The sequence below is a fragment of the Ravibacter arvi genome, assembly GCF_039540405.1.
GTDB lineage: Bacteria > Bacteroidota > Bacteroidia > Cytophagales > Spirosomataceae > Ravibacter > Ravibacter arvi.
Genome location: NZ_BAABEY010000026.1, coordinates 230,687 through 275,609, shown reverse-complemented (window position 1 = coordinate 275,609; position 44,923 = coordinate 230,687). Strand labels below are relative to the sequence as shown.

Sequence of the window (44,923 nt, the reverse complement as noted above, 5' to 3'; positions counted from 1 at the left end):
CTGCAAAAGTTGGCCGGTAAACACAATATGTATTTACTTGAAACACAATAAGTTAAAAAAGATGTCATTAGCACCGCAGCGGAGGGATCTCCCTCTCCCTGCACCCAATCCCTTTCAGAGGGCTTTTTTATAGCAACAGGAGATCCTTCGACTCCGCTGCGCTCCGCTCAGGATGACCATCCGGCAGATGCGCTACCATTGACAACAACAGGTTTGAAGCCACTCCAACCGGAGGGTCATCCCGACCGCAGCGGAGGGATCTCCCTCTCCCTGCACCCAAATCCATTTCAGAGGACTTTTTTATAGCAACAGGAGATCCTTCGACTCCGCTGCGCTCCGCTCAGGATGACCGTCCGGGTGGTAGCCTCCGGCTACCATTGACTTCCATTGACAACACCTATTTGTCATCTCCGCTACAAGGTGTTTTCGCAAAAAACTTCTTTCTCAGGATGACCATCCGGTTGCGTTCCGTTCACGATGACCGTCCGGTTGCGTTTCCTCACGATGATACTTTCGACTGCGCCGTCATTCCGCGCGAAGCCAAGGAATCTCCCTGTCGCTGCACCATCCTAGCTCGTTTTCCGGTAATTAAAAATAGCCAGACCATTTAAAGCAACTGCGAAAAGCCCCAGGTAGAGCAGCTCATGTTTCAGCGACGCCAGACCGCTTCCCTTCAGCACAATCTGGCGCACGACCCTGATAAAATGGGTAACCGGCGTAAGATTGGACAATACCTGCGCCCAACGCGGCATACTGTCGGTACTGGTGAAAAAACCGCTCATCAGCATAAAAACCATCATAAAGAAAAAGGCAATGAACATGGCCTGCAGCTGCGTATCGGCAAAAGTGGAAATCAACAGCCCCATACCCAGCAAGGCGACGAGGTAGATTCCCGCAAACAGGTACAGGACCGGCAGGCTTCCCTCCGGAAAAATCCGGTAGACCAGGTACATCACCGTCAGCCCGATGGTGAAGACAATCATTCCTACCACCCAGAACGGAATCAGCTTCCCGAGAATAAACTGCCATTTCTGAATGGGTGTAACATTGATCTGCTCGATGGTGCCGATTTCTTTTTCCTTTACAATGTTCAATGCGGTAATAAACCCGCCGATCATCGTAAGCAACAACACCAGGATGCCCGGTACCATATAATACTTGTATTCCGCCCGGACATTGTACCAATTTGAGCCGGTAACCCCGATAGCGGGCGCCGCCGGCCCGTCGCCGCCCGACAGCTTCACGTTTACATCCAGGTCCCGGTTGAAATCGTTCAGGACCGAAAGCAGGTAGGTTCCCCCGATCATGGCTTTGGTGCCGTTGATTGCGTCCACCGCCAGGCTTACCTTCTGAGTTCCTTCCCGTACCAGGTTGCGCTCGAAACCGTGCGGTACCTCCAGCAACAAATCCGCCTCGCCATACTCGATCAGCCTGAGCCCTTCGCGGTAAGAATGTGAGGTACCAGCCACCTGAAAATACCCCGAGGATGCAATCCGGTTCAGGAGTTTCCCCGTGTAGGTGCTGTGATCGTTATCGACATATACAATTTTAACCTCCTTCACATCAAAGTCTGCTGCGAGGGGCAAAATGATCAGCTGCATGGTAGGTACTATAAACATCATGGCCAGGATGGTCTTATCACGGAATATCTGTCGAAATTCCTTTTCCAGAATAAAGCGAAGCACCTTCATGACAGCCTGGTTTTAAAGTTTAACAAAGCGAGCGACAGCAACCCGGTGGCCATGCCGGCCAGAATCAGCGTCTCTTTCCATACATAGCTGAATCCCAACCCCTTCAGCATAACTGCCTTCATGATCCTGTAATAATACCTGGAAGGAAGCAGGTGAGAAATAACCTGGAATACCTTCGGCATATTTTCCAGGGGAAACATAAAACCGGTCAGCAGCAGCGTGGGCAGCATCATCCCCATCATCGAAATAAGCATGGCGGTCTGCTGTGAATCGGTCACGTTTGAAATCAGGAGTCCCAGCGAAAGACAGGTAACGATAAAAAGTATACTCTCCGCGAAAATAAGGACCAGGCTGCCCTTCACGGCTACATCGAGCAAGAAGACAGCAAGCAGCAGAATAACGGTAAAATTGATCAGGGAAAGTACCAGGTATGGCACCGCTTTGGCGATCAGCACCCAAACAGGTTTAAACGGTGAGACCAGGAGGATTTCCATTGTACCCAGTTCTTTTTCGCGGACCACCGCAACGGAGGTTAGCGCCGTACTTACCATCATGAAGATCAGCGCGATTACGCCGGGAATAAAATTGAGAGAGCCGTTTTGCTCCTCGTTGTACAGCATCCTGATTTCAGGAATGATTTTATAAGCGGGCCCGGCGCCGGGCTGCAGCTCCTGCTGGTACTGCGCCAGGATCGAAGTGAGATAATTGGTCACCGTTTTGGCGGTATTGGGGTCTGAACCATCGGCAATAATCTGTACCTGCGCACCGCCCGGCCGGTAAAGATCACCACCGAAACCGGATGGAATGACCAGGGCGCAACTGATTTCTCCGTCCCTGAATCGCTGTTCGATTTCATGGTATCCCGTAACCGGCGGTTTTACTTTGAAATAGGTATTCAAACCAAGTCGCCCTTTGACTGCTTCCGAATGAACATCCTGCGCGTTGTCCCACACCGTTATGCCTATGTTTTTCACCTCGCTGCTCAGGGCAAACCCGAAGAGCACGATTTGAACGACCGGCAGCCCGAACAGGATCAAAAGGGTCCGTTTGTCCCTGAAGACGTGGAAGAATTCCTTACGGACAAATGCCAAAAGCTGTTTCATCTTTAATCTGCAGTTCGTTTTGCTCCCCTGGCCATGGCGTAAAACACTTCGTCCATCGAATCGGTGCCGAACTGTTTTTTCAAATTGGCGGGTGTATCCATTGCTTCCATGCGCCCGTCCACCATCACACTCACCCGGTTGCAATATTCAGCTTCGTCCATATAGTGGGTGGTAACGAAAACCGTAATGCCGGCCTGAGCCGCCTCGTAGATCATGTCCCAAAACTGGCGCCTTGTCACCGGGTCGACACCACCGGTAGGCTCGTCCAGAAATACTATTTTCGGGCTGTGGAATATGGCAACCGAGAAAGCCAGCTTTTGCTTCCATCCCAGCGGCAGTTCGCCGACCAGTTTTTTGGCTTCACTTTCCAGTCCCAGTTTCCGGACGAGCTCTCCGCTCCGCGCTTTTATTTCACGCCGCGGAACGCCGTAAACCCCGCCGTAAAACGTTATGTTCTCCACGACCGTCAGGTTATCGTACAGCGAAAATTTCTGGCTCATATAGCCGATATTTTTCTTGATCTGCTCCTGCTGCCGGTAAACATCGAACCCCGCCACCCAGGCCTTTCCCGACGTGGGGTACGACAGCCCGCAAAGTATCCGCATGGCAGTGGTTTTGCCCGCGCCATTCGCCCCCAGGAAACCAAAAATCTCACCCTGGCTTACTTCAAAGGAAACCTTGTCGACCGCCTTGAAATCGCCGAATTGCTTGGTAAGGTCTTCACAGATGATTGCTTTGTTGTTCATAGGTTTGGGGTGTTGGGTGTGAGCTGTGAGGTTTGAGGGGTGAGGTATGAGGGGCTTTGTGTTGCTATTTTGGCTGTTCGTTTACGGGGTGGGTTCGTTCATTAACCGTATAAAACTGTCCTCAATGGTGGGCACAATTACCTTTACTTCCAGCCCGGTTGATTGATAAGGCGCCGCTATTTCACGCAGGAAACCCGGATCGGAGCTACCGGATTTCAATGTGAGGTGCAGGTACTCGCCAAATGCATAGCAGCTTTCAACCCCGGCATCGGCACGCAGGTCCTGCAGCAATTGGTAGATGTTGTCGGCCCGGGCTGCAAACAATGTTTTCGGATAGCTTTTTAGCAGGTTTTCCGGGGTATCAATAGACATAATGACGCCTTTTTGCAGCAGCGCGATACGGTCGCAAAGGTGGGCTTCATCCATGTAGGGGGTCGAAACCACTATGGTAATTCCCTGTTTTTTCAGCTTGCCCAGCATCTCCCAGAACTCTTTCCGGGAGACAACATCCACGCCGGTCGTCGGCTCGTCCAGAAACAACACTTCCGGTTTGTGGATCAGTGCACAGCATAACGCCAGCTTTTGCTTCATACCGCCCGAGAGCTTGCCCGCCCGCCGGTTACTGAAGGGTTTTATCTGCTCATAAATGTCTTTGATCAGGTCATAATTTTCACGGATAGTGGTACCGAACACCGTGGCAAAAAAGGAAAGATTTTCTTCCACGGTCAGGTCCTGGTAGAGCGAAAACCGGCCCGGCATGTACCCGATACAGTCGCGGATCTGCCGGTATTGGTTGACCACGTCAAAACCGGCTACGGTCGCCGTTCCGCCATCCGGCAGCAACAGTGTAGTCAGCATCCTGAAAATGGAAGTCTTACCGGCGCCGTCCGGCCCTATCAATCCGAATATCTCGCCCTTTCTGACTTCGAAAGAAACATTGCGGACCGCCGCCAGGCTCCCATATTTTTTTTCAATATTCTTTACTACTACGGCGTTCATTGGCGTAACAGCCTAGGTAAAAAAATGACTTCCCCGTACATCCCTATCTTTAGGTAACCGTCATTTTTGACCCGCACTTTGAGCGCATAAACGAGGTTGGCCCGTTCATCTTTCGTCTGTATATTTTTGGGTGAGAATTCGGACTTACCGGAGATCCAGACAATAGTTCCCGGATAGGACCTGTAGCCGTTTTTACCACTGTCGACCCTCACCGTAACCTGCTGTCTTAACTGTACATCCGACAACTGTGTGCCGGTAACGTAAGCCCGGAGGTCAAGCGTATCCAGCCCGGCAATTTTGTACAAAGGCCGGCCGATGATCTGCATCTCACCCCGCATGGCATAGTTGACCAGGACGGTCCCCGCAACCGGATTTACAATTTGCCCTTTGTTGATCTGTTCCTGCAATTGCCCGACCATTTTTTCAAGCGGCAGGCGCTCGCTCAGGATACTGCGGTTTTGTAACCCGGTGTTGTAGGTGTTCAGGGTTAGCTGCTGCCGTGTCACCGCAATCTGCCTGTTCAGCTGGTCGATACCGGCGTCCATGTCGTCGAGCTGCTTGCGGGTCGCGGCGTCGGCCTTCACCAGATTTTCGAGCCGGCCGCGTTCTTTCTCCTGGTGGCGCAGCTGAGCCTCCAGCACCGCAATCTGTCGCCGCACGAGCTCTGCCTGATCGGCGCCGCTCGAAGTCTTCCGGCCCAGTGAAGCAATGCTTGCTTCAGCCTGTTCTTTCTGTAATTCAATGACGCGTACGTCTAGCCGGCCGACCGTATCGCCAATATTGAGGCGATCACCTTCCCGGACCCTATACGCGAGCAACACGCCGTTTTGCTGCGCCGATACGATCACTTCGTCGGCTTCAAAATTCCCGGACGCATCAAAATCATCTTTCCCGGAACATGCTGCAAGCATCGAAATTAACGATGCGAAAACGAAATATTTCATGTGAGGTTTGAGCTATGAGTTCTAAAATGTTCGCCGGGCGTTACGGATTGCCGGATATAAATTTTTGGTTGTACATGGCCTGCAAAAGAAGGACTTCATGCAGAATTTTGTTTTGTAAGGCCAGGTTGAGCGCATTTACTTTCTGAAGGTATTCGTGCGTGGTAATCACGCCGTTGGCGAGTTGGGCTTCGGCCGACCGGGCCACAGAATCGCGTAACCCGATTGCCTGGTTATCCTGGTCAATCAACCCGTTATATTTTTTTACCTGCTCGTCTTCCCGCGAAAGATCGAGCCTGACGTTAAACAGGAAGGTTTCACGGTCGGCTTCCACCGAATTCTGGCCGGTCAGCAGCAGGCTTTTCCGGTTGGACCGCGTATACAAGTTCCCCAGGGTCCAGTTAAACCGCATACCGGCGACATACCAGGGGCCGAACCGGTTTTCAATGATGTTAATGGTGGGCCGGCCATATGCGCCCTGGAAAAAAGCGCTCACCTGTGGGAAATAATCGGCCCTCAACTGCCGGATTTGCACGTCATAAACTTTTCGCTGCAAATCGAAAGTCCGTAACTCCGGCCGGTTGATGTCAGCGCCGGATAGCTCCGAAACCCCGTGTCCTGTGACCGGTACCATTAGCTGATGTGTTTCACCAAGTTCCTTCCCGATCATCAGAGAAAGCATTTTCAGGTAGGCGGAACGATTAAAACGGTAATCGGTCGCCGCCATTTCCATATTCAGGACCTCGGCTTTCAGCTCATTGAGGCTACTCCGGAACGCGTTCCCGTTTGCCAGGGAAGCCTCAGTCTTCTGTATTTGTTCGGAAAGATTCTTTCTGCTGATCTCATTCTGCTTCAGTTGGGCGTCGATCAGCAGAACAGAAAAAAAAAGCGTGTTAACCCTGCTGTTCAAGGCATAAATCCCGGCCTCAAGGCTCTGCTCCTGCAGGGCGCCGTTCGACCTGATCAGCTCTTTTTGATAGCCCGTGTTGCCGCCATCATAAACAAGTTGACTGATTTCTCCCTGTACCCGGTACTGGTCTTTGCTTACCGATGGCATGGCGATACCCGGAAGCGAGCCCATGACCTCCGAAAAATTAATGGTTTGGGACTGGTAAGTGGCCTGCCCGGAGAAGCTGACCTGCGGAAAAAACCGCTTACCGGCATTTTGAATGTCATATTCGACAGATTTCGAAATCAGCTCCAGCTTTTTTACAGACGGGTAATTGGCCCGCGCCAGCTGATGACATTCCTCCAGCGTAAGTTGCTGCGAACTTCCGCGGTACGGTTCTCCGAAAAACAATGACAAAAGGAGCAGGTACTTCATTTTCTTAAAACCCATGGTCGATTTGGTTTAAGCGCCGGCGAACCCGGATACCGCCGCATTTTGGGAATAATACCGGGCAACTATCAACTGCCCATCATCATTTTTATCCAGACAGGAACCAGCTTTTTACGCTCCTGCATCAATTGGTTGAATTCTGAATTATCGATCCCGCGCCCGGCCATCAGGATGGGTTTTACGATAAAGGGGAACACCACGAGCCCGAGCAGATTGATAAAAAAATGTATGGGGTTCGGCTCCGAAATGCTGCCGGCTGCAACCGCCGCCCGGTGCTGCCTGAAAAACACCGAATTGTCCAGCACCTCGCGGATCGGCAGGCGGTCTGTCATCATGCGCGGGTTGTTGCGCACTTCGCTCACGATAAAAGTGGGAATTTCCGGCTCTTCGGTAATTACGTCAATATAACGCGCCACTATTTTCTGAATCTTTTCTTCAAGCGTAGTGTGCTCGTCGTTAAGCACAACCAGCAACCCCTTGATCAACCCGCCCAGCGCCTCCATCATGATCAGCTCAAATAACTTTTGCTTGCTGCGGAAATAGTAATTGAGCAATGCCAGGTTAATCCCCGCTTCTTCGGCAATGTCCCTGGTGCGCGTAGCGGCGAAACCTTTCCGATAGAACACCTTCCTGGCAGCTTCCTTGATTTTATCTTCCGTGGTAGTGTCCAGGCTTTTTTTCTCCTTCATGTTTTACATTTTCCGATAACCTTCCGGTACAAATATAAATGACTTTTAAACAAATTTTTTAATCAAATGATTAAAAAATTTGTTTACCACTTGACCATAACCATAAAATAATGATTATCAAGTCATTTAACCCTCTTCCGAGATAGTTCCAGGTAAATCTCCCTTAACAAAAGTGCCGGCTCCCGAGTCTTCGGAGCGAGGCAACCGGCCGTAATGAAAATACCGGGGAAGGACGAGCCGGGTGTTACTTTTGTACTTTTTTCAGGGCGTCCGAATATTTCTTCTTTACGCCGTTGTCCTCTTCCTGCTCCAGGAGCGCCTCCACCTCCGGCAATAGAGTTTTGTTGTTGCCCGTCTTTAGCTTAAGTATTTCTGCCAGTGCGTAGGCGGTAGCCCAACGAACGACCGTTCCGCTATTCCCGGCATTGGGCAAAAGGTTTTTGATTGCCTTTTCCAGGCCGTCGGGAAACTGCCCGGCAATGTTGCCAATCACCTTTGCACTTTCCCATTTTACTCTCGGCTCGTCGTCGCGCAATGATCGGGTAACATAATCCAGTAAACTTTGATCGGCAATCGCAGGCATTTTTTTTGTTGCGTATTCGACAGCCTCGATACAGGTAGCCTTATCCGTAGCCTTTTGTTTTTCGGCGTAAGCCATTAATTCGTCGAGCGGCAGCTCGCGGTTAATAATCCAGTCCCCGAGGATGGTAACTTTACCTTTTGCCTTTATGGTTTTGTCCTGAAATAGCTGTTCGATGGTCATGTCCGTAGTGTTTGTGCTTCCACTCAAAAATATCAGTTTGCCGGCCCAAAAACAAAACATCACAATTCTATCAAACAATAGTACATTCAGTATCGCTCTTCCGTTTTACATCATGCGGGCAAGATTTCCGAGTTGCCTTAACTTCAAAGCCAGATCATCGGTCCACGGCAGACCGATACAAAGGCGCATACAGTTCTGAAACTGGTTTTGGAGGGTAAACATCCTGCCGGGGGCAATGCTTATTTGCTTGGCGAGGGCATGATTATACAATTCCGCCGTATCTATCTCTCCCGGAAACTCTACCCAGAGGGCCAACCCGCCCTGCGGCCGGCTTATTTTGGTCCCTGCCGGGAAATGTTCCGCAATGGCCAGCGCATAATGCCGGTAATTTTCCTGCAGCGTTTTGCGAAGGTGCCGGAGATGGTTCTCATACCGGCCGGTCATTAAAAAATTACCGACGGCCTCATGTACCACAGAAGTGGCGGACAAAGCGTGAACAAGCTTCAATTTCAGCAGCCTGTCTTTGTACTTCCCGGGCGCCACCCAGCCGACGCGGTAACCGGGAGCGAGTGTTTTCGATACCGAGCTGCACCATAATACGTTCCCTTCCTTATCAAAAGACTTGCAGCATTTCGGGCGTTCGGCGCTGAAATAGAGGTCTCCGTAGGCATCATCCTCGATAAGCGGGATGTTATGGCGGGCCAAAAGTGAAACAATTTCTCTTTTGCGCTCATCGGGGGTACAATAGCCCAGCGGTGTGTTGAAATTAGGCACCAGGAGGCACACGTCAATCTCGGGCAGCAGCGCTTTCAAGGCGTCGATATCGATCCCGCTAACGGGGTGCGTAGCCACTTCAAGCACTTTCAGCCCAAGGCTTACCGCGAGCTGAAGAATGCCCGGATAACAAGGGCTTTCCAGCGCCAGCGTGTCACCGGGCCGGGTCAACGCCATGAGGCACAGCGCCAGGGCGCTCATGCAGCCGTTGGCAGTAATCAAATCGTTTTCCTTCAGGTCCCCTTTCCAGGCCAGCGAACGGGCAGACACCATTCTCCGGAGCTTTATATTACCCTGTAAAAGTTCATATTCCGTTCCGCCTTCGGGTAATTCCCTTGTGGCCTGCACGATTTCTTTCTTCAATTTTGCCAGCGGCAAAAGGTTACCCGACGGAACGCCGAAAGAAAACATCGTAAGATCACTGCGGCCCATGTTGGAATAGACACTGCTGATCAACTCTTCCGGTTCTTTGTTTCGGGCTGCAGGCAGCGGCTGGCTTACCTCCGGTAAAGGTAGTTTCAGGTAATTCAGCGCACTTACGAAATAGCCCGACTGCGGTCTGGGCTGCACCAGGGATTGGGCCTCCAATTCAAGAAAAATTCTCCTGGCAGTATTGATGCTGATGGCGTGCTCCCTGCTCAGCATACGCACCGACGGCAGCCGTTCCCCTGCCTTTAACACACCCGTTCTTATTTTGTCGGCGATGTTCTGCGCAATCTCGTTATACAGGAAATCTTTCTTCATGGCGACAATTTAACTGTGTCCATTAAAATAACAAAAACTGTATCTGTGTTTACTGGTACCAATCGGCCAATTTTGCATCAAAAGAAACGATAAGGTACAATGTCCGGACAAGGTTACAAAGTAAAGGAAGACACCACACAAGGTTGGTTAAACGGGTTTATCGGCGTGTTGCTGTTCAGTGGTTCGCTGCCTGCGACGAGACTGGCGGTTCTTGAATTTAACCCGGTATTTGTTACGCTTGCACGTGCTTCAGTGGCGGGTATGCTGGCCCTTGCCGCGCTGTTGATCTTTAAGGGGAAACGTCCTGAGCGGCAGCAAATTTTCCCGCTGGTCATCGTGACGCTTGGCGTGGTAGTTGGCTTCCCCCTCCTGAGTGCGTTGGCCTTGCAATACATCACTTCCGCACATTCCATCGTCTTTGTCGGGATACTGCCCGTAACCACGGCCATATTCGCCATTATCCGTGGCGGCGAGCGCCCGGGGCCGGCATTCTGGATTTTCTCCGTCATGGGAAGCCTCCTGGTAGCAGGCTATGCTGCGGCACAGGGCCTTACCGCTTCCCCGGCCGGTGACCTCCTGATGCTGGGCGCCGTTCTGCTTTGCGGGCTCGGGTATGCAGAAGGCGCAAAACTCACCAGGACATTGGGCGGATGGCAGGTTATCTCCTGGGCATTGGTACTTTCACTGCCTGCAATGCTGCCGCTGGTCTATGTCTACAAACCAGTGTCGTTTACGGGAATCAGCACCGAAGCCTGGATGGGACTGGCCTATGTTTCGTTGTTCAGCATGTTTGTCGGCTTCGTATTTTGGTACAAGGGATTGGCCCAGGGTGGAACCGCCACTGTCGGACAATTGCAGTTGCTGCAGCCATTTTTCGGTTTGCTGCTGGCCGCTTTTCTGCTTCACGAAAAGGTGAGTATGGGTATGTTAGTCGTCACGATCGGAGTTATTCTGTGTGTGGCGGGTACGAAGAAATTCGGCAGGTAAAATGACGGTCTGTGCGCTGTCATTCCCTTAGCGGAACACCAACCGGGCGGTCATTCCGAGCGCAGCCGAGGAATCTCCCGCTCCCGGGACCCAATCCTTTAAATAGGATTTTTCTAATAAAAGGAAACCCTTCCGCTTCACTGCGTTCCGCTCAGGATGACCATCCGGCAGATGCGCTACCATTGACAATGTTACGGATGGGCGCGCCGTCCGGACGGTCATTTCGAGCGCAGCCGAGGAATCTCCCGCGCCCCGAACTCAATCCTTTAAATAGGATTTTTTTAATAAAAGGAGATCCTTCGGCTTCACTGCGTTCCGCTCAGGATGACCATCCGGCAGATGCGCTACCATTGACAATGTTACGGATGGGCGCGCCGTCCGGACGGTCATTCCGAGCGCAGCCGAGGAATCTCCCGCTCCCGGGACCCAATCCCATTTTTAAAGCTTTTTGTTAACAACAGGAGATCCTTCGACTCCACTGCGTTCCGCTCAGGATGACCATCCGGCCGAGGCCCTACCATTGACAACACTATTGATGGGGGCGTACCAACCGGACGGTCATTCCGAGCGCAGCCGAGGGATCTCCCGCTCCCGGGACCCAATCCCATTTTTAAAGCTTTTTGTTAACAACAGGAGATCCTTCGACTCCACTGCGTTCCGCTCAGGATGACCCTCCGGCCGAGACCCTCCGGCTGGCACCGCCTGGCATTGGTTAAAAGAACAGCTACAGGTTTTCAGCAACGATATTTGCGGATTTTTTAAATCACGTTGTCATCTCCGCTCCAGGGTGTTTTCGCAAAAAAATCCTCTCTCAGGATGACCATCCGGCAAGCCTGGAGCAGACAAAACACAGCCTGACCAGGCTATCTCAGGCTCTGTTTCAGCGGCAGCTTTTCCAATTGGCTGCGATTGAAATTACTAATCTTCCCGTCGTGCCCCAGGTTGCGGATTGCACCGCCGACACTGCCGCTCAAATAGGTATCTGCGTGCAAATCCTTGTCTGCAATGAAAGCAAGCAGCTCCAGGACGGGCGGCACGTTGGTAACCGGGCCGATGGTATACCCGTCGCCGTATGGTGCGGAACTCCGGTTGCCGTTCATGCATGCAAAGCCGATCGGTTTGAACATCCGGGTTTGCGCGGGTACTTCAAATGTGACCCTTTCCAGGAGCATACCGTTCTGTACCTTCAGGTTTTTGGAGACAACGATCAAACCCGGCGGCAGCGTTACCTCAATCGGGAAGGCTTTTTTATTTTGGAACTCGATACATAAATCGACCCTGCCTTCGGACAGTCCCAGGATATCTTCCGGGTACAGATCCGCGCATCTGAACGTATCTGCTTCTACGAAGGGCAAGGCCTCCCCTGCCACAATTCCATCGGGAAGCTGATAAGGTTCTCCCTCCGGCATTTCTGTGGAATTTCCCATTCCTTTATACCGTTTGCTCACATCCGGCCCATCGCCGCTTTCCGGATTCTGACAAGCGGTCACGCCGATCATCAGTATTGCAATTACTATCGGCGCTAAAACTACTTGAATGTGGTTGCGAATTGGCTTCATAACTAATATTGATTTGCGTGATTGATGGCCACTAATTCACGAACCGGCTACCTGCGCATTCGTGAATTTCTGTACAACGAACTTACAGATGGCTGATAATGGAACGCATGGCTTCTATTGAGTGGGTATCCAAAGATAAGCCTTCGACAGGCTCAGGCACCGTCCGGATGGCGCCTGCCGGATGGCGGGTGAGCCCGTCGAACCCCTTTAACACAATCTGTCGGATGTCTGATCCTCAACCAGGTCAAAACCTAAGCGTTGTTTATTTAAATCAAAGCACCAAACGTGCTTCAATGGAATTAGTGGCGCCAATCATAACTCTAACTATTGACTTGCGTAATTGGTGGCCACTAATTCACGAACCGGCTACCTGCGCATTCGTGAATTTCTGTACAACAAACTTACAGATGGCTGATAATGGAACGCATGGCTTCTATCGAATGGGTATCCAAAGATAAGCCTTCGACAGGCTCAGGCGCCGTCCGGATGGCGCCTGCCGGATGGTGCCGTCCGGATGGCGCCTGAGCCTGTCGAAGGCTGCCTACCGGAGGCTGCCGTCCGGATGGCGGGTGAGCCCGTCGAACCCCTTTAACACAATCTGCCGGATGTCTGATCCTCAACCAGGTCAAAACCTAAGCGTTGTTTATTTAAATCAAAGCTCCAAACGTGCTTCAATGGAATTAGTGGCGCCAATCATAACTCTAACTATTGATTTGCGTGATTGGTGGCCACTAATTCACGAACCGGCTACCTGCGCATTCGTGAATTAGTGGCTACGGTTCTCTTCTTACTTTTTTGCGCGTATGTCGAGCTGTATTTCAATTTCCGGCAGGATATAAAGCCCCTTCTCCGGGTCGTTGTAACTGGTCATCCCCCACTTAAGGCGATCAAAACGGAAGCTTGCCCGGGTCGTAAGGTTGTCGTTTTCAGCGACAATTTTGGCAGGAAAGCTGATCGTATTGGTCTTTCCGAGCATGGTAAAGGCACCCCGGATCGTATGTGTAGTATCTGCCGAAGCTTTGCCATAAGGAACTACCTGCTGAATTTCAAAGGCGGCTTCGGGATAAAGCGCCATGTTAAAAAAATCGGGGCTTTTCAGGTGATCCAGCAACTGGGGTTTCACCTCGTCCGGCAGATCATAGTTACTGATACTGGCAATCGGGATTTTGAATTTGCCGCCTACAATTTCACCGCCGGCCCTGCGACGTATTTCGCCGGATACTGAAAAGGCGCCCACATGAAAATGATCCGGAGCAGAACCTTTCCATTCAACTTTGGAACCCGGCCCGTCTACCGTATAGGTCTGCGACGGCTCATTGTCTTTTTTTGAGCAGGCGCAGACAGAAACCAGGAGGAAAAACGATACAAACAAATGTTTCATGACAGATTGAATAGAGCTTGACATTAGATAATAAGACTTAAGCGGTACCGGTCGGAAAGCCTTTCGGCCAGGTACTGAATTTGTTCCGGTGTCGGCGGCTGCGGTACAGTAATCCGCGGCGTTTCACCGCCGGGTTCACTGAATTCGATAAAGTAATTCCACAGGTCACCGGGTGTCATCAGGGCTAGGATATGCGCCGAATCAGTCAGTATCCTGAAGTAATGCGGGATGCGCCGCGGAGCAAACAATGCGGCTCCGGTAGTAAGCGTATGGACAACGCCGTCGACGACAAACTGTACGGTCCCATCCAGGATGTAAAATGTTTCATCCTCCCTTTCATGTACATGTGGAGGCGGTTCAGCGCCCCGGGGCAGTACCATATCCAATAGAGCCATTTCACCGCCTGTTTGCGCGGGTGAAAGCAGGGTTTTGAAATACCCCCCGTTGTAACTCCGATACGCAGGCGCAATCGCTTTTTCAGCCTGCAGCAGATCATTGACGTTCATGTTAAACTGTTGTTTTTAAATCCGGGTACAATATTGAGCGCTTCCCCAACCCCAAAAAACTTCTGTCGACCGATACCGGCCTCCGGAGGCGAAGGGTAAAAAACGTCGATGAGCGGCACCCGGATACGGGTAACCTCACGGCTTTCTGCAAAAGCGGACTTCCGTCGACAAAAAGTTGATTCTGTCTACAATACCACCTGTTTTACACGTTACCTGTTAATTTTGAGGCAATCAAACATCGTTGACCTTGACGACGAAACACCCCGCTCTGAAACATGCAGGTTTCTGGTTTGCCGCTTTCCTGCTGTTGACCTATATCTACGGCACCGCTTACGAAAGTTTCGAGCTCGGCGTAAAAGTAATTGCCATGCTTTTACCCGTGCATATGCTCTATTTTTACCTGGTTGATTACCTGGTCGTCAAAAACCTCTATATCAAAGGCCGTTACCTGAACGCCTTTCTGGTTACCCTGGCTTTAATGGCTTTAATCGCTTTTATCTACAGGATCGCCGAGATTTTTGTAACGGATCCGTACATCTACTGGTTTTATAAACACAGCGACAGCAGTTTTTCCTGGGGTAGAATGCAGATGAGTCGCACCGAGCAACTGTTCAACCCGATTTTCTTCGCAACGGCCATCGAAAGAAGCAACGCAGTAGTATGGATCGGGATAACACTGAGGCTGTTTACGTTATCGCATGAACGGAAACAGTCTGCGCTACAGGCCGAGCTTGATTCGTTAAAAGCGCAACTACACCCTCATTTTCTCTTCAATTCACTCAACAATATCTATTCGCTCTCGTTAGACAAATCGGATAAAACACCGGAAGTGGTGCTGGGGATCTCCAATATACTCCGGTATTCCCTGTATGAATGCACCGCGCGACTGGTTTCGCTGAAGCGGGATATCGAGATTTTACAGGATTATATCAAACTTGAAAAAATCAGGTATGAGGACCGCCTTGAGCTGAACGTGTTCATTTGTGAAAATACAGGTATGCTCCAGATTACACCCTTGCTTATGCTCCCTTTGGTGGAAAATGCTTTTAAACACGGTACCGCAACTACCGTAGGAACTCCGTGGATCAATATCCAGTTACATATTCAGGGAACTGATCTTACCTTTAATGTCAGTAACAGCAAGCCCGAAACAAATGAGCCTGCAGGCAACCCCGCCGGTAAAATCGGCATCGAAAATGTACGCAAACGCCTGAGCCTCTTATACCCGGGACGGCACTCACTCGCTTTTTTCGACGAGCAGGATTGCTTCATAACCGTATTGACTATTAACCTGGCCCCTTGACCGGACGAATACCATGTCTATAAGAACCCTGATCGTAGACGACGAGCCCCACGCGGTCGAAGTAATTAAAAAGTATGTAGCGCAAATTCCGGGGCTGGAACTGCTGGCAACATTCAGCAACGCCATCCAGGCATTCCAGGAACTTAAAAAAAACAATGTAGACCTGATCTTTCTCGACATTAGTATGCCCGGCTTGTCAGGAACCGACCTTGTCAGGAGCCTGCAAAAACCTCCCCTGGTCATTTTTACTACAGCCTACCAGGAATATGCCGTAGAAGGGTTTGAGCTGAACGCAGTGGATTATCTGCTAAAGCCAATCCCCTTCGATCGTTTTCTCCGGGCCGTCGATAAAGTGATGAGCCTGCACCAGTTACAGGCAGCCGGGCAGCCCTTACCTGAAATTCCGGCTCCTGCTGCAGCCTCCCAGCCTTTTTATATCTACATGCGTATAGACCGCCAGCTGATCAAATTGGACACCGATGAAATCCTGTGGATTGAAAGCCTTAAGGACTATATCAAAGTGGTTTCAAAAAAGGGCACCTACCTGACCAAGCAGAAGATCAGCTCGGTGGAAAATTTGCTGCCTATCCGCGCCTTTTTGAGGGTGCACCGTTCGTTTATTGTTCCCCTGAACAAGGTGAAAGGTTATAACCCCAATTACCTGGTGGTAGAAAATACCAGGATTCCCATCGGGAGGAACTACAAGCAGGCCTGCCTGGAAAAGTTCAACCCCGCGAATCAAAACGCTCCGGTTTTTATTGGGTGAAGTTTGAGTATCTTTACACGGATATCCATCTGGTTTACCGTATACCCATTTGAGCCACATTAAATGGCCGGAGTTTTTCGATAAAATTCAAATTGAATACAGTAAAATTTTCTGTCTGCCTGTTGATTCTTCTGGCCCGGGAATTTTGCCTGCCCCATACCGGCCTTGCCCAGGTTTTCCGTCACTTTTCTGATAATGAAGGCGCTCCGCAAAGTTTTATCTACTCCATATCCCAGGATAGCCTGAGGTTTATGTGGTATGCATCCACCGGCGGACTGTTCAGGTATAACGCATCGAATTTCAAAGTATTCAAACACCTTCCGGGAGATCCCGCGTCATTGCCTTCCACGTATACCACCGCTGTTTTTTGTGATTCCCGGGGAGCACTCTGGGTTTGCAGCCTGGGCGGGCTGAGCAAGTACGACAGCAAAAACGAGACCTTCCGGACCTATAAGCCGGATAAAAAAGCGGCCGGCTCGATTAGTACCGTTGAGGTCAATTGTATTGCGGAAGACAAGCAAAAGAACATCTGGGTAGGAACGATGAGCGGACTGGAGCGGGTCGAGACTAAAAATGGCCGGACCAGCTTTACGCATTTCCTGCAAACCAGGCCGGGTGAGCCACGCTACGTTGTACGCGGTATTGCTACGGGAGCAAAAAACGAATTGTGGCTTGCAACCTCCAGGGGCCTGGTTATGCTGGACGGCGACACGCAAAAGGTGTTTACGGTGCGCCCGGACCCGAGATTACCGGCAACCAACAATTTCGCCCAGATCTACAATGACCGTTCAGGGCGCCTCTGGCTCGGCCTCAAGACCGGCGGACTGATGCAGTTCGATATTTCCACGCATGAATTCCGGCTGATCGAAAACTTCACGGACGCGAATGGCGGCTGGCCGGTGATCTCTTCTTTTACTCCCGGAGAAGACGGGCGGATATGGATAGCCACCATGTCGGGCCTGGTGGATTTTGACAAAAACAATCAGAAGTCACAATGGTATATGAATGATCCGGCAGATGACCGAAGCCTGGCTAATAATGCCATCCTGTCGATGTTCCGGGATCGTGAAGGCGGTCTGTAGCTGGGTACTACCAATTCGGCAATCGACTATCTGAACCTGTCGTCCCCGGTATTTTCAAGGTGGCCTTTCAACCATCAATATACCGCTGAAGACCGGTTCAACGGAGGCCTGATGGGGCTTACACCCGACCAGAGACCCTGGCTGATGGCACAGGATAAGAAGCAGGTCGTACTTTTTGACAGAACCACTAACAAAACCGTCGGCTACAGCCTGGACGCAGGCTTCGTAAAAAACATTGACCATTTTTTCATTGATGAGCAAGACGTGATCTGGTGCGCGGAAAACACGCTGCTGAGAAGCTATGATTTAAAGACGGGACTTCGGAAAGACTACCCGTTCCCAAGCCGGTTGGTAGTCCCAAACGGCCGGAGCAGGGTTCTCTGTATCATCCAGGACCGGTTCGGCAGGCTTTGGGTCGGCGGCGGTCCCGGGCTGCTCCGGTTCGACAAACAAACGGCAACTTTTCATGACACCGGTGTACAAGCCGTACTGGGCAGTCTCCTCGAAGACTCGAAAGGGAATATCTGGGGAGGCGACGATAACCAGGTTTGGTTGATCCGGAACGGAACGGAGCAGGCCGAAAAGATCCTGTTGAACCAAACTGTTTCCCCGGAAAATGCGGGTTATGCATTTGTGTGGCGAATAGCAGAGGACCCCGCCGGAAGAATTTGGCTGGCAACGCTTCAGGGGATCAGGCTATATGATCCCGGTACCCGGCGATTCGACCTATACCGGGATGACGTTAACCGGCTGCCGCTTAGCGGGGACGACATCCAATCCGATCCGGACGGATATTTATGGATTAGCAATGGGAACCGCCTGCTTCGCTTCCATCCGGACAAAAAAACGCTGCAGTCTTACGGCTATAAGGATGGACTGCCCAAAAACGCGTTGTTATTACTGAATGCGACGATGAAAGACCGCACCGGCACCTTGTTTTTCAATACAACCCGGGAAATGTTTTCTGTGAACACGCACCAGGTTTCAACGAACGACAAGCAGGCCCCGCTCGTAATCAGTTCATTAAGGCTCTTTAATAAAGTAGTCAGGGCGAACGATGAAACCGGCATACTGACACAGGACGTGAGCCGGGTGAAAGAGATTGTGTTCAGACATGACCAGAACATATTTTCCCTGGATTTCGCTCTTTTGAGCTTTGCCCGCTCACATCAGAATAAATACCGCTACCGGCTGGATGGGTTCGACAAGGAATGGAACGATGCCCCGGTGCCGTCCGCCACGTACATGAACCTGCCGCCGGGCACCTATACATTTTTGGTAGAAGCAGCCAATGGAGACGGCTACCGGAACCCTAAGCCGCTTCAGCTTAAAATTACCGTCCGCCCCCCCTGGTGGAAAACCTGGTACGCCTACCTGAGCTATCTTCTTCTGACAGCTCTGATCGTCTACACCGTTACCCGTTTTTTCTGGCTCCGCAGCTCATTCAGAAGGGAAAACGCGCTGAACCAGGCCAAACTCGATTTCTTCACCAATGTTTCTCATGAAATCAGGACACACCTTTCGCTGATCAGCGGTCCGCTCGAAAGGGTTTACGAGCAATTCAAAACGGGGAAGAATATTGAAAATAACCTCAACTACGCACGTAACAATTCCGACCGGCTCATGTTGCTTGTCAATGAATTGCTCGACTTCCGCAAAATACAGAGCGGCAACGTCCGGCTACAGGTACAGGCGTATGACGTCGTCAAAATCATCAAAAGCGTCCTCTCTGCATTTGAGCACCTTGCCAAAGAAAAAGACATAGAGACGGTGCTTGTCTGCCCCGAAACCGAAGTACGTCTCTGGTTTGACGTGGCCCAGATGCAGAAAGTATTTTATAACCTGCTGAGCAACGCCTACAAATTCACGCCGGATGGCGGAAAGGTGAGGGTATGCATTACAGAAACGCCGGACGAAGTGCACATCTCTGTCGAAGACAACGGAAAAGGGATAGCCAAAGAATACCTGGCACAACTGTTTACCTACTACTACCAGGCGGATTCCGAAAAACCGGGCTATGGGATCGGGCTGGCGCTGTCCAAAAAAATTGTAGAGCAGCATCGTGGCCGTCTTACCGCCGAAAGCCGGCCGGCAAGCGGACCGGAGCCGGGCAGCACGGTCCTCGCCGTTCACTTGCGGCAAAATAAACGTCATTTTTCCCCGGACGAAATCAAATCCGAAGATACTGGAGAAATTGTCCCTGTCTTTACTGAAACGGCGGGAGTCACCGCCAACGGTACGGCCGAACGGCCCCAAACAGGCAACACGATCCTGGTGATAGAAGACAATGATGAATTGCGCGCATTTATCAGGGAGCTTCTGGGCGGGAAGTTCAACACCCTCGAAGCTTCAAACGGCCTGCAGGGACTGGAACTGGCCAGGGAACACATTCCCGACCTGGTTTTGTGTGATGTCATGATGCCCGGAATGAACGGCCTGGAGGTATGCAGTGAGCTTAAAAACACTACCGCCACCGCTCACATACCGGTGGTGCTGCTGACGGCACGCACCCAAAACGAGCAGATTATCGAAGGTCTGGCAAGCGGGGCAGACGACTACCTCACCAAACCGTTCGACCCCAGAATTCTGGAATTAAAGATCGACAACGCGATCCGCGTCAGAGACAACCTGATGGAACGCTATCGCAGGTCGCTGTTTCAGGAGCAGGACAGCGGGGACTCCCTTGCGCGGGACCTGAACGAGGCGTTTATTGCAAGGCTTAAAACTTTGGTGGCCGAAAACATTTCCGACCCGGATTTTGGCGTCAATGAACTGGCCAGGGAGATGGCGATGAGCGTGTCTGCACTATACCGGAAATTGCGGTCCCTTACCGGTATGACGGTCAATGACTTTGTAAAATCAATCCGTTTCAATGAAGCCCGTAAACTGCTGGAGTCCGGCGTTTACCTCGTCAGTGAAGTAGCCACTATGATAGGTTTTGAAGACAACCGGTATTTTAGCCGGGAATTCAAAAAAATATTCGGTAAAAACCCGAATGAGATCAGGAACCCGGTTAGCGGAGCGGAATGATTGAAGCCTGGAACCGCTTATTTCCGGAATCATTTCCATCACGGCTTCCGCTGCGGGATTTAATCGATCAAACCCCTTTTTACGGCCTCCTTCAATAGGCCCGCCGTATTTTTTACCCCCATTTTCTGTTTGATATTCAGGCGGTGCGTTTCGACCGTTCTCAGGCTAATATACAATTTGTCGGCAATTTCCTGGCTCGAATGGCCTTCGGCGATCAGCTTCACCAGTTCTTTTTCCCTTTTGGTGAGCGGTATCTCGTAAATGGATCTGCGCCGCCCCGTAATCGTCTCCTGCAGGATGATATTTTTGATGGCATCATCCAAAAATTCTTCCCCGCTCATCACGCGCCCGATCGCCCGGATGATCGTCTGCTTATCCGAGTTTTTCAGGAGGTAGCCCTTGGCTCCCTTTCGCATGACACTTTTCACGTAGCCGGAATCGTCAAAACTGCTGAAGGCAATAATTTTCACTTTCGGTTGCCGCTGCAAAACAAGCCTTGCTAATTCAATACCGCCGATTTCAGGCATCTGGATATCCATCAGCAATACATCGGGCACATTTGCCTGTAAGTATTCGAGCAAATCCCTTCCGTTGTGTGTGGTATAGACAATCCGGATCTCATCGCAGGAAGAAAGCATTGCCACGAGGCCGTCTATTACCACCGCGTGGTCGTCTACAATGGCCACTTCAATCCTTTTCATGCGGCCAGTTCCTTTTTGATATCCACCACCTCAAATTCCAGGTAGGCCGAAAAGCCATTTTCATCCGATTCTTTTATGTCGATTTTGCCGTTCATTGCTTTGACCCTGCTTTGGAGGCTATGCAGACCCATTCCATCCCTGGAGCCGTTTTCTGTCCCCATCCCTACCCCGTTGTCTTCGATGGAAATCGAAAGCACGTCGTCGTGCTGGGTCAATTGTACCATTCCCTGTGTGGCTTTCGAGTGTTTGATCACGTTGTTGAGCAATTCCTGGACGATGCGATAGAGCGACAATTCAAAACTATCCGTAAAACGGCCGATCTCTCCCCAGGAATCATACTGGATTTTCAATCCCCTGTTGCTGCTGACCCGCTCACAATAACGGTCCAGCGCAATATCCAGTCCGTGCCGCAACAATATTTCGGGCATCAGGTTATGCGAGGTTTTGCGGATTTCGTCCGTGGCTTCATTTAACAGGTTCATACCCCGCAGGTAACCTTCGTCTTCCGAAAGTCCGTCTGCCGGCCCGGTACTGCTCAGGTGCATTTTTGCCGCCGCCAGCATACCGGCCACACCATCGTGCAAATCTTTGGCGATACGGCTTCGCTCCTTTTCTTCGCCCTGCATAAGTGCCTGCAGCAACTGCAGCTCCTTCTGCTGCTGGATCGACTTCAACTCCCTGGCATGCGACAGTTTTTTATACCTCGCTTGCAGGTAAAGCAGGATCGCGACCAGGGACACCAAAACAAAAGCGCCGAAAGCGTAATAGATATAGCTTCGGCTCTTTTGAAGCTGCAAATCCTTTTGGGCCAATAGCAGCTTGTTCTGGGACAGAACTTTTTCCTTTTCTGCCGTTTTATACTTCACTTCCAACTCTGCCGCGTTTTTCCTGATTTTTTCATTGCCGGCGCTGTCGCGATAAACGATAAATTTCTTATAGAGGTCCAAAGCCCTTGCGTCCTCACCGAGGTGTTCGTAAGCCTCGGATAATCCTTTGTAAATATCATCGAGCTGGATAACCACCGCCTTTTCCTTTCCCAGCTGCAACGCTTTGTTGTAGTACCGGATGCTTTCCCGGAAATTCCCTGCGATGCGGTAGCCGTCGGCAAGCCCCAACGTGCCGATCAACTGGTATTGCACATCGTCGCAGGCAATGGCGTACTGCAGCACTTGCCTGGCGTGCTCAATGCTCAGGCCGGCTTTGCCCCATTTTCGGTAAAGCTCGGCCATGCTGTTGTGGGCAACACTAAGGTTATAATCCTTTCCCTGCAAGGCCGCCAGGCGGACAGCCTCATTGCCGTTCTTCAATGCCTCGGCAAACTTCCCCTGGGACGACAGGCAGTTGGTCATACCATAGAGCGTCTCCACCAACGTTGCGGTATCTTTCGCCTGGACCGCTGTTTGCGCTCCTTTCTGAAAGTATACCAGCCCTTTGTCGTACTCGTCGAGGTTGAAAAACAAAACACCCATACCGCTATACGCGTTCGCGAGAATATCCTGGTATTTTGTCTTTTCCAAAAGCCGGATCACCTCCGAAATCCGGCTGATTTTTTCATCAATTTTGCCAAGCCTGCCTGCTATTGCACCAATATTCAGGTGGCAATATGCCTCCATATCCACCCGGTTCGTTTTCTTCAGATAAGCGATAGCCGAGTCGAAATCACGCATTGCCTGCTCATCATTTGCGGCTTTGGCATTCATGTACCCCCGGTTGAACCAAACCATTCCCGACCAGTACGGATAGTTTAATTTCTTGCTGAGGCGCATCAGTTCATCATAAAGGCGCGCCGCCTTTTTTTTGTCGGAATCTACAAAGCTATAGGTATAGTTTGCGAGCCGGACTATCTTGGCGGAATCGTCCGGGGCAGAAAGAATTCCTGCTTCCTCCGTATCCTGGGCCGATATCGAACTGACAACCAATAAAAAAGCAAAAAGTAAAGCAGAAATCCTGTTCATTACAAAGGGCCGGTTACAACGGCCCAAAGTTAGCTTTCCTGTCTCATATGTAAAATGCTTTCGTCACCGGGAAGTGCAACATTTCCCGTATTTAAAATATAGGGTTATAATTTAATAAATTCAACGCGGCGATTTTGCGATCTGCCTTCTTTGGTGGTGTTGTCGGCAACTGGTTTTGCTTCACCCATTCCCTTCGTATCCATTCTGGAAGCGTCTATCTTATACACGCTTGCGAGCGCATTTTTCACCGCTTCCGCACGGCGCCTCGATAGGTCCAGGTTTTTTGCGTCCTCGCCGTCACTGTCCGTGTATCCTTCAATCCTGACCCTGACCTGTGTATTCTCTTTCATCACCGAAGCGATTTCTTTCAGTACTGCTGCGCTCTCCGGCTTGATGTTATCCGAATTGGAATCGAAGAGAATGCCGTTGGTTACCAGCTTTCCTTCCGTAATGAGCTTGCTGCGCATATCCGCGGCGCCCTCCGATATCCTGATATTTGAAACGAACACACCGACATTTTCTTCCTGGTTGTTGTCCGACATTAAAAAGCCCAGGTGATTAAATGCGGTTTGCGGGGCTATTGCCTGGGGAATGTCGTATACTTTTTCTTCGTTGATCCAGCAACGCAACCGTTGTTTTTGAACCCAAATCGCGACATGAAACGGCTTCCGGTAATTATTGCTGAATTTTTTCAGGTCTTTGTTTCCCCCTTCAAAATACATATTGCCTTTGTCATAGCTCTGGATATAAATGGAAGAACGGTCCTCGTAAGCCGGCTGAACTACCAAGCTCAATTTACTTATTTCATTCCCGCCCTGGGCAAAAAGACGCGCGCTTTCCCCGCCGGGCGCCAATTGTAAAAGCTGCCATTCGAATTTAGGAAAGATCGCGCCAAAATCCTGTTCGTCATTGCCCATATAGGTGAGCAGCATGTCAAATTCGACCGTAAAACTTTCGGGTAGTTTCTTAATCTCCGGGGACACAAACTCACCAATAAACATGCGCATCCATTGGTTAGGCAGACCGTCAATTGTAACGGCTTCGCCCCTGTTGTTCGTGGCCCAATGCACCGGAAATTCCCCGATAACATCCTGCGAGAAATCTTCGGCGTATTTTACATTTTCGCCGCGCACAAAATCGTACGACGAGTAGCTTTTAAATGCAGCACCCGCCTCATTCGCCGGTAGGGCGCGCGCGGTTTCCTTTTGCTCATTTTTGCCGCTTTCTTTCTTTTCAGGCTTTTGCGTAATGGCTTCTTCCGCCTTGTCTATAGCCCGGTCCATTGCCTGGTCGGCCCGTTGTTCGGCGCGGCTTCTGGCCTTATCGTGAAACCTGTCCAGAACAGCCTGCGACTGACCTTCTGCTGCGGAAAGCAGAACAATAGAGAATAAAACGAAAATCTTTTTCATTGCCTTTTTTGATTTGATGTTACAAAGTAACCCCATCGAATCGGGCAATTCGTGCGCGTCAACGCTGATATTTCAAGATACGTAGAAACACGTATTTTCCCTCTTTCAGTAGTCGCTGGCCGGCATTTGAGGCGGTTTGAGACCGACATAAAAACTGCTAGTGCGGGAGTTTTTCCCTGAAATAGCCGTAGACCCAGGTACCTGCAACGGCGCTCAGCAACGGAACGGCAACGACCGTCGCGCCTGTACCGATCTGCGCGAACAGCGGGCCGGGACAGGCGCCGGTAAGCGCCCATCCGAACCCGAAAATAAGGCCGCCGTAAACCTGGCCTTTGCCGAATTTTTTGGGTGACAACACGATCGGCTCTCCGTATAGGGTACGGATATCAAACCGCTTGATGAGTGCCACCGAAACAATACCTGTTATGACTGCGCTTCCGATAATCCCATACATATGGAGCGACTGAAACCGAAACATTTCCTGGATGCGGAACCAGCTGATCACTTCAGATTTGACAAACAGGATACCGAATACGGCCCCCGCAACCAGGTATTTCAGATTGTGATACCATTTATGTTCGAGTCGGCTTTCGTTGAGGCACATCGCGTCAGTGGCACGCGACTGCCTGTCGTGGTCAGCCGGCTGTAATTCTATGTTGTCGTTTACTTCCCGTGGGGTTGACATGGTCGTGTTTCTTTTTAGGATTCAGAGTGAAAGGATAAGCGGCAGTATAAAATTGGCCATAACAACGCCGCCGATCATAAAGCAAACGGTAGCGACCAGGGAAGGCACCTGGAGATTCGACAGTCCCATAATAGCGTGCCCACTCGTACATCCTCCTGCATAACGGCTTCCGAAGCCTACCAAAAAACCGCCGCCCACCATCATAATAAGTCCTTTTACCGTAAACAGCGTCGCCCAGTTCACCAGGTCTGCCGGTACCAGGTTGCTATAGTCGGTAATGCCGTAGCCTGCCAGCTCGTTTGCCAGGTCAGCATTGATCCTTACGTTTTCGGGATTTACCAGGTAACGGCCGGCTATCAGCCCGCCGATGAATATGCCCGAAACGAAGAAGAGGTTCCATGCCTCCTTTCTCCAATTGTATTGAAAGAAAGGGATCCCCGCCGGTATACAGGCGGCGCAGGCGTGCCGGAGCGAGGAGCTGATCCCGAATGATTTGTTGCCCATGATCAAAAGGGCGGGTACTGTCAGGCCGATGAGCGGTCCTGCAACATACCAGGGCCATGGCCCGGTGATAAAGTCGTGCATTTCTAATGAATAATAAGAGGCTAATGGATGGTGTTAAATTTGGCGGGACTTTTCATAGTGAAAGACTTTTGTCATACATATGTGCTGAAAGAGCATAGCTGATATGGCTTTTGAGAAATTGATGATACAAAGCTGGTTAATGTATCCAGCCCGTACAGCTACTTTTGTTACAATACCGGACCAGGCGTTTTCGGCAGGAAAGGCAAGCCCGGATTTTTTTTTGGTTACACCAGAACGAAATAAAACGCATACCCGTAATGGAGGGCATGCGCCTCGACACGCTGACGGAAGTGTTCGGTGAGCTTTCAGAACGCGACCAAATTCCGGCAAAACCCTCCGAAGAAATCCACGAGGGGCAAATAGCGTAATAAAAGCAGTAGAATAGCCCTATATTTTTGCAACACTATTGCAAAAATATAGGGTTGGTTTATATTTGCAACAATGTTGCAAATATAAACCCAGATTACAGACATGACCATTAGGACAAAACTGCCGGTAACCGTATTGAGCGGGTTCCTCGGAGCGGGCAAGACCACACTGCTGAACCATATCCTGCATAATAAGGAAGGATTAAAAGTGGCGGTGATTGTTAATGATATGAGCGAAGTAAATGTAGATGCAAGGCTGGTTGAAAATGAAAATACCCTTTCCAGGACGGAGGAAAAGCTCGTGGAAATGAGCAACGGGTGCATTTGCTGTACACTCCGGGAAGACCTGATGGTTGAAGTGGAAAAACTTGCCCGGGAGGGCCGGTTCGATTACCTGCTTATTGAGAGCACCGGCATCAGTGAACCTGTCCCGGTAGCCCAGACCTTTTCCTATGTCGACCAGGAAAACGGGATTGACCTGTCCCGGTTCAGTTATATCGACACGATGGTAACCGTAGTGGATTGTTACAATTTTCTCAAAGATTTCGGCTCCGACGAGCTGCTGGCCGACCGGAAGCTCACTGATATGGAGGGAGACCGGCGGACAATTGTCAACCTGCTCACCGACCAGATCGAGTTTGCCAACGTGATCATCCTCAACAAAACAGACCTGGTCAGCGAGGAAAAAGTGGGGCTGCTCAGAGCGGCGATCGGCAGGCTCAACCCCGGCGCAAAAATACTGGCTTCCTCCTTCGGGAAAGTAGCGCCCGCCGCCCTGTTAAACACCGGGTTATTCGATTTTGAAGAAGCCGAGCGCTCTGCAGGTTGGCGGAAAGAGCTCGAGTCCGGTCATCATGCACCGGAAACGGAAGCATACGGCATCGGATCGTTTGTTTTTCGAAATGCCAGGCCTTTTCACCCGGAACGGTTCTGGAGTTACCTTAATAACGACTATCCCTCCGGCGTTATCCGGGCAAAGGGGCTTTTCTGGCTGGCCTCCAGGCCCGGTGACGCCCTGAATTTCTCGCAGGCAGGGGGCTCTTCCCGTATGGAAAAAGCCGGCGTCTGGTGGTGGAGCATTCCCCATTCGCAAAGACTCCGCTATGCTGCCTATGTCGACAACATGAAGAAAATTGAGTCCCGTTGGAGCAGGCAATGGGGGGACCGACATAATGAAATAGTATTTATCGGCCAGGATATCGACAGCGCAAAAATTATTTCAGACCTGGAAACTTGCCTTCTGCAGGACCATGAGCTGCACCTCTTCGAAGCGGGACATCCGTTTTCGGACCCTTTTCTCAGGTTTATCGCATGAGCCTCCCCATTTAACCAACACCGGCGCGCTTGCAGGTCCGGTCATAGCGTGCCTCCTGATTCTCCTCCTTCTTAAAAACGCAAGACGGAGGGGCATCAGGCGTTGAGTGGCAGGAGTGATCAGAACCCGAACGTTTCCGGTGAGCGGCTCATTTCAAACTCCTGCTTCCTGAGCAGCCACATCAGGCCATTTGCCTGCCTAAGCGCGCTCATACTATACGATATCACCTTGTGGACGAAGTCAAGCTTAACGCTTTCGAAAAATTTTGGCATACTGACATAGGCGTACGAACCCCGCAAACTGACCTTGAATGCGCTTTGAGTTGATTGTCTGCCCGGGATCAGGTACAAAACAGAACCGTCGCAAAATCTTTCATCGGAAGCAATAGACATGTAACGGTTCAGATCAAGCCCCAGGAGTCGCGTTGCCGAATCGTTGAACATTAATTTGCCGCGCTCGCTGATCGTAGCGATGGGCGTAGCCCCCATTCTAGTTCCGGATATCAAAGTTTTCATAACGTTGCAGATAAAATGAATATTAAAACTACAAATTATTAAAGTATTTTACTACAATATCTTCTATTCCGTTGCGAGGCCAAAACGACAGATTTTTTCATCAAAAAGGTAGAAAAATTTGTCTTATATACATTTTCCTCCTATTCCAGTTGACGATATACGACGTTATGAAGTACATTTACAGTCTATAATCACCCGTTCGCCCTTACAAACTTTTCTTACATGTCGACTCAACGTATAATAGTCATTCCGGCTTTCACCTTTTTGGCCGGAGCCGGGAGATAAAGCTTCCTTCCAGGTAGTAGCAGGCATTCCAACCCGGTCCGCAGGAAAGGGCTATTCGACGCGGATAGCCGCCGCATCAAGTGAATAACTTTAAATTTGAATGATATATTTTTCCACCCCTTCGGTAGCCAGAACAGTATTGGCCAGGGTCCTTTTGGGCGTAAAAATATGCCTGTTGGTCCTGGTAGCTTCTCCATACGCAGCCGGGCAGACTTTTCGGCATTTTTCAGGAGAGGAAGAGCTGGCTCCACGTGGGGTTATCTTATCTATTGCGCAGGATTCAGATGGATTTATGTGGTTTGCCCAGCCGAAAGGTCTAAACCGGTACGACGGCAGGAGTTTTAAAAAATACGGGCTCCCGGCCGAAGATTCCGACCTCATAGTGCAGCTCGATTCCAATTTCATTGCGCCTATTTATATCCATTGTGTACAACCCGATTCGAAAGGCAATTTGTGGGCGGGTACCGGGAAAGGCCTTTATCGGTACGACAAAAAAAAAGACATCTTTTCTTTTGTTGCCCGGCATGATTCAATTGAAAATAAAAGCCTCAGTCACAATAGCGTACACAGCATTTTCGAAGACAAACAGAAACGACTATGGGTAGGGACGCGCGAGGGACTGGACCTGGTAACGTTTAAAGACGGGAAGGCAACAGTTACCCGTAAGCTTCCCGCTACCTTCCAGGGCAGATCCCGGTCTGTTCGTAGTATTGCAGAAGGAAGCGACGGTACCTTATGGTTGGGAACATACGATGGTCTGATTAGATTCCGTGGCGAGGGCGACGCCAAACTCTTCAGACGTACCTCGAAAATCCCTTCCACTGTTCTCAACGAGTTTATAGAGGTGTTCGTCGACAAAAAAGGCACGGTCTGGGTTGGCTCCAACGAGCCGGGCCTTATTAAATTCAACAAAACGGAGGAGTCATTTACAACTGTATCGTCTTTTCGTGATCCGACCGGCAGTCTGCCGATCGTCAATGTAATCCGTGCCGATTCCAGCGGCCGGTATTGGCTAGCGACCGAATCCGGGCTGGCCCGCTTCGATCCGGACAAAAATACGGGCCACTGGTACAGGCGCGATGCCCATAACCCCTATTCGCTTTCAGATAATGTGCTCTACAGCCAATTTATCGACAACCAAGGGGGACTCTGGTTAGGTTCCTATTACTGGGGCGTGAATTACTGGCACCCTGATTCGCCTACATTTTCAGTCTGGCCGACGGAAACCCACGCAGTCCCCTATAAATATTTCGCAAACGGGTGGGCGGGATCTGCTTCCAATGGGAGCACCTGGATACTCAGTAATGACCGCAGCAAATTATTTGTCATAGTCAACAACCAGGAGCAGTCCCGCCTTTATACGCTGAAGATCCCTACTCCTGAAATTTATCATCATTTCCTGCTGGACACCAACAATGTCTTCTGGTGTGCCGGCCACACAGGCCTGTACCGCCTGGACCTGGATAGAAACAAGGCCAGGTTCTTTTCTTTTAAAGAAACGGCCGGACGGACCAACAACCTGATCAGGGGCAAGTCAGGCAACATATGGCTGGCGGGCGGGTTTGGGCTCCTGAAATTCAGGGAATCAGATGGCACTTTCGAAGCGGTTAAAGGTGTCAAGGAGAATGTCAGGTGTGTCTTTGAAGATTCACAAAAAAGGATCTGGGTGGATGGCGACGGGGAAGTTTCCCTGCTCTCTCCCGACGGAACCCTGCTCGATAGCTACAAGACAAACAGCGGTTATAATTTCAATAAATTCGTTGAGGATGCCCGGGGGCATGTTTGGGCTGTTTTCAGGCAAACGCTGGTTAAATTCGACCCTAAAAAAAAGCAGCTGGGCTTTGAAAAGGTACTGGCTGGTGAATTTTGGGACATTGAGATCGACAAAGGCGGTTTTTTATGGTTATGCCAGCGTACCAGGTTAACCAGGTACGACCCCGACAAAAAGCGGGTTCAGACCTTTGGCTATCGCGAAGGCCTGCCACTGAACAGCCTGCTGGGGTACGCTGTTTCCTTTAAAGACGGGGAATCCTACCTGTATTTTACCACTACCAATGAAATATTCCGATTTGATCCGGCTGCGATCAAAAACATAAATGCACCGTCGCCTGTGGTGCTGACTTCCCTCAGGCTATTCAACCAGAAGGTTGCCCACGGCGACAATACCGGGATCCTGGACGGCCCCCTTCACCAGGCCAGAACGCTTCGCTTTCGTCATGACCAGAATGTTTTTGCATTGGATTTTAGCTTGCTCAGCTATTTTAAAGCTGATGCTAACCGGTTTGCGTACCGGTTGGAAGGCTTTGACAAAGATTGGAACCTCGTCAACACTCCCTCTGCCACCTACACCAACCTGCCCGCAGGCACTTACAACTTCGAGGTTAAGGCGGTCAATGGCGATGGCGTCTGGACCAACAGGCCTTTGGCGCTGGAGATTATCATACTGCCGCCCTGGTGGAAAACCTGGTATGCCTATCTTTTCTACCTGGTTGTCATAGGGGCAGTCATTTACGCGATTAACCGGTTTTTCTGGCTGCAAACTTCATTCAGGAAGGAGAATGCCCTGAATCAGGTCAAGCTGGATTTCTTCACCAATGTGTCGCACGAAATCCGGACCCACCTCTCGCTGATCAGCGGGCCGCTTGAAAAGGCCCACGCACAGCTTCAGGAGGGCGGCGGAGACGTTGCACATAACCTCAATTGTGCCAGAGGCAACTCCGACCGGCTGATGCAGCTCGTGAATGAGCTGCTCGATTTCCGTAAAATCCAGAGCGGTGGCACCAGGCTCCTCGTACGTGAGCATGACGTGGTAAAGATTGTCAAAAGTGTCCTGGCCGCATTCGAACATGTCGGCCGCGAAAAGGAAATCAGGACTACGCTAATTTGCCCGGACACCCCGGTGCTCCTGTGGTTTGATATTGCCCAGATGCAGAAGGTATTTTACAACCTGCTTAGCAATGCCTATAAGTTTACACCCGCCGGCGGGAAAATTTCAGTTCGTATCACCGAAGTTTCACATGAAGTAAAGATATCAGTGGCAGATACGGGTAGCGGTATCTCGCCGGAGCACCTCAAAAAGCTGTTCACCTACTACTACCAGGCCGACTCCGGCAAACCGGGTTACGGCATCGGGTTGGCGCTTTCGAAAAGTATCGTAGAGCAACACCACGGCTACCTCACAGCCGAGAGCCGGCTGAGCACTGAAACCACAACCGGCGGCACCACTTTGACCATTCGTTTGCTCCAGGAAAACCGGCATTTCTCGCCAGACCAGATTGCACCTAAAAACGGGGACTACCTGACGGGTATGTTCACCGAACAGGCAGCGGCGCAAGCGGCTCCCTATGTGGCGGCGGGCAAGCTGAGCAACACCATCCTGATCATCGAAGACAACGACGAACTACGTGCATTTATCCGGGAGCTCTTCGAAGGTGAATTCAACACTATTGAAGCCGGAAACGGCCGCCTGGGCCTTGAACTGGCCAATGAGCACGTTCCCGATATCATCCTCTGTGACGTAATGATGCCGGAAATGAATGGCCTGGAAGTATGCCGGAACCTGAAAAACAATATCAGTACGGTGCATATCCCCGTCGTCTTGCTGACCGCCAGGACGCAGAATGAACAAATCATTGAAGGACTGGCCGCCGGCGCGGACGATTACCTGGTCAAGCCGTTCGATCCGCGCATTGTTTCGCTGAAAATCAATAATCTCATCCACCTACGCGACGATTTGAAAGAACGCTACCGGCAGGCGGTCCTGGCAGAACCCGAAACTGCCAACAATATTGCGCAGGACCAGAACGAAGCCTTTATCCGGAAGCTGAAGAGCCTTGTCACGGAGAACATATCCGACCCCGGCTTCGGTGTCAACGAGCTCGCCAGGCACGCGGGTATGAGCGTGTCGGTGTTGTACCGTAAAATGCGCTCCCTTACCGGCATGACGATCAATGAATTTGTCAAAACCATTCGTTTTCACGAAGCCAAGAGACTCCTGGAATCAGGCGTGTACCAGGTGGGCGAAGTGGCGACGCTCATCGGGTTTGAGGATACCAAGTATTTCAGCAGGGAGTTCGTCAAGATCTTCGGCCAGAAACCGAATGAAATAAAAAAACAACGTACGGTCTGAAAAATTGTCGCGCAATGCCGGAGCCATTCCGGTTTCCGGCATTTCGCCGAGATTAATTGACTACAAGCTTTTTGTACACTTTCATATTGCCCCCTTTTATTTCCGCGATGTAAATCCCTGGTCTCATGGTTACGGGAATGGCCATTACATGAGCACACGATCCGCCGCCGTGTTCAATCACGTTCGTGTAAGCAACCTGGCCGGAGGCATTGGTAAGCGTCACATAGTATTTTCCTTTTGCCAGGTTAACCAGTTCGAGGTTAACCTGGTTGCCCGAAACCGGGTTGGGATAGAGGTTGCCCGAACTGCCGGTTTCGCCGATTGTCACTTTTTCTATCCCGGTAAACACATAAGTTGCATCAAAGTCAAGAATTTTCAGCCTGTAATAGTTAAAGCCCGAAGACGGGTTTTTATCAGTGAACTTGTAGTTAATAACACCCTTGCCGCCTGTGGCCATCACTTCGCCGATTTTATTAAATGCACGCCCGTTCGGGCTTTTTTCTATTTCGTATTTCAAGGTGTTTTCTTCCAGGTCAATCCGCCAGGCCAGCACGACTGACTGCTCCTTCCGGTACGCCCGAAACTCCCTGAGGACTACCGGCAGCGCCGAGTTGAGCAGGGTGACCGTCGCATCACCTGCTGTTGGTGATGCCGGATCGTCGGTCAGGGCACTGGCAAAATTACTGCCGCTCACCGTCCCCTGGTTGCTGATCGAAGGCGCATTAGGGGGGACCAACGGGTTGTTAATGGCCACGTCGTAATAGATCACTACGCTGTCGCCGGGAGGGAGGGTACCTATGTTAAACGGCCCCTGGGCAAAACCCTTACCCGCGAGCGAGGCAAGGGCAAAGATGAGTATCCTCAATATGTTTTTCATCTGTATAAAAAGGTTTGAGCTGTGAGCTGTGAGGGGTGAGCTATTTATTCATCAGCCGTTTGTGTGCCGCTTGTAGCCAAATCACGGACACGGCGCCGATCCCCCGATAAAGGCACTGGGCGTTGTGGCGCTGGCCATTGCATTTGTATTATTGGCGTTCAGATAGGCCACGATATCCGGGGCGCTTACACCCGCGGCATTCCTTACCCTGAAAGAGTCGTTACTGCCTGCCGCGGGGATGGGAAACATACGCAGCCGTATATTTCCGGAAACCAGGTCCCAGGTTCCGCTAATGTTGTTCCCGCGTATGTCCGCGCAAAGATCACCCGAATCACTATCGTCGGTCCCTGACTGCATAAAAATGGCATGGCCTGAACCACTGTCTTTTGTAAGGAAGATATTGTCGGTCACGGTCATGCTCATCTGGTCGTTGAGCTGCAGAATCGCCTCTATGCCCCGTTGGTTAATGTGCTGAATGGTGTTGTTGTTTACCGTGACGTTCATCCCGCCACTTAAACCTTCGTTGGTGAAGGAGATGCCATTGCACCCGGCACAATTATTACCCGACAACGCAGTGGAATTCCCGATAGTGTTGTACCCCATCCGGCCCGTCATGCGCCCGGTTGCATTCGTCCCCTTACGCACGCTGAACGGCGTTGAGCCGGAGGTAACCACCGGAGAAACGGTATACGTATTGTTGCCGACATTAAAAGTAAAATTGCTGGCATTGTCGGACAACAACTGAAATCCCAATGAATTATCCGTAAAAGTATTCCCTTCCGCGGGTACGCTGGCTGTGCCGTTGCTGCCCAGCGTAATGGTCACATTGGCATTGTCGATGGACTGCCCGTAGAAGCCGGAACCAAAATTTTTCCTGAAAACCGACGACTTTACCGATGCGTTGATAACCGCTGTCCCGTGGCCCGAAATCAATACGCCCTGCGCGGATGTTGAGAGATAAGTGAGCCGGTCGAAAGTAGAGCCGGTCATGTTCAGCACCAGGTTTCCACCCGAATTCTGTATTTCGAACTGCCGGTGAAAATTCCCTGAAAACTCGCAATTGGAGACCATACAATTGCCCGACAGTTCAGTCAGCTGGACACCGTCTTCCAGGTTTTCGTCCCCGGCATTCTTCACACTCGAATTGCTCATCGAGAAATTGCTGACGTTTTTACCATTAAGGCCGATCTGCTTGCCACCCGAGATCGCTACGCCGGTTAAACTTACATTCGAGACCCCCTGGAAGTCGATTCCTGCGGCAACGTTGGTATTGGTACCGCCCAAAGCATTTCCGGCGGTGCCCGGCGGATCGATATTGGCGGTACCGTTATTCGTAAAGTTCATATTCGAAAGGTTGATCTTATCTGCCGATACAAACCGTGCGCCCCGTTGCTGGCAATTTTGAATCGTCCCACCGGAGCCCGGCGTAGTCCCGGTTCCCGTGACGGTAAGCCCGCCAACCGACCCGGTGCTCGTCAGAAGTATGCCGTTGGCCGCTCCATTCGACGAAATGCTTTGAAAATTGAGGTTATCCGAACCGATAACCGTCGCATTCACATTGAGGGCCGTTCCGGTTGTGGAAACAATACTGTTGCCCGTTCCGGTCACGTTTACAGTACCGCCGCCGGTTGCGCTGAAACCCGTACCGCTTGTCGTGTTGATCGTCAGCCCCCCGGTTCCGAAATTGATCGTGCCGCCTGTATTGGCGTTTAGCGTTACCGCGGGATTGGCCGCCGTAGTCAGCGATTTGGTGGGACTGTTAAAGTTTATCGCACCGCCGCCGCAATTTTGAACGCGGATCCCGTTGGCCGTCGAAGTAATGCTCCCCGTTTGGAAAGTGACGTTATTGGCGTCATGATTGTCGATGTCGACCGCATAACCCGTATTGTCCGTAATGGCGCCATTGTAAGTTACGGACGCGTTGCTTGCCGTGATACCCGAGAGGTTAAAAGCCGTGCCGCTCGGGTTGGTAATGGTCGTGTTGGAACCGAAAACAAATGTGCCCGAAGTACCATTGATCAGATCAATACCCGCATCTCCCCCGTTTAAAGTTGTTGTCCCGCTGAAATTATAAACACCATCAGCGTTGTCGAACTGCAAACCCGTACCGTTAGTGGCGCTTAATGTGCCGGTATTAAAGGTGATCGTCCCCGTTTGATGGCCGCCTTCGATGCGTACCAACTGGGCATTATTGGTTTGGGTAATGTTTCCGCCATAGGTTATACTTGCTGTTCCGCCGTTGACATTAAATGTGGTTCCCGTACCGGTCAGCGAACCACTACCGGCAGATATGGTCCCGGCAATATTGCCGAGATGGATGCCGTTTACCCCACCCGCGGAAGTCAACCCTGAAAACTTCAGATCTACCGTCGACGTTCCGGAAGATTGGGAGAGATTGAGAGCCGCACCGCCCGTAGCGTTAATACCGGACGTACCGTTGGTCACAATAACCTGCCCGGTATTGTTGGTACCCAGCAAGCCAATGCCATTGGCGGTAGTGATCCCCAGAGATCCGAAGGTTACGTTGCCTGTATTGCCCTGTATCGATACCCCGTCTGTACCCGAGCTGACCGTTGTAGCCCCGAAAGTCGGCACTATGGCGGAGGCGCCGGAAATCAAAATCCCCTGCGTGGCGCTCCCGCTTACAGAGGTGGCCCCGAAGTGAAAGCTCCCCCCAACGGAATTGATTGAAATGCCTTGCCCGGCGCTGCCCGTTGTCGTCAGGCTGAGTAACCCGCCGGTCAGCGTCCCTGTTTGCAGGTCCAGCGCCTGGCCTGTTCCGTTCAGGATAACGTCGGGCAACGCAGCGTTTCCGAGCGTCAGGGTGCCGAAAGTATTTCCGGTTATCTTTTTGCCGGTCCCTGCGTTGCCGACCGTCAATCCCCGGATCGTATTGCCGCCGGCAAGCGTAATGATGTCCGCATTGGCGGATGTCAACGAAACCGTTACCCCGTTGCCGCTGTTCATCGCGGGAAACTGGGCGCTGTAAGCAGCATCGGGCGTTAGCCCTGTAATGGTCTGCAGACTTTCGGACGCATCCTGACCGACCAGCTTCTGAGCGGGCAGCAAGTTGATGCTGCCGGTATACCCGGCGGCACTTTCGTATAAAAAGATGGTTTGCCCCGCCGCTGTTCCGGTTACATTGGTGATCAGCTTGAACGGGCTGCCAAGCCTTCCATCGCCATTCGACGCTGCGTTGTTATTCACAAACCAGACAACGCCGGCTATGTTCAGCGTGACGGTCGCCGACGCCGGGGCCGAGAAGCCATTGTCGGCCGTATAGGTAAAGCTGTCGCTGCCGTTAAAACCCGGAGCCGGATTGTAGGTAAAGCTCCCGTCGGTGTTCACCGTAAGGTTGCCTCCTGCGCCGGTTACCAGCGCGGCGCCGACATCGGCCGCATTTCCGTTCACTGCCGTTACGAGCAGTCCGCCGCCGGTATCATTGGACAAGACGCCCGCTGTGCTGCCGGGCGAGACCGGTACGTTACCTACCACATTATACGTGTCGGCATTTGCGGCGGGTGTACTGCCCACCGACACCGTCACCACCGCATCGTTGTCAGGCAGGTTGCCGTTGCCGGCGATGTACCCGAAACGGTCATTACCCGAAAAACCGGCCGGGGGCGTATAGACCAAAGTACCGTCCGCATTCAGCGCTACGGTACCACCGTTATCAGAGCTTCCCGAGCCACCGGCAGCGGTCGCGGTTTTGTCGCCCACAGGGCCAAAAGAAAGGACGGCCGGCGCGGGTATTCCGTAGTCATTGGATAGCACATTCTGTCCGGATAGCGGTGTATCAATGGATGTTGCATACACTTCGTCTCGGGCAAGCGCCGACGTTTTGACCGATCCTGCGATCAACGTGGTATTGACCGGTGCGGGTTCGGTCAGCACGACATCCGTGGCATCGCCTGTACCGCGGTTCCGGATTGCGGTGCGATACGTAAGCTCGTCGCCCGGATTGACTTGGTCGAGCGGTGGGTTATTGGTTTTCAGAATGTCTGTCAGCGTGGAAGAGATGACCGCTTTGGGCGGGCCTGCCGCCACCGAAACATTGTCCAACCCCAGCCCTTGTGCGGTAGACGGAGCCGCATCCGTAAAAAGCCAGCGAAGATAGATGTCGGCATTGTCGGCGATATTCAGCCCGGTCAGGGTAACGGTTTTGACGATGGTGGCAGGCGTATCGAAAGTATATTCCGGAGCTCCTGACATAAAAAGTCCGGGCGAGATATTGCCCGCGCTGCGCTCGGTCCACACCGACCCATCTGTGGAAGAAGAAAATCCGAGGCTGAAAACCGATGTATTTACGCGGTAACGCTCAACACTGAATGACACGGTCAGGGTGGTGACAGCGGCCCCCGTGGTATTCCGGAAACAGGCCATTACCGCGTTGGGGCTCGCATAGCCTGACGACGACAAAAAACCGACCGCCCTGTCGGCGCCGGTTGTTGTTCCCCAGTTATAGGAACCGCCCGTAACCGGGGAACCGCTGTTCGAAGTCTGCGCCACATTGGTCAGGCCGGTCGCCCAGGTGGCCGTGCTACCCTGGCCGGCAACAGAAACTTTCCAGTTTGCAGGGAGCGCCAGCCCGTTTGCCATCGTGTTAAAATCTTCCTTCACCGGCGTGTCGGGAAGGATTAAAGTTTGTGCCCGGACCGGATTTAATAGCGTAAGAAAGAGCAGGAAACCTGCTATTGCCGGAGTATAACAGCTTTTCATGAGAGGGCCAGATAGTTGAGCGTTTAACGATTAGCAAAGGTATATTTTTTATAATTTAAATTACAAAATTCCAGCCCCGTAAAACGAAGTAAATTTTGAAATTTTACAACCTTAACTTCTTGTTAATCAACCGATTGCACCTCTTTTCAAAAACAAGCCGTTCGCACCGGCAGGTCAGGCTATCCCGCCCTGCATCAGTTCCCTTATTGTCTGGCGGATCATAGGAAATTGTTCGGCGTCGCCTTTCATGAGGGCTTTAAAATAATTGGAAAGATTTTCCATGCTGATGTGGGAGGGAACGATCGGCACATTGGGATCGGTCACCACGTCCAGTACAGCGGGACGACCGGCGTCCAGGAGGCTGTCAAGTGCGGGACCTATTTCGTCTTCTTCTTCCACCCGCATACCTGCCAGCCCCAGTAATTTCGCAAATTCGGCATAAGGCACATCCGGGATGTCCTGTGAGGCTTCATATTTTGCCTCACCCGAAAGAATACGTTGTTCCCAGGTAACCATATTCAGGTCACAGTTGTTAAACACAACGACCAACAAACCGGGGTTTTCCCATTCTTTCCAATATTTGGCGATCGTAATCAATTCGTTCATACAAATCATCTGCATAGCGCCGTCACCGACCAACGCGATCGGAATTCTGTCGGGATAGGCAAATTTGGCGGCAATGGCATAGGGAACGGCCGGCCCCATAGATGCCAGGTTACCGGACAGCGAACCTTTCATTCCTCGCCTGCAGGTCAGGTTTCTCGCATACCAGAAGGCGCAGGTGCCCGAATCTGCCGATACGATGCATTTGTCCGGAAGCCGTTGCGACAATTCCATTACGACCCGCTGCGGATTGATCGGGTCAGCCGGTTGCATGGCCCTGCTTTCCACGACCTCCTTCCATTTGGCCACCTGCTTTTCCACTTCCTTGCGCCATGACCTGTCCGACTTGTATTGAAGAAGCGGAATGAGCCGCTGTAACGTCGCCTTGCTGTCGCCCAGGAGATTCACCTCCATCGGGTATCTTATACTCAATCGCTGCGCATCCGAATCGATCTGTATCCCACGGGCTTTGCCCGGCTCGGGAAGATACTCTGCATACGGGAAGCTACTACCTATCATTAAAAGGGTGTCGCAGCCTTCCATCAGTTCCCAACTTGGCTTGGTGCCCAGCATACCAATCGAGCCTGTTACATAGGGCAGGTCGTCGGGCAGTACCATTTTCCCGAGCAGCGCCTTCGCTACCCCCGCTCCCAGCAACTCGGCGATCTGTGAGACTTCCTCTTCAGCGCCGAAAGCCCCGGCTCCCACGAGTATGGCCACCCGCTCGCTCTGATTGAGAATAGCGGCGGCGTTCTTCAGTTCTTCGTAAGTCGGAATGGTCTTGGCAAACGAGTGCCCCACCCCGGTTACCACGTTTCCGTGTGTCCTTTTCGGTGTTTGCTCCATTTTTTCTTCCTGAACATCCAGCGGGACAATTACAACGGTGACCGTGCGCTTCTCGCTTGCAATTCGGAACGCCCGGTCTATCACCTGCCGGGTTTGCGACGGAACGGTAACCATCTGAACATATTCGTGCGCTACATCCTTGAAAAGTGAGACCAGGTCAACCTCCTGCTGGTAATTGCTGCCCAGCGACATCCGCCTCTGCTGACCAACCACGGCGACCACCGGCTGATGATCCATGCGGGCGTCGTATAGCCCATTGAGCAAATGTATCGCGCCCGGGCCGGAAGTAGCCAGGCAAACGCCTGTACGGCCTGTAAATTTGGCATGGGCACAAGCCATAAAAGCGGCGGACTCTTCATGTCGCGCCTGTATAAAGCGGATGCGGTCTTGCCGGTTCATCGCGCCGAGAATGCCGTTGATGCCGTCGCCGGGGTAACCGAACAACCGTTCGATCCCCCACTCCGCCATGCGGGACAATATAAAATCACTTACCAGCATATGCTTTTTTGTGTGTGGTGGAAAAATTAATCACTGCCAGCCCGAAAACAGCTGTGGTCAATCCTACCGGGAAAGCCGGGGGAAGAGAAAGAGCGGGCGGCTCCCGGGGAGCGGCCCGCTCCGAAACAGGTTCGCCGGTTTACTTTCTCTTGTTCAGGTTCCTGCTTTGTTCCAGATGCGATCGGAGTACGGGCAGGGTTTTGTCGATAAAAGCCCTGATTTCAGTGTCCTGCACATCTTCCTGGCCGTCTTCAAAAAGCTTCACCGTCTTCTCATGATCCTTCTCCATCTGCTGTGCATAGGCCTTGTCAAAGTCCCGCCCGTTTTTGGAAGAAACATCGGTTATAGCCTTTGCCGTCTCTTCGTCGGGACCGGCTGGTAGCGCAATCCCCTTAGCTGAGGCGAGTGCCTTAAGCTCATCGTTTGCCTTGGTATGATCGTCAACCATCATTTTGCCGAACTCCTTTATTTTGGGATCAACGCCTTTGGTTTGTGCTATTTCGCCAAGCTGTACCTCGGCCATTCCGCCATTTGCAGCTTTCATGGCAAATTCAGCGTCCTTCTCCGCGGTTGCATCGTTCATAACAGTATCATCGGGGATCTCGGTTACAACGTCGTTGGTACCGTCTACCTGCGTTTGGGAATCCGTTTTCGGGCCACAGCCAAGAAAGTGCAGTGCAGACAGGGCGAGTAATACGGAAGTTATCAGCGTTTTCATCAGATGTTTTGGTTTAAGTGTGCAATAAAAATTGGATGTAAAACAAGTCTGTAAAAGGTTTAAAAGTGCTCTGCCGGTCACCACGAACCGATGCCAACCATTGTGTCGGGCAGTTAGTTCGTTATTTTCAAGCCTGCCTGGGAAATAACATTGCGCAACCGGTTATAGAGCGTCTTCCGGTCAATTCCCAGTAGGCGGGCGGTTTCACTTTTGTTGTAATTGGTACGGATCAGTGCTTCCTCGACATCTTTCGGTGTAATACTGCGCGTCGTCTTTTTATCCGTTTCCTGAAATTCGCGGCTTTCCACCGTCACCGCAGACCGCGTGTCTTTGATATGCCCCGGAAGCAGTTCTCCCTTCTTATTTTTCTCTCCTGGATGGCCCTGAGCAGAAACCCCTGAACTTCATAGTCCAGGTTCCCAATCTCATCCAGGAACAGCGTTCCGTTGTTCGCGGTTTCAAACGCCCCTGTTTTCCTTTCCAGCGCCCCGGTAAAGCTCCCTTTTTCATGTCCGAAGAGCTCACTCAGGGCCAGCTCCCTGGACAGGCATCCACAGTCCACCGCAATAAAAGGGGAGCCACTACTCCCTTTGTGGGCAATATGGCGCGCCACCAATTCTTTACCGGTGCCGGTCTCGCCATATATGAGGACATTGAAATTAGTAGGCGCTACCAGGTCGATCAGATGGTACATATTTTTTGCAACAGAGCTGATTCCCTTTACAAAGTCCATATCGGACGGCCGAAACGGTCCCCCGGGTGCTGAAGCACGCCGTTCCTTTAGCTTGGTCAGCGCGCTCAGGAGCTGCCCGGTCGCAAAAGGATAATTAAGGCAGGAAAAGACACCTGCATGGATCAGGTCTACGGCTACATGCAGCTCTATATGGCGGTCAATAATGATCAGGTCTATCCCCCTCCATGCTTCCTTAAACGCCGATACCACGGTCATATAGCCCACTCCCTTCAACCAGGGGAAACAACAGATGACCGTATCGGGCTTAAGGTTGCCGATGAGAGATTGCGCTTCCGCAAGAGAATTCGCTTCCCCCGTTTCGAAGCCTGCCTCCGCCAGCATACTTCCCAATACCCTCATATATCCGTGCGGATACCCTGCCAGCAAAATTTTCATACGTACATTTTCTTTATCCGGCCGGTATTCCGTCCGGTTCCACTTCGTCTTCAGGCAGGAATCTTCCGTTTTTTCTCCCGGTGCCAGAATCTGTGCTGCTCAATCGCCCTCACAAACAGGTCTGCCAGTTTTTGCGGGTCGGCGCCGACCACAACACCCTCCCTGAGCACGCTTTCCTCGGTAAAGGTTTCGGGTAATTTTTTGTAGAAATAGGTCGCTTCCAAAACCGGTGTCGACGAGGCGTCTGCCGCTACCGGCTTGCAATGTCTGAAAGCCTGGTTCAGAAAATGGATCGCATCGGCGTCGGCTTCTACGGTTGCAACGCTATTGGCGCCGCCCGGTACATATACTGCATCGTACAGCACTGCAGCAGCCGTCAGGAAACTGTGCTGAACTTCTATTTTTTCGTCCCGGGCCGAAGTGATGTAACCTTTATCTTTCTGTTTTCCGGGGTATCTTTTTTCTCTTTCATGTGTGAAAAGGTTTTAACGTTGAGTAGTGAGGTGAATCGCATTCAGGATTTCGGCCGGCGCGGCACCCGCCGGCGCCCGGATGCTAAATTGTCAATACCCCTAGCCGGGGGCAAAAACCGGTCCAACCCGGAGCCATAGCGCCTCTTATCCACTTAAACGACAATAGGTTACCCTACCCGGAGAGGAATAGTGGGGAACGGGTCGGATACAATGAGGAGTAATAGGACAGACTTTACCGGTGTTATACCTCCGGGTCATCCCGACCGCAGTGGAGGGATCTCCCGGTCCCAGTACCCAATCCCTTTCAGAGGACTTTTTAATACCAACAGGAGATCCTTCGACTCCGCTGCGCTCCGCTTCAGGATGACCATCCGGCAGATGCGCTACCATTGACAACAACAGGTTTGGAGCCGCACCAACCGGACGGTCATCCCGACCGCAGCGGAGGGATCTCCCGATCACAGTACCAAATCCCTTTCAGAGGACTTTTTAATACCAACAGGAGATCCTTCGACTCCGCTGCGCTCCGCTCAGAATGACCATCCTGGTGGTATGGTTTTCGCAGGTAAAACCTCACACTATCAAAACTACACTATCATGGAAAAGCCGGACCAATACCTCATCCCCGCCGCCCGACACGGTGAAAATGAAATTATTAAGGAACTTTTGAAGCGGGGCGCCAACCTGAACTTCCAGGATGAAAAGGGGTACACTCCTTTGATGATCGCCTGCTATAACAACCGAGCTGCCACCGCAGAGCTCCTTATTTCGTATGGAGCAGACCTGAACCTGGCTGACTACGGCGGAAATACTCCCTTAATGGCCGCAGCTTTCAAAGGCTACCGGGATATAGCGGAACTGCTCATCTCCCACCAGGCGGATCTGAACCTGCAGCACGGAAACGGCGGGACCGCCCTGATGTTTGCCGCGATGTTCGGAAGAAACGACCTGCTGAAACTGTTGATCCAGCAGGGAGCAGATACCTCTCTTCGTGACGCACGGGGTCTATCCGTACTGGACCTCGCCAGGCTACAGGGAAACGAAGAGGCCGTGCGTTACCTCTCGGAGACGCAACCAACGGGTAGAATGCAACCCGTACGTAATTCTGCGCATCGTGATACGGAAGACACTTAAGAATTTGCCGGGTACCCGACCACGTTTATAGTGGATTGGCGGGGAAAAGTCGCAAAGGCATGGTCCCGCTATTACGGGGATCCCTACGCACTGGCCAAACCTGTAATTCTCCAATTGTTTTCAGCGCGGTGACGGCCCATGTCCCAAAGCCGCCCCGTCTCAGGGCTGAACCTCCTCCACACATGAGACTTCAGCCAGTTTAATCCCCTTGCTGAAGTCGATCTGCTTCAGGTCTTTGAACACCATTTTACCGTCTTTCTCTTCCGAAGCCCCATAACCTTCTATCGCCGCCCCATCCCGGATGAGGAATACTACCTGCCGCACAGAGCGTTTGCCTTCCGACATAAAATTATAGTCTGCCAGCAGCGTATCCCCCATCAGCCTGCCCTCTATTTCCCCGGAATTCCTGTCTTTTTCAAAGAAATTGTAGCTGAGGGTCCCGGTGACGACATTGGGAAAAACTTCCACTTTTAATTGGACCGTATCGCTGCCGAAGGTATTGGCGTAACACCCCGTTTCGGGCACCTGGATGGTAGCCCTGGTGGTGTCCCCATCGACCGTAGCGGTGTCGTCAGCAGCGGTCTGCCTGGTGTTATTGCAGGCAACTGCCACCAGCAAAAGAGAAATGATGGATATTGTTTTCATAACACATTGGTTGAAGTGTCTGCCGGATTGCTGATGTTTTGACTATGCCGGTACACAGCGGCTACTCAACGGTAAAGATGACAAGATAAAATCATATTTGGTTGACTTGCTGTAATTTCTGCACTAAGTTTATAGAATATCCACAGACTCATCCGCCCGTTTCCGGGCTGCTTTCAACAAACAAAAACCTATAAAACACACAAAATCATGAGCACAGAAAACCTTCACAGCCAAGAGGCGGTCGATAAGCTCAAAGAGATGGTTGATAAAATCGATATCGGCATGATGTGCACCCCGGTAGAGGGAACCGGCCACGTCCACGCAGTGCCGATGAGCAGACAAGAGGTAGACGAAGCGGGCAATATCTGGTACCTGTTTTCGGCAGAGAGCGAAACCCACCGGAACCTGCTCCGAAACAACAAGCTGAGCCTCCTGTATGCAGATGTAGGGAATTACAATTTCCTGAGTATCAACGGTACGGGTGAAATATCGCGCGACAGGGACCGGATCGAAAAATACTGGAACAAGATGGTGGAAGCGTGGTTTGAAAATGGGATCGAAGACGCGCGGATCAGGATCTTAAAGGTGATTCCTTCTGAAGCGCATTATTGGGATAACAAGACGAATAAGCTCGTTACTTTCTTCAAAGTGGTGGCGAGCGCTGCATCAGGCGCAAAGCTGGATATCGGGCGCGAAGGGGACCTTGATTTGTCGTGATGGGTGAAGGCATAGGCCACGGATAAATTAGCGTTTCGAAACAAGATCTGAATACTGGCCCATGAAGTCGGCAACCAAAAACACGAGAATCGTCAACGCTTCGCCCCGGGCGATATACAACGCATTTACTGATCCGGCTGCGTTAGTGGCATGGCAGGCGCCGGGGAATATGACCGCCCAAATCCACCACTTTGACCTTAAGATAGGCGGCGGA

40 protein-coding genes (1 of these 40 only partly in view) are annotated in these 44,923 nt (G+C 51.4%); 10 read left to right on the top strand and 30 right to left on the bottom strand.

The window, feature by feature from the left end; all coding sequences use genetic code 11:
* Positions 1–127 precede the first annotated feature (127 nt).
* From ABD852_RS15635 to ABD852_RS15590, 10 genes are all read right to left on the bottom strand, one after another.
* Positions 128–286 carry a hypothetical protein gene (locus tag ABD852_RS15635; RefSeq protein ID WP_345030570.1) on the bottom strand — a complete coding sequence of 53 codons (159 nt, stop codon included), beginning with the start codon at positions 284–286 and terminating at the stop codon, positions 128–130.
* Positions 287–569: 283 nt separating this feature from the next.
* Positions 570–1,691 carry an ABC transporter permease gene (locus tag ABD852_RS15630; protein ID WP_345030569.1) on the bottom strand — a complete coding sequence of 374 codons (1,122 nt, stop codon included), beginning with the start codon at positions 1,689–1,691 and terminating at the stop codon, positions 570–572.
* Complete coding sequence (locus tag ABD852_RS15625) at positions 1,688–2,794, bottom strand: ABC transporter permease (protein ID WP_345030568.1); 1,107 nt, start codon at positions 2,792–2,794, stop codon at positions 1,688–1,690. Before ABD852_RS15625 ends, ABD852_RS15630 begins: the two co-directional genes overlap by 4 nt.
* A gap of 2 nt (positions 2,795–2,796) precedes the next feature.
* The gene (locus tag ABD852_RS15620; RefSeq protein ID WP_345030567.1) at positions 2,797–3,540 is read right to left on the bottom strand and encodes an ABC transporter ATP-binding protein; all 744 of its coding nucleotides are present in this window, start codon (positions 3,538–3,540) and stop codon (positions 2,797–2,799) included.
* Positions 3,541–3,621: 81 nt separating this feature from the next.
* Positions 3,622–4,539 carry an ABC transporter ATP-binding protein gene (locus ABD852_RS15615; protein WP_345030566.1) on the bottom strand — a complete coding sequence of 306 codons (918 nt, stop codon included), beginning with the start codon at positions 4,537–4,539 and terminating at the stop codon, positions 3,622–3,624.
* A complete protein-coding gene (locus tag ABD852_RS15610; protein ID WP_345030565.1) occupies positions 4,536–5,483 on the bottom strand; it encodes an HlyD family secretion protein in 948 nt (315 codons plus the stop codon). Before ABD852_RS15610 ends, ABD852_RS15615 begins: the two co-directional genes overlap by 4 nt.
* Before the next feature lie 40 nt (positions 5,484–5,523).
* Positions 5,524–6,819: a TolC family protein gene (locus ABD852_RS15605; protein ID WP_345030564.1), complete on the bottom strand. Its 1,296-nt coding sequence runs from the start codon at positions 6,817–6,819 to the stop codon at positions 5,524–5,526.
* Between the two features lie 68 nt (positions 6,820–6,887).
* Positions 6,888–7,508: a TetR/AcrR family transcriptional regulator gene (locus tag ABD852_RS15600; protein ID WP_345030563.1), complete on the bottom strand. Its 621-nt coding sequence runs from the start codon at positions 7,506–7,508 to the stop codon at positions 6,888–6,890.
* Between the two features lie 244 nt (positions 7,509–7,752).
* Complete coding sequence (locus ABD852_RS15595; RefSeq protein WP_345030562.1) at positions 7,753–8,271, bottom strand: HEAT repeat domain-containing protein; 519 nt, start codon at positions 8,269–8,271, stop codon at positions 7,753–7,755.
* 105 nt (positions 8,272–8,376) lie between these two features.
* Complete coding sequence (locus ABD852_RS15590) at positions 8,377–9,789, bottom strand: aminotransferase-like domain-containing protein (protein ID WP_345030561.1); 1,413 nt, start codon at positions 9,787–9,789, stop codon at positions 8,377–8,379.
* 99 nt (positions 9,790–9,888) lie between these two features.
* Here ABD852_RS15590 and ABD852_RS15585 point away from each other — a divergent pair, with 99 nt between their 5' ends.
* Positions 9,889–10,776, top strand: coding sequence for a DMT family transporter (locus ABD852_RS15585; protein WP_345030560.1), 888 nt, complete (start codon positions 9,889–9,891; stop codon positions 10,774–10,776).
* A gap of 27 nt (positions 10,777–10,803) precedes the next feature.
* Here ABD852_RS15585 and ABD852_RS15580 read toward each other — a convergent pair whose 3' ends face one another.
* From ABD852_RS15580 to ABD852_RS15560, 5 genes are all read right to left on the bottom strand, one after another.
* Complete coding sequence (locus ABD852_RS15580; RefSeq protein ID WP_345030558.1) at positions 10,804–10,959, bottom strand: hypothetical protein; 156 nt, start codon at positions 10,957–10,959, stop codon at positions 10,804–10,806.
* A gap of 680 nt (positions 10,960–11,639) precedes the next feature.
* A complete protein-coding gene (locus ABD852_RS15575) occupies positions 11,640–12,335 on the bottom strand; it encodes a hypothetical protein (protein WP_345030556.1) in 696 nt (231 codons plus the stop codon).
* 82 nt (positions 12,336–12,417) lie between these two features.
* The gene (locus ABD852_RS15570; RefSeq protein WP_345030554.1) at positions 12,418–12,549 is read right to left on the bottom strand and encodes a hypothetical protein; all 132 of its coding nucleotides are present in this window, start codon (positions 12,547–12,549) and stop codon (positions 12,418–12,420) included.
* Positions 12,550–13,122: 573 nt separating this feature from the next.
* Complete coding sequence (locus ABD852_RS15565; RefSeq protein WP_345030552.1) at positions 13,123–13,716, bottom strand: YceI family protein; 594 nt, start codon at positions 13,714–13,716, stop codon at positions 13,123–13,125.
* A 23-nt stretch (positions 13,717–13,739) separates the two neighbouring features.
* Positions 13,740–14,222 carry a cupin domain-containing protein gene (locus ABD852_RS15560; protein WP_345030550.1) on the bottom strand — a complete coding sequence of 161 codons (483 nt, stop codon included), beginning with the start codon at positions 14,220–14,222 and terminating at the stop codon, positions 13,740–13,742.
* Between the two features lie 247 nt (positions 14,223–14,469).
* Between ABD852_RS15560 and ABD852_RS15555 the strand changes: the two genes are divergently transcribed.
* The 4 genes from ABD852_RS15555 to ABD852_RS15540 all read left to right on the top strand — a co-directional run bounded on the left by ABD852_RS15555 (position 14,470) and on the right by ABD852_RS15540 (position 20,403).
* Positions 14,470–15,525 (top strand): sensor histidine kinase, encoded by a 1,056-nt coding sequence (locus ABD852_RS15555; protein WP_345030547.1) that lies wholly within the window; start codon positions 14,470–14,472, stop codon positions 15,523–15,525.
* Positions 15,526–15,538: 13 nt separating this feature from the next.
* Positions 15,539–16,291 (top strand): LytR/AlgR family response regulator transcription factor, encoded by a 753-nt coding sequence (locus ABD852_RS15550; RefSeq protein ID WP_345030545.1) that lies wholly within the window; start codon positions 15,539–15,541, stop codon positions 16,289–16,291.
* Positions 16,292–16,383: 92 nt separating this feature from the next.
* Positions 16,384–17,373: a ligand-binding sensor domain-containing protein gene (locus tag ABD852_RS15545; protein WP_345030544.1), complete on the top strand. Its 990-nt coding sequence runs from the start codon at positions 16,384–16,386 to the stop codon at positions 17,371–17,373.
* Between the two features lie 111 nt (positions 17,374–17,484).
* Positions 17,485–20,403, top strand: a complete 2,919-nt coding sequence (locus tag ABD852_RS15540) for a hybrid sensor histidine kinase/response regulator transcription factor (RefSeq protein ID WP_345030543.1) — start codon at positions 17,485–17,487, stop codon at positions 20,401–20,403.
* Positions 20,404–20,462: 59 nt separating this feature from the next.
* Here ABD852_RS15540 and ABD852_RS15535 read toward each other — a convergent pair whose 3' ends face one another.
* The 5 genes from ABD852_RS15535 to ABD852_RS15515 form a co-directional block, all read right to left on the bottom strand.
* Positions 20,463–21,104 (bottom strand): response regulator, encoded by a 642-nt coding sequence (locus ABD852_RS15535; RefSeq protein ID WP_345030541.1) that lies wholly within the window; start codon positions 21,102–21,104, stop codon positions 20,463–20,465.
* Entirely contained in the window at positions 21,101–23,059 is a 1,959-nt protein-coding gene (locus ABD852_RS15530) for an ATP-binding protein (protein WP_345030539.1), read from the bottom strand. Before ABD852_RS15530 ends, ABD852_RS15535 begins: the two co-directional genes overlap by 4 nt.
* Before the next feature lie 104 nt (positions 23,060–23,163).
* The gene (locus ABD852_RS15525) at positions 23,164–24,468 is read right to left on the bottom strand and encodes an OmpA family protein (protein ID WP_345030537.1); all 1,305 of its coding nucleotides are present in this window, start codon (positions 24,466–24,468) and stop codon (positions 23,164–23,166) included.
* Between the two features lie 157 nt (positions 24,469–24,625).
* The gene (locus ABD852_RS15520; protein WP_345030575.1) at positions 24,626–25,072 is read right to left on the bottom strand and encodes a DUF6691 family protein; all 447 of its coding nucleotides are present in this window, start codon (positions 25,070–25,072) and stop codon (positions 24,626–24,628) included.
* Positions 25,073–25,174: 102 nt separating this feature from the next.
* Positions 25,175–25,738: a YeeE/YedE family protein gene (locus tag ABD852_RS15515; protein ID WP_345030535.1), complete on the bottom strand. Its 564-nt coding sequence runs from the start codon at positions 25,736–25,738 to the stop codon at positions 25,175–25,177.
* A gap of 471 nt (positions 25,739–26,209) precedes the next feature.
* Here ABD852_RS15515 and ABD852_RS15510 point away from each other — a divergent pair, with 471 nt between their 5' ends.
* On the top strand, positions 26,210–27,421 hold the full coding sequence (locus tag ABD852_RS15510; protein WP_345030533.1) for a GTP-binding protein: 1,212 nt from the start codon (positions 26,210–26,212) through the stop codon (positions 27,419–27,421).
* Positions 27,422–27,540: 119 nt separating this feature from the next.
* Here the strand turns inward: ABD852_RS15510 and ABD852_RS15505 are convergent, their stop codons facing one another.
* Entirely contained in the window at positions 27,541–27,936 is a 396-nt protein-coding gene (locus ABD852_RS15505; RefSeq protein ID WP_345030532.1) for a hypothetical protein, read from the bottom strand.
* 385 nt (positions 27,937–28,321) lie between these two features.
* On the opposite strand from ABD852_RS15505, the gene ABD852_RS15500 reads away from it, so the two are divergent.
* Entirely contained in the window at positions 28,322–32,350 is a 4,029-nt protein-coding gene (locus ABD852_RS15500; RefSeq protein WP_345030530.1) for a two-component regulator propeller domain-containing protein, read from the top strand.
* A gap of 52 nt (positions 32,351–32,402) precedes the next feature.
* Here ABD852_RS15500 and ABD852_RS15495 read toward each other — a convergent pair whose 3' ends face one another.
* The 8 genes from ABD852_RS15495 to ABD852_RS15460 form a co-directional block, all read right to left on the bottom strand.
* Positions 32,403–33,227 carry a T9SS type A sorting domain-containing protein gene (locus ABD852_RS15495; protein WP_345030528.1) on the bottom strand — a complete coding sequence of 275 codons (825 nt, stop codon included), beginning with the start codon at positions 33,225–33,227 and terminating at the stop codon, positions 32,403–32,405.
* Positions 33,228–33,308: 81 nt separating this feature from the next.
* On the bottom strand, positions 33,309–37,946 hold the full coding sequence (locus tag ABD852_RS15490; protein WP_345030527.1) for a beta strand repeat-containing protein: 4,638 nt from the start codon (positions 37,944–37,946) through the stop codon (positions 33,309–33,311).
* 174 nt (positions 37,947–38,120) lie between these two features.
* Positions 38,121–39,893, bottom strand: a complete 1,773-nt coding sequence (locus ABD852_RS15485) for a thiamine pyrophosphate-requiring protein (RefSeq protein WP_345030526.1) — start codon at positions 39,891–39,893, stop codon at positions 38,121–38,123.
* Positions 39,894–40,032: 139 nt separating this feature from the next.
* A complete protein-coding gene (locus ABD852_RS15480; protein WP_345030525.1) occupies positions 40,033–40,611 on the bottom strand; it encodes a DUF4142 domain-containing protein in 579 nt (192 codons plus the stop codon).
* Between the two features lie 113 nt (positions 40,612–40,724).
* Positions 40,725–40,925 carry a helix-turn-helix domain-containing protein gene (locus ABD852_RS15475; protein WP_345030523.1) on the bottom strand — a complete coding sequence of 67 codons (201 nt, stop codon included), beginning with the start codon at positions 40,923–40,925 and terminating at the stop codon, positions 40,725–40,727.
* Entirely contained in the window at positions 40,922–41,740 is an 819-nt protein-coding gene (locus ABD852_RS15470) for a sigma-54-dependent transcriptional regulator (RefSeq protein ID WP_345030520.1), read from the bottom strand. Before ABD852_RS15470 ends, ABD852_RS15475 begins: the two co-directional genes overlap by 4 nt.
* Positions 41,741–41,790: 50 nt before the next feature.
* Positions 41,791–42,165 (bottom strand): hypothetical protein, encoded by a 375-nt coding sequence (locus ABD852_RS15465; RefSeq protein WP_345030572.1) that lies wholly within the window; start codon positions 42,163–42,165, stop codon positions 41,791–41,793.
* A 192-nt stretch (positions 42,166–42,357) separates the two neighbouring features.
* Positions 42,358–42,603 carry a hypothetical protein gene (locus ABD852_RS15460; protein WP_345030519.1) on the bottom strand — a complete coding sequence of 82 codons (246 nt, stop codon included), beginning with the start codon at positions 42,601–42,603 and terminating at the stop codon, positions 42,358–42,360.
* Positions 42,604–42,810: 207 nt separating this feature from the next.
* Here ABD852_RS15460 and ABD852_RS15455 point away from each other — a divergent pair, with 207 nt between their 5' ends.
* The gene (locus tag ABD852_RS15455) at positions 42,811–43,347 is read left to right on the top strand and encodes an ankyrin repeat domain-containing protein (RefSeq protein ID WP_345030517.1); all 537 of its coding nucleotides are present in this window, start codon (positions 42,811–42,813) and stop codon (positions 43,345–43,347) included.
* 159 nt (positions 43,348–43,506) lie between these two features.
* Here ABD852_RS15455 and ABD852_RS15450 read toward each other — a convergent pair whose 3' ends face one another.
* Entirely contained in the window at positions 43,507–43,992 is a 486-nt protein-coding gene (locus tag ABD852_RS15450) for a hypothetical protein (RefSeq protein ID WP_345030516.1), read from the bottom strand.
* 207 nt (positions 43,993–44,199) lie between these two features.
* Here ABD852_RS15450 and ABD852_RS15445 point away from each other — a divergent pair, with 207 nt between their 5' ends.
* Entirely contained in the window at positions 44,200–44,709 is a 510-nt protein-coding gene (locus ABD852_RS15445) for a pyridoxamine 5'-phosphate oxidase family protein (RefSeq protein WP_345030515.1), read from the top strand.
* 61 nt (positions 44,710–44,770) lie between these two features.
* Positions 44,771–44,923: the 5' end (the start) of an SRPBCC domain-containing protein gene (locus ABD852_RS15440; RefSeq protein WP_345030514.1), read on the top strand. The gene runs 336 nt beyond the window's last position; only the first 153 of its 489 coding nucleotides appear in the window; the start codon lies at positions 44,771–44,773; the stop codon falls past the right edge of the window.

Excerpts from the sequence above, each read along its gene's own strand:
- ABD852_RS15510 (WP_345030533.1), top strand. The coding sequence starts at position 26,210 with ATGACCATTAGGACAAAACTGCCGGTAACCGTATTGAGCGGGTTCCTC.
- ABD852_RS15480 (WP_345030525.1), bottom strand. The coding sequence starts at position 40,611 with ATGAAAACGCTGATAACTTCCGTATTACTCGCCCTGTCTGCACTGCAC.
- ABD852_RS15490 (WP_345030527.1), bottom strand. The coding sequence starts at position 37,946 with ATGAAAAGCTGTTATACTCCGGCAATAGCAGGTTTCCTGCTCTTTCTT.
- ABD852_RS15485 (WP_345030526.1), bottom strand. The coding sequence starts at position 39,893 with ATGCTGGTAAGTGATTTTATATTGTCCCGCATGGCGGAGTGGGGGATC.
- ABD852_RS15595 (WP_345030562.1), bottom strand. The coding sequence starts at position 8,271 with ATGACCATCGAACAGCTATTTCAGGACAAAACCATAAAGGCAAAAGGT.
- ABD852_RS15615 (WP_345030566.1), bottom strand. The coding sequence starts at position 4,539 with ATGAACGCCGTAGTAGTAAAGAATATTGAAAAAAAATATGGGAGCCTG.
- ABD852_RS15580 (WP_345030558.1), bottom strand. The coding sequence starts at position 10,959 with ATGGTAGCGCATCTGCCGGATGGTCATCCTGAGCGGAACGCAGTGAAG.
- ABD852_RS15605 (WP_345030564.1), bottom strand. The coding sequence starts at position 6,819 with ATGGGTTTTAAGAAAATGAAGTACCTGCTCCTTTTGTCATTGTTTTTC.
- ABD852_RS15495 (WP_345030528.1), bottom strand. The coding sequence starts at position 33,227 with ATGAAAAACATATTGAGGATACTCATCTTTGCCCTTGCCTCGCTCGCG.
- ABD852_RS15635 (WP_345030570.1), bottom strand. The coding sequence starts at position 286 with ATGGATTTGGGTGCAGGGAGAGGGAGATCCCTCCGCTGCGGTCGGGAT.
- ABD852_RS15455 (WP_345030517.1), top strand. The coding sequence starts at position 42,811 with ATGGAAAAGCCGGACCAATACCTCATCCCCGCCGCCCGACACGGTGAA.
- ABD852_RS15520 (WP_345030575.1), bottom strand. The coding sequence starts at position 25,072 with ATGTGCCTCAACGAAAGCCGACTCGAACATAAATGGTATCACAATCTG.
- ABD852_RS15530 (WP_345030539.1), bottom strand. The coding sequence starts at position 23,059 with ATGAACAGGATTTCTGCTTTACTTTTTGCTTTTTTATTGGTTGTCAGT.
- ABD852_RS15460 (WP_345030519.1), bottom strand. The coding sequence starts at position 42,603 with ATGGTAGCGCATCTGCCGGATGGTCATCCTGAAGCGGAGCGCAGCGGA.
- ABD852_RS15620 (WP_345030567.1), bottom strand. The coding sequence starts at position 3,540 with ATGAACAACAAAGCAATCATCTGTGAAGACCTTACCAAGCAATTCGGC.
- ABD852_RS15560 (WP_345030550.1), bottom strand. The coding sequence starts at position 14,222 with ATGAACGTCAATGATCTGCTGCAGGCTGAAAAAGCGATTGCGCCTGCG.
- ABD852_RS15505 (WP_345030532.1), bottom strand. The coding sequence starts at position 27,936 with ATGAAAACTTTGATATCCGGAACTAGAATGGGGGCTACGCCCATCGCT.
- ABD852_RS15525 (WP_345030537.1), bottom strand. The coding sequence starts at position 24,468 with ATGAAAAAGATTTTCGTTTTATTCTCTATTGTTCTGCTTTCCGCAGCA.
- ABD852_RS15515 (WP_345030535.1), bottom strand. The coding sequence starts at position 25,738 with ATGCACGACTTTATCACCGGGCCATGGCCCTGGTATGTTGCAGGACCG.
- ABD852_RS15445 (WP_345030515.1), top strand. The coding sequence starts at position 44,200 with ATGAGCACAGAAAACCTTCACAGCCAAGAGGCGGTCGATAAGCTCAAA.
- ABD852_RS15630 (WP_345030569.1), bottom strand. The coding sequence starts at position 1,691 with ATGAAGGTGCTTCGCTTTATTCTGGAAAAGGAATTTCGACAGATATTC.
- ABD852_RS15590 (WP_345030561.1), bottom strand. The coding sequence starts at position 9,789 with ATGAAGAAAGATTTCCTGTATAACGAGATTGCGCAGAACATCGCCGAC.
- ABD852_RS15450 (WP_345030516.1), bottom strand. The coding sequence starts at position 43,992 with ATGAAAACAATATCCATCATTTCTCTTTTGCTGGTGGCAGTTGCCTGC.
- ABD852_RS15565 (WP_345030552.1), bottom strand. The coding sequence starts at position 13,716 with ATGAAACATTTGTTTGTATCGTTTTTCCTCCTGGTTTCTGTCTGCGCC.
- ABD852_RS15470 (WP_345030520.1), bottom strand. The coding sequence starts at position 41,740 with ATGAAAATTTTGCTGGCAGGGTATCCGCACGGATATATGAGGGTATTG.
- ABD852_RS15575 (WP_345030556.1), bottom strand. The coding sequence starts at position 12,335 with ATGAAGCCAATTCGCAACCACATTCAAGTAGTTTTAGCGCCGATAGTA.
- ABD852_RS15625 (WP_345030568.1), bottom strand. The coding sequence starts at position 2,794 with ATGAAACAGCTTTTGGCATTTGTCCGTAAGGAATTCTTCCACGTCTTC.
- ABD852_RS15550 (WP_345030545.1), top strand. The coding sequence starts at position 15,539 with ATGTCTATAAGAACCCTGATCGTAGACGACGAGCCCCACGCGGTCGAA.
- ABD852_RS15535 (WP_345030541.1), bottom strand. The coding sequence starts at position 21,104 with ATGAAAAGGATTGAAGTGGCCATTGTAGACGACCACGCGGTGGTAATA.
- ABD852_RS15585 (WP_345030560.1), top strand. The coding sequence starts at position 9,889 with ATGTCCGGACAAGGTTACAAAGTAAAGGAAGACACCACACAAGGTTGG.
- ABD852_RS15540 (WP_345030543.1), top strand. The coding sequence starts at position 17,485 with ATGGGGCTTACACCCGACCAGAGACCCTGGCTGATGGCACAGGATAAG.
- ABD852_RS15500 (WP_345030530.1), top strand. The coding sequence starts at position 28,322 with ATGATATATTTTTCCACCCCTTCGGTAGCCAGAACAGTATTGGCCAGG.
- ABD852_RS15600 (WP_345030563.1), bottom strand. The coding sequence starts at position 7,508 with ATGAAGGAGAAAAAAAGCCTGGACACTACCACGGAAGATAAAATCAAG.
- ABD852_RS15610 (WP_345030565.1), bottom strand. The coding sequence starts at position 5,483 with ATGAAATATTTCGTTTTCGCATCGTTAATTTCGATGCTTGCAGCATGT.